We start from the raw sequence: 57,671 nt of genomic DNA, 5'->3' as shown, positions 1-57,671 counted from the left end.
CTCGCCGAGATGTCCACCCTCGCCGCGGCGGACCGCCGCGCCCGGCTGGAACGCGTCCTCGGCCACATCATCAGCCGCGAGGGCCCCGTCCTCTCCAGCGTCGAGCGCTCCCAGCTGATCCGCCGGGTCGTCGACGAAGCGCTCGGCCTCGGCATCCTGGAACCGCTCCTCGAAGACGCCTCCATCAGCGAGATCATGGTGAACGGCCCCGAGCAGGTCTACGTCGAGCGCGGCGGGCGCCTCGAACTGCTCCCGCTGCGCTTCTCCTCCACCGACCAGCTGATGCAGACCATCGAACGCATCGTCTCCACCGTCAACCGCCGGGTGGACGAGGCCAACCCGATGGTCGACGCCCGGCTCCCGTCCGGGGAGCGTGTCAATGTCATCATCCCCCCGCTCTCCCTCAGCGGCCCCGTCCTCACCATCCGCCGCTTCCCCCGCGCCTTCACCCTCCAGGAGATGATCGGCGTCGGCTCGCTCGACGAGCAGATGACCCTGCTGCTGGCGAGTCTGGTGCGGGCCAAGTTCAATGTGATCGTCTCCGGCGCCACCGGCACCGGGAAGACCACACTCCTCAACACCCTCTCCGGTCTGATCCCCGACGGCGAGCGCATCGTCACGATCGAGGACTCCGCCGAACTCCAGCTCCAGCAGTCCCATGTGATCACTCTGGAGAGCCGCCCGCCCAACGTCGAGGGCAAGGGCGTCGTCACCATCCGCGACCTCGTCCGCAACTCCCTGCGTATGCGCCCCGACCGCATCATCGTCGGTGAGGTCCGTGGCGGTGAGACCCTCGACATGCTCCAGGCCATGTCCACCGGCCACGACGGCTCCCTCGCCACCGTCCACGCCAACAGCGCCGAGGACGCGCTGATGCGGCTCCAGACCCTGGCGTCCATGTCCGAGGTCGAGATCCCCTTCGTGGCGATCAAGGACCAGATCAACAGCGCCGTCGATGTCATCGTCCAGCTCACCCGGCACGCCGACGGCGCCCGCAGGGTCACCGAGATCGCCGTCGTCGACTCGTACGGGCGCGAGGAGTACCGCATCGTGTCCGTCTGCCGCTTCGACGCCCGGCCCATGTCCGCCGACGGCCGGGTCCACGGTTCGTTTACCTACCACCCGGTGCCGCGCCGGGTCGCCGAGCGCCTGTACCTCAAGAACGAGGGACTCCCCCTGGTGTTCGGCGTCGCGGACTCGGACGACCAGCTCCTCGTACGCAGAACGATCACCTGACGCCCGCAACCCCCGCCCCCGCCACCCACCGGAGAAGGTCGCGCCCGACATGAACACCCTTCCGCTCGTGACGATCGGAGTCGCACTGCTCGCCTGTGTGCTCAGTGTCATCGGCGTGCACACCTACGCTTCGGGCCGCGCGCAGCGACAGGCCCTGGTCGAGCGCATGTCCCAGACCGGGCAGCTGCCCGCCCTCCCGGGCCGGCGGCGGCGCTTCACCGGCATCGACCGCAGGGTGCGCGGCACCCGCGCCGGCCGGCGCGTCGAACGGAAGATCGCCGCGACGGGCCTCGATCTGACACCGGGCGAGTACATCGTCGCCACGGTCCTCGCCCTGCTCACCCTGTACTTCGTGATCAGCGCCGTCTTCACCCCCTTCTTCGGGGTGCTCGCCGCGATCGCGGGGCTCTGGGGTGCCAGGGCGTTCCTCGACTGGCAGCAGGCCAAGCGGACCGAGGCGTTCATCAACCAGCTCCCCGAGTTCACCCGCGTCCTCGCCAACGCCACCCAGGCCGGTCTCGCCCTGCGCACCGCGCTCGCGATGGCGGCCGAGGAACTCGACGACCCCGCGGGCCATGAACTGGGCATCGTCGCCGATCAGCTGGCGGTCGGCCGGAGCCTGGACGAGGCGCTCGGCGAACTCGGCGACCGGCTGCCGTCCCGGGAACTCATCGTCCTCGTCACCACGCTGATCCTCGCCAACCGGGCGGGCGGCCAGGTCGTCACCTCGCTGCGCAATCTCACGGAGACCCTGGAGGAGCGCAAGGAGACCCGCCGCGAGGTCACCACCATGCTCTCCCAGATCAAGGTCACCGCCCTCGCCGTGCCCCTGCTCGGCTTCGGCTTCCTGCTGATGATCAACGCCATGACACCCGGTGCGCTGGACAAGATGACCGGCTCGGTACTGGGCCAGCTCGCCACGCTCGTCTCCATCGCGCTGTACGCGGTGGGCGGCGTGCTGATCCGCCGTATGTCCCGGATCCAGGTCTGAGGAAAGGAGCCGATGATGGGACTGCTGCTCGCCGCGCTCCTCGCGCTCGCCGTGTACGGGATCTTCCACGGCATCCGGATGTACCGCGCCGACGCCAAGCTCCCCGGAGACCTCGTCCTCGCGCTGGAAGTGGGTTCCACCCGTACGACCGCGGTCGGCTCGGGCATCGACCGGCTCGGCATGCGCTACGCGCCCGCCGTGCTGCGCGCCATGGGGCCCGCGCGGATCGACGCCCTGCGGCGGCGGCTCGACAAGGCGGGCAACCCGGGCGGCATGACCGTGGACCGCTATGCGGCCCGCCGGGCGGTGTACGGATTCCTGGGTGTGCTGGCCGCGTTCTCGATGCTGCTGCGCGGACAGTTCGTGATCGGGATCCTCGCCCTGGTCTTCGGGCTGACCTGGACCGATGTCATCATCAGGGCCGCCACGCGCAGACGCAGGGCCGACATCGAACGCACCCTGCCCGACTTCCTCGACGTCCTCGCCGTCGTCGTCTCCGCCGGGCTCGGCTTCCGCCAGGCCCTGGAACGCGTCGCGGAGAAGTACGAGGGTCCCTGGGCCGATGAAATCCACATCACCCTGCGCCAGATGGACATGGGTGTCAGCCGCCGTGACGCGTTCGACCAGCTGCGCCGGCGCAATGACTCCGACCAGGTGTCGATGTTCGTGACCGCTCTCCAGCAGGGGGAGGAACTGGGCGCGCCGATCGTCGACACCCTCATACAGATCGCCACCGACATGCGCCGCACCGATGCCCAGAACGCCCGGCGCGACGCGGCCAAGGCGGTCCCCAAGTCCACGCTCGTGGTCACGCTGATCATGCTCCCCGCGACCATGATCCTCATCGTCATGAGCTTCTACTACGGCTCCGGGGTGGACCTCGGGGACGTCCTGGGAGGCTGATCCGTCCGTCCCCGAGCGCGCCGGACCCCGTCGGCGCCCCGACCGTACTCGTTGCACAGGGAAATCAGTGAACGGGAGGTGAACTCCATGACCCCGACCTCGAATCGATCCCCCGGCTCGCGGAAGCCGTCCGGGGGCCGGGATCCGTCGCCGGACACGGAGTCGTGGCCGCGTACGGATACGAGTACCGACGTCGATACGGATACGGATTCCGATACCGCTACGGATTCCGCGCACGGTACGACACGGTCACCCGGTTTCGGACCGTCACCCGGTTTCGGACCGTTCCTCGACTCCGGAGCGTCACCCGGGTTCGGATCGTCTGCCGGTTTCGGACCGTCACCCGGTTCCGGTTCAGCGTCCGGGCCGGAGCGCGGAACCGTTCCCGGGGCCGGCGGCCGTACGGTCGGCCGGGCGGTCCGCCGAGCCGTCGGCGGAACCGTTCGGCGGGCCCGCGGAGCCCTCGGGAAGGTCCCGGGGAAGGTACCGGGCCGAGCCCCCGGCAAGCCGGTTCCCCACGATGGGGACACCGGCGCCCCGCCGCAGGCGGCCGACGGCACGCCGTCCCTCCCGCTCCAGGTCAACGCCCTCCAGGCGCTGTGCCGCCAGGTCTTCGGCTTCCGGCTCGCGATGATCGTCCTGGCCGCGCCCTTCGCGCTCGCCGGCTCCCGGCCGGGCCCGGCGAGCTGGCTGGTGGGCGCCGCGGTCCTGGTCACCTTCATGACCTCGTACGTCCTCCTGCGCGACTGGGAACGCTTCGGGCCCGTACTGCTGCGCCATCCCTGGCTGCTCGGGGCCGATATGACGTTCGGCGCGCTGCTGCTGATCACCGCGTCGCCCGACTCGACCCTCGCCTATGTCACCATCTGCACCCCGCTGCTCGCCGGGCTGATCTCCGGCTGGCGGGGCGCGGCGGTGTTCGCGGTGCTCCAGTCGCTCATCATCGCGGCCGCGTACGCGGTCAACGCCCATGCCGACGCGCGCTTCACCGCCCTGCTGCTGCCGGGGCTGTGCGTTCTGAGCGGGGCCATGGGCAGCACGCTGCGGAATCTGATGCTCGGCTTCGGCGCGGCGGGCCAGGCGCTGACCGAGGCCCGCGCCCGGCTCGCGGTCGGAGAGGCGATCGAGGAAGAACGCGCCCGGCTCGCCCGCGAGATGCACGACTCCGTGGCCAAGACCCTCCACGGGCTCGCCCTCGCGGCCGACGGACTGGCGGGCAGCGCCGACCGGATGGATCCGCTCACGGTCCGGCACCAGGCCGAACTGGTCGCCCGCTCGGCCCGCCGGGCCGCCGCCGAGTCCCGGGAACTGCTCTCCGATCTGCGCCGCGGGTACGGCATCGACGGGGGTGTGGACATCGTCGCCGAACTGGCGGCCCGTACGGACGACTTCGCCCGCAGGGCCGGGGTACGGGCCGGATTCACCCGGATCGGCGAGGCCCGGGCCGTACCGGTGCCGATCGCCCGCCAGGTGCTGACGGTCGCGGCGGAGGCGATGGAGAACGCGCACCGCCACGGCCGCGCGGCCCGGCTCGACGTCTCGGCGGGTGTGGTCGGCGATCTGCTGCGGGTCAGCGTGTACGACGACGGTACGGGTCTGCCTCCCGGCACCACCCTCGAAGGGCTCCGGCGCGCCGGGCACTTCGGCCTCGTCGGGATGGTGGAGCGGGCGGCGTCCATCGGGGCACGGATCCGGATCGGGCGGGGGCGGGCGGAGAAGGGCACGGAGGTGCTCCTGGAACTGCCGGTGGCCGTGCTGGAACCGGCGCCGAGGGGGCCGGACGGGCCGGTTCCGTTCCCCGGCCGGAACGAACCCGCTCCGGACCGGGCGGCACCGTCCGACCGTCCCGCCGGGCGGGTTCCGTCCCCTTCACCTGCTCCCTACTCTCCGCCGTCCCCACCCTCGTCCCCTCCGTCCCCGTCAGGGTTCGAGGGCCCGTCCCGGCCCCAGGCTCCCTCCGCCGGACCCCGGGGGCATCGAGCCCCCGCCCCGCAATCGTTCCCGTACACCCAGTCCCTGGGGGCGTCCCCGCGCCGGACGCCTCTCCACCACTGACCGTCCCCCTTCCGAGAGGAGGCCGCAGCCATGCCGGACGAACACCACTACGCGTACAGCTCACGACCGAGCGGTACCCTTCAGCCGCGTGTCTCGCAGCACACGTCCTCGCACGCCACCCCGATGGGCTCCGGCCGCGCAAGGGGAGCGCCGTCGGCCACCGCGCCACCGCTCACGGCCGGAGGGTTCCCGGTACTCCCGGACTCGGACCCGCCACCGTCCCGCCCGCTGCGGGTCGTCGTCGCCGATGACAACCCGGTCGTACGGGCGGGGCTGACCGCCCTGCTCCGGGACCGCGCCGATCTCGACGTCGTCGCGGAGGCGGCCGACGGACGCCAGGCGTACGAGGCCGTGGTGCGGCACCGCCCCGATGTGGTGCTGCTGGACGTCCGGATGCCGGGTGTCGACGGCATCTCGGCGCTGCCGTATCTGGTGCGTCTGGCCCCCGTACTGATGATGACGTACAGCAGCGAGGGCGAGATCGTCCACGAGGCACTGCGGCGGGGCGCGGGCGGCTACCTTGTGCACGGTGAGTTCACGGCCGACCAACTGATCACCGCGGTACGGGACATCACGGCGGGCCGGGCCGCGTTCAGCCACTCCGCGAGCGGCGCGCTGCTGGCCGGGGTGCGGGGCACGGTGGGGCAGACCAGCCCTCCTGGCCGGGACGGCGGGCGTCCCGCGGAGGAGTCCGGCGGAGTGGAGGAGAGTTCAGTGCTGCCGGGCGGGCTGGGATCGGCGCTCGACTTTCCTCGACGCTCTTCGCATACGCAATCAGATGTGGGACATTCGAGTCCGGTGCCGGGGGCGGCCGGGGGGCTCGACGGGGTGCTCACCGAGCTGAGCCGGCGGGAGGGGGAGGTGATGGAACTGATCGCGTCCGGACTGACCAATCAGCAGATCGCCGCTTCCTGCTTCATCAGCCAGAAGACGGTCAAGAACCACATCAACCGCATCTTCACCAAACTGAACGCGGGCAGCAGGGGCGAGGCCATCGCCATCTGGCACCGGTTCGCCCGAAGGGGGTCGGGCCCGGCATGACGGCATCCCCCGTACATCCCGTAGGCCCCGGACGCCCTGAGCAGGAGCCCGCCCCCGACCAGCTGCTCAGGTCCGCCGATGAACTCCGGTACGCGTCCCGCGCCCGGGCCGAGTCCGATGCCGGGGCCGAGTCCGCCGATTGGGCCCGGTATTGGGCCCTGAGGCCCATTCTTCTTCGTACCGGATCGGCGTACAGTCCTCGCGCTGCCATCTGCACGGGTGCTGCCGTTCGCACGGGCCAGGAGGAACACGATGCCGAACACGACGCTGAGGGCCATGGTCAGGACCCGGGTACTCCTCGGGGCGTGGACGGCATCGACTGCCCGGACCCTGAAGGAGCGCCGCGACCGGGGCCAGGGCTCGGTCGAGTACGTGGGTGTCATCGTGCTGGTGGCGCTGATCATCGCGGCGATCGTGGGCTCGGGGGTGGCGAACGACATCGCCAACGGCCTGACCACGAAGGTGAGCGAGATCCTGGGCGGGGGTGGCGGAGGCGGTGGCGGAAAGTAGCCGCCGGGCCGCTCACCGGCCGTACGCATGACGCAGGGCAGGCCGCTCCCATCTATATCGCGATGGTGGCGGGCCTGCTCTTTCTCGCGCTCGCCTTCTTCGCGGTCGGACAGGCGGGAGCCACCCGCAACGGCGCCCAGTCCGGCGCCGACGCCGCCGCGCTCGCCGCCGCCCAGGAATCCCGGGACACCCTCGGGGAGGGACTGTGGCAAGGCCCCTTCGACCCCGACTTCCTGCGCAGGCTCCTCTCCGGAGAGCCGCTCGGCGACGGCGGCTGCGCCGCGGCCGGCCCGCTCGCGGCCGAGAACGGGGCATCGGTGCTGGAGTGCACCGAACTGGGCGACGGGCGCTGGGGGTTCACCGTACGGGTCCGTTCACTGAAGCCCGTGGGTGACACGGTGCTGCCCGGCACCGACAAGGAGCACGCCGAGGCCACGGCCACCGCCGTCGTGGAACCACTCTGCACCTTCGAGCCCAGCGAGCCCGATCCGGCGTCGAGCCCGCCGGGTGATGAGCCGTCCCCCGGCGATGAGCCATCACCCGGCGACGGGGAGCCGTCCCCCGGCAACGACGAGGGCGAGCCCGCCGACGTCCCTCCTGTCGGGAAACTCCTCTGCGAAGACGGTGACTTCGAGCTCGATCCGGATGACAAGGATTCCCTCCCCGAGATCTCCGACCTCCTCACCGTCCGACTGGCTGAGGACTGACCGACCGTTACTGAACGCAAAGGAACAGCACTGATGAGTACTCGGCACGGAGCGAAGACCCGCAGAAGGGTGGCCGCCGTCCTGGTGGCTGCGGTGCTGCCGTTCTCCCTGACGGCGTGCGGCAGCGGTGACGACGGCTCGGACAAGAAGGGCGCGGACACGGCGACTACCTCTTCGAGGAGTTCGGAGAAGCCGGACGAGTCCGGGGACGGCGGAACGATGGTGCCCGACTCCAGCAAGACCCTCGCCACCGTCAACGGCTCCAACGGCGTCCAGATCGTCATCAACAGCGCCGCCCGTGACAGCGGGGGCTTTCTGACACTGTCGGGAGTGGTGAAGAACACCAGCGGCAATCGGTTCGTTCCTCCGGTCCAGTGGAACGGCGAGGAAAGCGCCGTCAAGCGGACGGGCCGCTCCTTCGCGGGCGTCACCTTGGTCGACAAGGCGGGCAAGAAGCGTTACTACGTGCTCCGCGACACCGACGGCTTTCCGCTCACCACGACCGGTCTGAGTGCCATTGAGGCGGGTCAGGCCGTCGACTTCTTCGCCCAGTTCCCCTCACCGCCGGAAGAGACCAAGGAAGTCGACGTACAGATCCCGCTGATGCCCACCGTCACGATTGCGATCTCCTGATGGGTGCCGCCGAGGGCGCCGGGCGCGCCGAGAGGGCGTCGGGGGCCCACCCGGTGCGGAGGTCCCCCGGCCCACGTCATCCCGCCGCCGTGACCCTCGCCGCGCTGGTCCTCATCACGGGATCGCAGCTCACCGCGGCGCCGGGCGTGGCGGCCGAGGAGACCCCCAGCCCGCCACCGGGCATGGAACCGGCCGCCCCGCCACCGCGGATCGACGGGGACGACCCCGGGCTGAAGATGCGGGACGGTGCCACGCTCGCCGAGCCACGGGTGCTGGACGTCGTGTCGATCGTGGAGACCGAGGGTGGTGAGGAGCGCCGCCAGGAGACGCCCACCTCGCTGACGTTCGCGCTCCAGGCCGAGGTTCTGTTCGGCAAGAACAGCGCCAAGCTGACGCCCGAGGCCGGCGGCCGTGTCTCGGCGATCGTCGCCGAGATCAGGAAGAGCAACGCCAAGAGGGTGCGGGTCTTCGGCTTCACGGACAACCTCGGTACGTACGAGCACGGCATGGTGCTCTCCAAACAGCGTGCCGACGCGGTCCACGGGGTGCTGAGCGGGCAGTTGAACGACGCCGGGATCACCTACGAGGTCCGCGGCTACAGCGAGGACTATCCGATCGCCGACAACGCGACGGAGGAGGGCCGCAGGAAGAACCGCCGGGTCGAGGTCACCTTCCCGACGGGCGGCGGCAGCCCCACCTGACGGACAACGCCGGGCAGGCCCCGCGCCGCAAACCGCCCCGGCCGGCACCGTCGACGCGGGCAAGGTCCGATCCGGCACCGTCGACGTGGGCCAGGCCCGATCCGGCAACGCCCGGCCGGACAACGCCCGGTCCGGCAAGGCCCGTTCGAACGGAGTGCCGTGAGACGGCTTCCTGTGACACACCGGGCGAAGGGCCCCGGCCCGGTCTGTTGTATCAGTCATGCGTTCGAGGCCCGGACCGCAGTACGCTGCGGCCCGGCCGTCGAGCTCATGGGGACGGTCGCATCGCAGGGACTGTCGACCGAGTGGGCTGAGGAGCGCGCGGATGAGCCGGGGCAGTGCGACGACCGCCGTGGCGGCGGCCGGGAGAACGGCCACCGGGCCGACCACGGCGGGCTGGGGAACCACCGCGCGGGGCAGAGCGGCCAGGTCCGGAGGGCTGCTGGTGCTCGCCCTCGCCCAGGTCCTCGTCCCGCTCGCGCAGCCGGCCGGTGCCGTCGTACCGGGCCGGGGAACCTCCGGGCACGCCGGGCACGCCGGGTACGAAACGCCCGGCTGGGCCGTCCCCGCGTACGAAACGGACCCCGGCGCACAGGCGGTGAAGGGGGCGACGGCCATGAAGAAGGGGCCGCTGCTGCGGCCGGGGACGTACACCGACACGATCTCCGCCGGTGAGCGGAAGTACTACCGGGTCGATCTGGACGCCATCAGCAATGCCTATGTCTCCGCCGTGCTGGCTCCGCCGCCCGGCAGCGAGGTCGCCGGTACGGACGGCATCAGGGTCACACTGGAGTCCGCCGACCGTCAGCAGTGCAGCGACAGCACCGACATCACCTTCGGCGGGGCCACGGCCCGGCCCGTCGCCGACTACTCCACCCGCAGGATCGGCGAGGGCCGCGCCTGCCAGGAGGCCGGGCAGTACCTCTACACCGTCGAGTGGATCGATTCGAAGTCCGGTACCGGTGCCGAGAGTTGGCCCGTCGAGCTGAAGTTCATGTCCGAGCCGGGTCTGAAGGACGGTGAGACGGCGCCGCCGGCACCCTCGTCGTGGAGCTCCGGCCCGCCCGGGCGGATATCCGGGGAGGCCGGGAGCACCAAGGGCGGCTCGGGGTTCAATGACGCCCCCGCCGTGGGGCGGGGCGTGTGGCGGGACCGGGTCGGGCCCGGTGAGAGCCGCTTCTACAAGGTGCCCGTGGACTGGGGCCAGCAGCTCTTCCTCGATGCCGAGTTCGGCGGGAGCGGCTCCGGGCGTGGTGGGTCTCCGGCGGTCGCCGACGGGCTGAGGCTCTCCCTCTTCAACACAGCCCGGGGCTTCGTCGAGAGCGCGGACGCGGCCGCTTCGGGCTCCTCCGCGAAGGCGTCGCTGGGCACCGCGCCGGTCGCCTTCGCCAACCGGTCCTCGGACGAGGCCGACACCGGTGCGATGCGGTTCGCCGGCTGGTACTACATCCGGGTCTCCGTCGACGAACGGGTCGGGAACCCGCTGCCGCTGACCCTGCGGGTCGCCGTGGAGGGGGAGGCCGGGCCGGGACCCGCGTACGACCGTGACGAGTTCGCCGCGGGCTTCGGTGTCCTGGACGAGGACCGGCAGGGTCCGGCGGCGAGCGGGGGCGTGGACGTTACGGACGGGCGCAGGGCGACGATGAGGGTGATCGGCCTCTCGGGCGTCGGCACCGGGACGGCGCTGGTGCTGGGCCTGGTGGTCTGGACGCTCCGGACCCGGCGCCGCGCGTCTCCCTGGGAGCCGCCCGCTCACTGATCCGGCGGGCGCCCCAGCCTCCTCGGCCTCGTCAGTCCCGTCGGTCGTAGGGGCCTTGTCTACGGCATCCCCGTGCCGTGACGGCGGCCCGGCGGGCCGGTCACGCCGATTGTTCAGACCCCTCGAAGCCTTCGGACACGATCGCCAGCCGGCTGCCCGCGCGGATCCCCCAGCCCTCCATCGCCCCCGCCTCCGCCTCCAGGACGTGGCGGGCCCGGAAACGAGGGCGGGCCAGCCGGCCCGGGGGGAGCAGCTGGACGGCGAGGACCGTCAAGTCGGCGGTCAGATAGGCGATATCGAGGGGGAAGCGCATCCGGAAGGAGTGGACACTGCCGCACGGGGTCAGCAGCATCGCGCCGTCGACGCCGTCCCGGCCCAGCAGCCCGCGCCGCCGTGTCCCGTACGACGCCGCGATCTCGACCGGCACCGGTGGGCCCTGCCCCCCGACGCGCAAGGTGCCCGTACCGTCCCGCCATTGACGTCGTCGACCCATGACCCGACCGTAGCGCCAGGGCGGGCCGCACGGCCGGGGGAGTGGGCCCCCGGGCCCATGACCGGGTGCGGGCGGACCCCTACCCTCTCTGCCGTGTACGTCACGCTGATCGCCGTCGCCGCCCTGTGGGGCGCGGGCGCGGGCCTGCTGGTCCCCCGCGCCGCCTACCGGCTCTCCGTCGAGCCGGAGGAGCCGTGGCGTGGCAGCTGCCCGGCCGGGCACCCGTTCACCGGGCCCGCGCGCGGCTGGCTCGGCGGTGGGCGGTGCGGATCCTGCCGACCGGACGGCGGGGCGCCCGCGGCCGGTGGTACGGAATCCCCGGCGACCAGTGATCCGGGGACCGGGTCCCCCGCGGCCGACACCGGACCTCCCGCGCCCAGCGGCTCCCGATCCCCCGCGCCCAGCGGCTCCCGATCCCCCGCGCCCGGCAGTCCGGACGCCGGGGCACCCGTGTCCGCCTCCCCGCCCGGCGGCCCGGACACCGGGCCCCCCGTGCCCGCCCTCCGTACCGCCGAACGGGCCCGCCTCGCCCCCCTTCTCACCGCCCTGCCCTGCGCCGCCCTCGCCGCCGCCACCGGCCCTCGCCCCGAGCTGGCGGTATGGCTGCTGCTCGTGCCGTTCGCCGTACTGCTCGCGGTCGTCGACCGCCGGGTCCACCGCCTTCCCGATCAGCTCACCCTTCCGCTCGCGGCCGTGGCCGCCGTACTGCTCGGGGCCGTGTCACCGCTGCCGGGCACCGGCGGTTCCTGGTCCACTGCCCTGCTCGGCGGGCTCGTCCTCGGGGCCTCGTATCTGGCACTGTTCCTGATCAACCCGAACGGTCTCGGCTTCGGTGACGTCAAACTCGCCCTCTCCCTCGGCGTCGTCCTCGGCTGGTACGGCTGGAGTGCCCTCTTCACGGGCGCGTTCGCCGGCTTTCTGCTCGGCTCGCTGTACGGGATCGGGCTGATGGCCCTCGGGCGGGCCGGGCGCGGGACCGCGATCCCCTTCGGGCCGTTCATGATCGGCGGTGCGCTGGCGGGTCTGCTCCTCGGCGCGCTCACCGCGAACGCCTGAGCCGCGGCCCGGCATCCCCGACGCCCGCCGGAGCCGGCTCGTCCGCCCGGCCCCGTATCCGCCCCGCACCGCCCCCGACGCCCACCGGCCGACCCGCCCCCACCCCGGCGGGCACGCCCCCGCGAACGCGCGTCCACCGGGCCCGGGACACGCCCGCGCCTGAGGGAACAGCACCCTCAACCCCGTCTAGCATCCGGATGTATGCGGACATTTTCTGACAACCCGGCGGTCCGGCGCGGTGTACTGCGCGTGCTCATCCCCGCGCCCTCGCCGGAGCCCGGATCACGCCCCGCTGCCCGCTTCCCCGCCGCCCTGATCCCCTGGAGCTGGGCCGCGGCCCTCTTCGCGCTCTACGCCACCGTCTCCGTGCGCCGGCACCTCCTGATGCGTACCACCGGCTACGACCTCGGCATCTTCGAGCAGGCCGTACGGTCCTACGCCCAACTGCGCCCCCCTCTCGTCCCCTTGCGCGGTGAGGACTTCAATCTGCTGGGCGACCACTTCCACCCCGCCATCGCGGTCCTCGCACCCCTCTACCGGGTCTGGCCGTCCCCGCTGGCGCTTCTCGTCGCGCAGTCCGCGCTGATCGCCCTCGGGGCCGTGCCGCTGGCCGGCTGGGCCCTGCGCACCCTCGGCCGCCGCCCGGCGCATGCCGTCGCCCTCGGCTACGGACTGAGCTGGGGCATCTCCTCGGCCGTCGCCTTCGACTTCCACGAGGTCGCCTTCGCAGTACCGCTGATCTCGTTCGCCGTCGTCGCTCTCGGACAGCGGCGCTTCGGCGCCGCGGTGGCCTGGGGAGCGCCGCTGGTGCTGATCAAGGAGGACCTCGGGCTGACGCTCGCGGGGCTCGGCTGTGTCGTCGCCTGGAAGGGCCCGCGCCGGCTCGGCGTCCTCACCGCGGTCGCCGGAGTCGCCGCGTCGGTGATCGAGATCAAGCTGCTGCTGCCCGCGTTCAACCCGGCGGGCGGTTACGCGCACGGCGAGAACCTCGGCGAGGGCACCCACACCTCCCTGCTGACCACCATCGCCTTCGCCCCGCTCGACGCGCTGCGGCCGGACATCAAGGCCATGACGCTGATCCTCGTCTTCGCGCCGTCGGCGCTGCTCGCCCTGCGCTCACCGCTGGCGCTGCTCGCGCTGCCCACCCTGGCCTGGCGGATGCTGTCGCAGAACGGCTTCCACTGGGGCACGTCGTTCCACTACAGCGCGGTCCTGATGCCGATCGTGTTCGCCGGACTCATCGACAGTCTGCGGCGCTGGCGGGGTACGGACCATCCGCGGGCGGCCCGGCATGTCCGCGCGTCCCTCGCGACCGTGCTCGCCGTGACCCTCGTCATGCTGCCGAGTTTTCCGCTGGCACAGCTCGCCCAGCGCGCGACCTGGCGGACGACCTCCCATATCGGGGCGGCCCGCGAACTGCTGGCGAGGATCCCCGACGGTTCGACCGTCGCCGCGTCCAACGGGCTCGTACCGCAGCTCACTTCGCGCTGTGAGGTCGTCCTCTTCCCGACGTTTCCGGTGGATGCCCGGCTGTACGAGTACGACCGGGGCAAGCTGCCCCGGCCCACCGCCGAGTGGATCATCCACGACAGCAGACCCCCCGAGGCATGGCCCTACCGCCCGGGGCACTGGCCCTATCCGCCCGAGCAGCAGACCGCCGAACTGAAGGCCGCCCAGCGGATGTACGGCTACCGGCGGATCGCCGAACGCGACGGCATCACCCTGCTGCGGCTACGACACCCCGGCCGGTGACGCGAACCGGCCCTGACCGTGCGCACGGTCACCCTGCGCACCTGCCGTGAACCACCGTGCGCACCCGTCATGAACCACCGTGCACGGTCACCCTGCGCACCTGCCATGAACCACCCTGCACGGTCACCGTGCGCGCCCGCCATGAAGCACCGTACGGTCGCCGTGCGCACTCGCCATGAACACCGCACGGTCATCATGCGCACCGACCGCACCTCCCGCCCCAGCGGCGACGTCCCCGCCCGGCGCGGGGGCAGCGCGGCCCCGCCCCGGTCAGGCGTGCGCGCCGACGGTGACCTCCCCGACCGTCAACTCCGCCGTGCCCTCCATGATCGCGGCGACCCGGTCCACCTGCTCCGCCAGCTCCCGCCGGTTGCGGGACCGCTCCAGCTCGCCCCCTATGGGCTCCACCGTCACCGCGATCCGCTTCCCGGACCGCTTCTGGTGCCAGACCCCGCGTACGGTCCCGTCGACGAGGACGACCGGATAGTTCCCGGCCTGTCCGCCGGCCAGCGCACGCTGGTACGCCGGTCCCGCGAACAGCAGTTCGCGGGGCTGTGAGGCGATCGCGTACGCGTCGAAGTACGGCAGCAGCCGCACACCGCGCGGCGCGGCCCCGGGGAAGGAGCCGTCGCCCGCCGCGATCCAGGCCCGCTCCCCCTCGTACGCCACCTCCTCGATCAGCCCCTGTTCCGCCGCCTCCGTGAACACCGTGTTCGCCCATCCCTTCGGTGTGGCAAGCCACTTGGCGAAGTGGGCCGGGGTCGCGGGGCCGTAGGCGTGGAGGTAGCGGCGGAGCAGGGCGTTCAGCGCGGTGGGGCCGTCGAGCGGGGCGGTCTCCGGATTCGTGTACGCCACCTTGCGCCCCTTGTTCGGGGCGAACGCGAGCACGCCCAGGTGCCCGGCCAGATGGGTCACCTGCCGCCAGCGCGGCCACAGCGTCTGGAACGCCTCCATCACCGGGTCGCCCGCCCAGGGGCCGGTGCGCTCCACGATCGCGTCGGTCAGCTCGTCGACGGTCAGCGAGGTGCCGTGGAGCGCGTCCCCGATGGCCTCGATCACCTGCTCGATCTGCTCGTCCGACATACCGGCGGGCCCCGGGGCGGTGGCCCGGGCGCCGGGGAGCGCGGACAGCGCCCCGGTCCACATCGGCAGATCCTCCCGCGCCAGCAGATGGACGGTGCCGCGCGGGCCGTACGTCTTCACCAGGCTGCCGTCCTCCCACAGCGCCTCCTGGACGGTCGCCCTGCTCGCGCCGCCGTCGAGCCGTGTCGCCACGGACAGCTCGCCGGCGGAGAGCACCTGGGCATGGGCCCCGAGCATGGCGGCCACCACCCCGGCGGGGGTGTCGCTCGCGGGCGTGGCCAGCCCCTGCCGCTCCAGGGTCCGGGCGTTCGACTCGGTCCAGGTCACCTTGTGTGTGGTCATGCGAGTGACCCTAGGAGTCGTATAGGACAGATCTCGTCCTATTTATCTCAGGGGCCTGGAATGGTGTACTGGCGGAACAGTAAGTATTGAGGCCGACTGAGGCCGACTGAGATCGTCAGATGGGTTGTGGAGCTGCCGTGACCAGGAGCAAGCCGGAGTACCACTGCGGTCTCGACGCCGCCGTGGATGTCGTCGGAGGGAAATGGAAGCCGCTCATCCTGTGGGCCCTGGGTGCACGGGGGGCCCTGCGCTTCGGTGAGCTGAGGCGGAACGTGCCCGGAGTCAGCGAGAAGATGCTGATCCAGCAGCTCCGGGAGCTGGAGGCGGACGGAATCGTCCACCGCGAGGTCTACCGGGAGGTCCCGCCGCGGGTGGAGTACTCCCTCACCGAACCGGGCAACGCCCTCAACAAGGCGCTGCAACCGCTCGGGGAGTGGGGCAGCGCCTTCATGGAAGTGATCATCCAGCGCAAGACGGAGCAGCCCGCGGTCTGACGGACGGTCCCTCCGCGCTCCCTCACGGGCGGTCGGCCGCCACCGCACCGCGATACCGCTCCGGGCCACCGGTGACAGACGTACCCGGGTCCGCCCATCACGCGATATGGCCGGATACACGACACGACGTCAACTCGGCGCCCATCCGGGGGTCCCTCGTGGGGGTAACGGCTCCCGGCACCGCCCATGGACCGTAAAACCGCTGCTCCACCGGCCGGGAACCCGGTCGCCGCACGGCGCGCGCCCCCCTTGTGCGCCCGCCGTCCGCCCCAGCGGACACGGCACCGAGGGAACCTCCCGGCAGGCACCGCCCCCGCGATGACCCCGGCGAGGGGTTATGGTGGAAACCCCCCCTCGGGCCGGTCCGTATCCCCCCCACGGACCGGCCCGGTTTTCTGTCCGGGGCCAGGCGGAACCCGGTCGGGTCCCGCCCCGGCCCGCGCCCAGGGGCGGGGGCGCCCCGTCCCGCCGAGGGGCACGCCTCGCCGCTGGGGCCGCCCGCCCGGGGAGCCGCGCTCAGCCGGACCCAGCCCCGCGTGCACGCGGCCCCATCCACGCCCGCCCCGCGTTACGCGGGCCCGGGGGCACACGCGCGAGCACACCCCCGGGCCATGCCCGCCCCGCGTTACGCCCCCGGCCACGCCCTCAGCTCCGCGCGCCCCAGATGTCCGTGCCCTCGGTGTCCACGGCGAACGCGTCGATCTCCGTCAGCTCCTCCGCGGTCAGCCCCGGGCCCGTCAGCGCGGCGACGTTCTCCTCCAGCTGCCCCACACTCGACGCGCCGATCAGCGCCGAGGTCATCCGCGGATCCCGCAGCACCCAGCACAGCGCCAGCTGCGCCAGCGACTGCCCCCGGCGGGCGGCGATGTCGTTCAGCCCGTTCAGCCGGCGGACGACCTCGCCCGACAGCAGAGCCGGGTCCAGCGACTTGCCCTGGGTGGCCCGTGAGCCCTCCGGGATGCCGTTGAGGTACTTGCCGGTCAGCAGCCCCTGGGCCAGCGGCACGAAGGCGATGCAGCCCATGCCGGCGGTCTCCAGGACATCCAGCAGACCGTCGTCCTCGACCCAGCGGTTGATCATCGAGTACGAGGGCTGGTGGATGAGCGCCGGCACCCCCATCTCCCGCAGCAGCCGAGCCGCCTCCGCCGTCCGCTCGGCGTTGTAAGAGGACACACCGGCGTACAGCGCCTTCCCCTGCCGCACGGCCGACGCCAGCGCGCCCATCGTCTCCTCAAGAGGGGTGTCCGGGTCGAAGCGGGTCGGGTAGCTGGGGGTCATTGCTGAACCCCCAGCCCCCTCAGAACCGGGCGTGCGGCTTTCACCGCACCCGGCTCAAGCACGTCCTGTGGGCTGCTCTTCGCCCTGCCCTCCTGGGCATGGCGCTGGTGGTGGCAGTGCGTGTGCAGAAGCACCAGATTCTTGTAGTCGTTCGTCCCACCGTGCACCCGGTAGATCTTGTGGTGCACGTTCAGGGCCCTGCGGCGGGCATCGAACCAGGCAATCCAGTCATGGACGTTGTCCGGTTCGAACTCCGCGCCTTCTACGAGATCCAGACCGCATTCCGGGCAGAGACCCTTTTGCTTCGCGGCCAGAGACTGGAGGAACTTGCTCTCTGTCTCCAGCTTGCTCCGCTTGCTGGTCCTGTCCTTCCAGTACTGCGTCAGCGCCGGGTCATCCTTCGAGTACGAATCCATGACGGGGACGTGACGGATGATCTTCGTTCGGGCGGCCGGTGTGATGAACCCCGTGTCGTCCCCGAAGATCCAGCGGTTCCGGCTTCCCGGAATCCGCTTCTTCCAGTAATGGTTGGCGATCCAGAGCCTTCCCTTCCTGCGGTGGTTCCTGTTCGCCCACTGCCAAAGCTGGTTGAACAGAATCCAGTCGAGGTGGTTGAAGGCATCCTTCGAGCTCCACGGCCGGTAGTACGCGGTCCATCCCCGGATGAACGAGTTCACGTGACCAATCAGACGCTTGGTCTCGCTTCCCCGGTTCTCCCGGACGATTTCCCTGATACGTGCCGCAGCTCTCTTCATGGCGTCCTTGCTCGGCCTGATGAGAGTGATCCCGTTGCTGTACCGTCGGACGTTGCCCCCCAGGAAGTCAAAGCCTTCGGTGAGGTGTACGACTCGCGTCTTTTCCTCATTGAAGGCAACCCCCCTCGGTTTGAACCATTCCGCCAGTCGTCGCTTCGACTCATACGCCTGCTCCTCCGTGTGACACATGACCACGAAGTCGTCGGCGTATCTCACCAGCGCAGGTGAGTCTTCCCTGACCGCCCTGTGGGCGCCCTTCTTCCGGTAGACCACTCCTGCCGCCTTTTCCATCCCGTGGAGGGCGATGTTCAGGAGAAGCGGACTGATCACGCCACCTTGTGGAGTTCCCTCCGTGGTGGGCGCGAACCTTCCTTTCTCCATTACCCCCGCCTTCAGCCATCCCCGGATCAATTCCCTGCCGGGGAATTTTCCGATGGATGTCATCAGATGCTCGTGGCTGATGCGGTCGAACGCTGCCGATAGGTCGGCGTCCAGCACCCACACCCTGTGAGCCTGCTTCTTGCCGACGATCTGGTAGATCGCCGCCATCGCGTCGTGGCAGCCCCGTCCTGGGCGGAAGCCGTAGCTCCGCGCCTCGAACCGCGCCTCCCACTCCGGCTCCAAGGCGTTTTTGACCCTGGCCTGCTGCACCCGGTCTCGGATGACCGGGATGCCCAGCGGCCTGGTCTTGCCATTGGCCTTCGGGATGTACACACGCTTCACCGGTGACGGCTTCACGTTCTTCTCCGCGATCAGGTGCCTCGCGAGGAGGCCCCTTTCCTGCGGGGTGAGCGCCGTGTCACCGTCCACGCCGGCCGTCTTTCTCCCCCGACTCACCTGTGTCACCCGGCGGACACTCAGCAGAATGTTCGCCGTTGACCTCAGCATGAGCTTCTGGAGGTTTCTGACCTTCGGCATGTCGTATTCCTGAGCAGCCTTGAAGATCCTCTGCCTCAGCCTTCGTACGTCCGCGTCCACCCGGTTCCAGTCAATGCTGTGCCAGGCCTCGGCGTCGTCGCCGGTTTCGTTCCAGAAGGACTTCCGTCCCACGTTCTCGTCCATCTGTCCTCCCTGTCTAACGTGCACCGTCGTTAAGTCGGCATTGGTTTATTGGTGCTTCAAGGACGAACCTGGTCCGCGTGGGCCCCCTTTCGGGTCCGGCCATGCGGCCGGTATCCACCGGGTTATAGCTGGAGGGTGGAGCCCCTGTATCCAGCCTTTCCCCTGGACTTTCGCCCCAGTGGCATTCGCTTCTCGGACCATCCTGCGCCCGCAGAGGGTCTGTGCCTTCGTTACCTCCGGCCTACCCCCTGTTGGGGGACCTCTACGGGGTTGTCTAGTTCCACACGATCAAGTCGCGTTCGGGGTGGGTGCCGTCTCTATCCCGGGAGCCACGGTGACCTATCCGCGCTTTCTCAGCCAGCTTGGCGGATCGTGTCAGGGATTCTCACCCTGTGCTCCTTTTCCGCCCGGTTACTATCCACTAGGGCGGCTCGTTCTTTACGAGACCTCAGCGACGATTCACTTTCGTTCACCCGTCCGAACTTCCCCCGGATCCGTACCGATGCAGTGGACGCATCAGCCTTTGATCACGAGACTCGGGCTTCACACGAAGGGATTACTCCCGACGCATGCCGAGCGGGGGACGGCCCGTTGGTCACAGGACCGGCCTGCCCTTATCTCCTTCCAGGCAGGCCCTTGATCGTGCGGCTTCTAGCCGCACTGGGAGTAGAAGATGTCGACGTACTCCAGCCCCGTCCGGCGCAGCGACGCGTCCAGCGAGGACAGCAGATACTTCCGGGAACCCCACTCCCCGTACGGCCCGGGGTGCATCAGATGGCCCGCCTTGGTGGAGACGACCAGCTCGTCACGGTGGCGGGCGAAGTCCTGGGCGAAGATCTTCCCGAAGTTCAGCTCCGCCGACCCGGGCGGCGGTCCGTAGTTGTTCGCCAGATCGAAGTGGGTGACCCCCAGGTCGAAGGCGCGGCGCAGGATCGCGCGCTGCGAATCGAGGGTGCGGTCGTCGCCGAAGTTGTGCCAGAGGCCGAGCGAGACCGTCGGGAGTCTGAGACCCGAACGGCCGCTGCGCCGGTACTCCATCGACTCGTAACGGTCCTCGGAGGGCAGAAAAGAAGGGGAATCAGTCACGCGTCTCTCCTTATCACGGACTTGTGACAGACCGGGTTGGGTCGCCGTGGCTCGTCCGCAGTACTGTGGCGGCTTCAGGGGATCGCCGCACGGCCCGCAGAGCAGTGCCCCGCACGGGGCGGGGGCCGGGGCCGGCCGCGTCACCCGTACGGGCCCGGAAGTGCGCCGGGTCCCCGAACCCACGGTCCGATGAGCCCCGGACCGGGGCGGGTGAGCCCGATATAAACCGAGAGGTGGACTCTTGTGAACTTGCGTGACCTGGTGTACAGGCTCTACGCACGCCGGGTGGAAGGCCGACTCGACCACTCCCAGGTGCCGAAGCACATCGGAGTCATCCTCGACGGCAACCGCCGCTGGGCCAAGGCGTCGGGCGGTACGACCGAGCAGGGTCACAAAGCCGGTGCGAGCAAGATCCAGGAACTGCTCGGCTGGTGCGCCGAGACGGATGTCGAGGTGGTCACCCTCTGGCTGCTGTCCACCGACAACCTGGACCGTCCCGAGGGGGAGCTGATCCCCCTCCTCGGCATCATCGAGAACGCGGTCCGCGACCTCGCGGCGGACGGCCGCTGGCGCGTCCACCACGTCGGCACGCTCGATCTGCTGCCCGCCCGCACCCAGTCCGTCCTCAAGGAGGCCGAACAGGCGACCCACGGCGTACGCGACGGCATACTCGTGAACGTCGCCGTCGGCTACGGGGGCCGCCAGGAGATCGCCGACGCGGTCCGCTCCCTGCTGCTGGAGCACGCGGACAGGGGCACCAGCTTCGAGGAGCTGGCCGAGACCGTGGATGTCGAACACATCTCCGAACACCTTTACACGCGCGGCCAGCCCGACCCCGACCTCGTCATCCGCACCAGCGGCGAGCAGCGGCTGTCCGGTTTCATGCTCTGGCAGAGCGCCCACTCCGAGTACTACTTCTGCGAAGTTTTCTGGCCCGCATTCCGCAAGGTCGACTTCCTGCGCGCGCTGCGCGACTACGCGGCCCGCCACCGGCGCTACGGCGGCTGAGAACCGGCTCCCGGACGGGGCCGCGGAGCCCGGTTCCCGCAAGGGTCCCAAGGCGCGGGGAGCTTTTGGGACGTGCGCCCCAACGGGCCGCGGCGAGGCGTCCCGAGGGCGCTCCGGGACGGGGCCGAACGGGCGGCGCGGGGGCCTCCACCACAGGACATCACCCTCTGTTCATCCATCCGTCGTCCTGTGACATGGCATGGCGGAGGGTGTTCGAGGGAATATCCCTTGCAGGTCGACGTCCGATCGACGAACGTCGTATCTCAGTGGGCGGTCCCACCGTCCACCCGGGAGGCCCTTTGCACACGAAGGATCGCACCTGTGGTGCGGACCGCGAGGAGGGCCGGTGCTCGGCCCGTGCACTGCGGCCCGAAGCCCGGCTCCCCTCCCGCCTCGGGCGGGGAGGATTCCCCGCCCGTCCTCGGCGGGGGCCCTGGCCCGCGACGGCATCGCACCGTCGACCTCTTCCGAGGGGGTACGTCCTTCCGTGGTGAACAGCAGCACTAAGCGCCGGATGTCCGACAGGCGCACTTACGTTCTCGACACCAGCGTCCTGCTGGCCGACCCGAACGCCCCGACCCGTTTCGACGAGCACGAAGTGGTGCTCCCGATCGTGGTCATCACGGAGCTGGAGGCCAAGAGGCACCATCCGGAACTGGGTTACTTCGCCCGCCAGGCGCTGCGCCTGCTGGACGACTTCCGCATCCGGTACGGACGCCTCGACGCACCCATCCCCCTGGGCGACCTGGGCGGCAGCCTCCGGGTCGAGCTCAACCACTCCGACCCCGGTGTCCTGCCCGCCGGCTTCCGGCTGGGGGACAACGACTCACGGATCCTGGCGGTGGCGAGAAACCTCCAGGCCGAGGGGTACGACGTCACCGTCGTCTCCAAGGACCTGCCCCTGCGGATCAAGGCGTCCTCCGTCGGTCTGCTGGCCGAGGAGTACCGCGCGGAACTGGCCATCACCGACTCCGGCTGGACCGGGATGGCCGATCTGCCGCTCTCGGCCGAACAGGTGGACCTCCTCTACAGCGAGGAGACCCTGTTCGTCCCCGAGGCCGCCGAGCTGCCCGTGCATACGGGGCTGGTCCTCCAGTCCGAGCGGGGCAAGGCGCTCGGGAGGATCACGGCCGAGGGCAACGTACGGCTGGTGCGCGGCGACCGCGAGGCGTTCGGCATCCACGGCCGCAGCGCCGAGCAGCGGATCGCCCTCGATCTGCTGCTGGACCAGGAGGTCGGGATCGTCTCGCTGGGCGGCCGGGCCGGCACCGGCAAGTCGGCACTGGCGCTGTGCGCCGGACTGGAAGCGGTCCTGGAGCGCCGGCAGCACCAGAAGGTGATGGTCTTCCGTCCGCTGTACGCGGTGGGCGGGCAGGAGCTGGGCTATCTGCCGGGCACCGAGGCCGAGAAGATGAGCCCCTGGGCGCAGGCCGTCTTCGACACCCTCTCGGCGGTCGCGGGCCGCGATGTGATCGAGGAGGTCCTCGGGCGCGGCATGCTCGAAGTCCTGCCGCTCACCCATATCCGGGGCCGCTCGCTGCACGACGCGTTCGTCATCGTCGACGAGGCGCAGTCGCTGGAGCGCAATGTCCTGCTGACGGTGCTGTCCCGGATCGGGGCCAGTTCCCGGGTCGTCCTGACCCACGATGTGGCGCAGCGGGACAATCTCCGTGTCGGCCGGTACGACGGAGTGGTCGCCGTCGTTGAGAAGCTGAAGGGGCATCCGCTGTTCGCGCATGTCACCCTCACCCGCTCCGAGCGCTCGCAGATCGCCGCGCTGGTGACCGAAATGCTGGAGGACGGCCAGATCTGATAGTTCTGGGCCGTTTGCACGAGAAGCACGGGAAAACGCGGAAAAACACGAGGAAACACGGGAAACAGGTACCGCCGCCCCGGCGAAGCGCACGACTCTAGCGGGGCGGCGTCCTGTTGTGCGGCTCATTCCATGAAAACCATGGAGCAAACTACGTGTGAGCTTTCACACTCAACGAAGAATTGCCTTGCGGCGTCCCGGTCCGGCAAAGTCTTGCTTCCGTCAGGCCCCGCACACGACACATACGCACCACCCGTGGTGCAGCGCACCACCCACAACTCAAAACCTGCCGTCGTGTTGCCGCCCGCGAGCTGTATCGGCCCGCTCCCGTGAGGGATGCCGGCCACGGGCCCGCGCCTCCTGTGACCCCATGCAGTGGGAGGCCAGCGCCAGGGGCACGATTCGCCCGCGGGGTCACCTGTGCGGGTGATGCTGGAAGGAAACCGTGTGAGCCGGATCTCGGTCCGGGGATTCGCCGTGGCGTCCGCCACCGCGGTCACCACCGTCGGAGCCGTGGTGGGCGTTGCCTCGGGCAACCCCCAGTCCTCGGGTGACAACCTCGAGGCAGCCGCTGCCGACGCGACCCTCCTCGCGGACATACCGCTGGGCCAGATGGCCCAGGTGCAGTCCCTCTCACTGGCCGAGCAGGCCGGCGCACAGGCCGCGGCCGCCGAATCGACGGCCCAGAAGTCGGTCGAGGAAGCGGCCCGGATCCAGGCGGCCAAGACCGCCGGGGAGAAGAAGCAGGCCGCCGACGCGAAGGCCAAGAAGGAGCGCGAGGAGAAGGCCAAGAAGGAGCGCGCCAACCGCGACGCCGTACGGGACGCCTCCAGCTTCACCGCGAAGGGGTCGTACTCCATCGCCGAGGTCAAGAGCATGGCCCGGCAGATGATCCCCGCCGATCAGTTCCAGTGCTTCAGCAATATCGTGGAGCGGGAGTCGGGCTGGCGCTACACGGCCCAGAACCCGTCCTCCGGCGCCTACGGACTCGTCCAGGCGCTGCCGGGCACGAAGATGTCGTCGGCGGGCGCCGACTGGCGGACCAACCCGGCGACCCAGATCAAGTGGGGTCTCAACTACATGAACAGCCGGTACGACAGCCCTTGTGGCGCCTGGTCGTTCTGGCAGGCCAACCGCTGGTACTAGGCCGGGCCCACCGCCCCGCCGCCCCCGGTATCACGTACCGGAAAAGGCCGCCGCTCAACTTCACGGAGCCCCTCACCGTCCATACGGTGAGGGGCTCCGTCGTGTGTTGTACCGTCGTCGGTCCCGGGGTCCCGGGGGGAATCATGGGGGGAAGAGGACGCGTCATGTCGAGACTGCCGGGGTGGCTCGCGGTGCTGGGCGCCGGGCTCACACGTATGTCCGAGCGCCTGGAGGAGCGCCGGGACGAGACCACGGGCGACGACACGGACGGCGACGGCCCGCGTGAGGAGGGCCGCCGGCGCGCCACCGGCTCCGGGCCCGAGTCCGGGCCCGCGGCCACCGGAGCCGGCCGTACCGGATCCGACGGCACTGATCCCGGACCTCGTACCGCAGCCGACGGCACTGATCCCGGATCTCGTACCGAAGCAGACGGCACCGGCCCAGGACCCCGTACCGGCACTGGAACCGGCTCCGGGACCGTCCTGGATCCTGATCCCGGCTCCGGACCGCGCGCCGAGCCCGCGGCCGCCGGCGCCCATGCCGGGCGGGCCGCCGGGGCCGGCCGCGCGGAGAGCGTCCCCCCGCCGCCCTCGTACGCCCCCGCCGTCGCCGCACGTCCCGACCCCGTTTCCGCGATTCCCTGGGGCATGCGGGTCGCGGCCGAGGCGGGCTGGCGGCTGCTCGTCCTCGCGGGCACGCTCTGGGTGCTGACCCGGGTCATCAGCGAAGTGCGGCTGGTGGTCCTCGCCTTCGCCTCCGCACTGCTGATCACCGCGCTGCTCCAGCCCACCGTGGCCCGCCTCCGGCGCCTCGGCATGCCGCGCGGGCTCGCCACCGCGGTCACGGCCATCGCCGGATTCGTCGTCATGGGACTGGTCGGCTGGTTCGTGGTCTGGCAGGTCATGGAGAACCTCGACAATCTCTCCGACCGGGTCAGGGACGGTATCGAGGAGCTGAAGCGCTGGGCGCTGGACAGCCCGTTCCATGTGACCGAGAGTCAGATCAACGACATCGCCAAGAACCTCAGCGACACCATCGGCACCAACACCGAGGAGATCACCTCCGCGGGTCTCCAGGGCGTGACCGTGATGGTGGAGGTCCTCACCGGGATACTGCTCGCGATGTTTTCCACGCTCTTCCTGCTGTACGACGGGAAGCGCATCTGGCAGTGGGTCCTCAAACTCGTTCCGGCGCAGGCGCGCGACGGGGTCGCCGGGGCGGGGCCGCGCGCCTGGCGCACCCTGACCGCCTATGTGCGCGGCACGGTGATAGTGGCCCTGATCGACGCGATCTTCATCGGCCTCGGCATCTACTTCCTCGATGTCCCGATGGCCGTGCCCCTCGCCGTCTTCATCTTCCTCTTCGCCTTCATCCCGCTGGTCGGCGCGGTCATCTCCGGCGCGCTCGCGGTGGTCGTCGCCCTGGTCACCCAGGGGCCGTTCACCGCGCTGATGGTGCTGGTCGTGGTGCTCGCCGTACAGCAGATCGAGGGCCATGTCCTCCAGCCCTTCATCCTCGGGCGCGCGGTCCGCGTCCATCCGCTCGCCGTGGTCCTCGCGGTCGCCGCGGGCGGTCTCACCGCCGGGATCGGCGGCGCGGTGGTGGCGGTTCCGCTGGTGGCGGTCACCAACACCGTCGTCGGATATCTCCGGGCCTACGGCAAGGAACAGAGGCTGCGCGACACACCGCCGCCCCATGGCGCGACGGCGGTCGGCTCCTCTCCGGCGGCGCCCCCCGGCCCCGCCGCGGCACCCCTCCGGACCGTGCGGGAGGAACCGTGATCTCCGAGCCGGAACTCGTCGGGGACGGCGACCAGCCGCCGCCGCGTTCGGCGTTCCGGCCCGACCTCCCCGGCCAGCGCGCCCCCGGGGGCCCCGATGAGCCCGATCCGGAGCCGCTGTTCCGGGACGACGAGGAGGAACCGCCCCGTGAGCGCCCGCCGCTGCGGGCGTGGCTGTGGGCGCTCGGGGGAGCGGTGGCGGCCTCGGCCCTGTGGGCGGGCGGGCTGTACGCGTACGAGGAGTACGGGAACCACGACCCCGACACCGGCGGTTACCGCACCAGCCGCAACCTCTGCCTGGACGCGGAACTGAAGTCGCTGCGCGCGGTCTACGGCACGATCGAGACATCACACCCGGATGTCCACGAGGACCCGTCCCTGGACCGGGCGGTCTGCTCGTTCGGCTTCGAGCGGTCCGCCACCGGGTCACAAGAGGACTTCGGAGCGGGCGTGTTCGTCCGGTACACGCTGCACAAGAAGACCGACCCCGGCCCGGAGTTCACCGCGAACGCCGCCTCGGAGAACATGTACGGGGGCGGGGACTCCACGCTGACGAAAATCGACGGCCTGGGGGAGCGGGCCTATCTGGCCCTCAACCACGTCGTACCCACGCTGCACGTCCTGGACGGTCAGGCCGTCCTCACCATGAGCTTCGAACCCGGCGGTGACATGGACGGCGAGACGGCGAAGGCGAAGACGGCGGAGGCGAGGCCCCATGCCATCGAGGACATGCGGGCGCTGATGGAGAAGCTCCGAAGCTGAGGGATCCCGGCCACGGGTTCACCACCGCGGGTTCACCACGCCGGTTCGCCACCGGGTGATGCCCCCGGTCACCATCCTGTGTTTTCCCGCCGGTGGTTCCGGCCCCGCGGGGCCGCCGAGCCGGGATCCGGGGCGACCGGCCTCCTCCTCGCCCATGCCCCGCGCCCCGGTTTTCGCGGTGGCGGGGCCGGTACGGGCGGGTCCGGCGCGGGCGTTCGCGTACGGGTGGTTCCGGCCGGACGCCCGCCCTGCGGCCTTTCCCCGCCGCGGTCGCCGTACGGATGACCGCGTACGCGCTGACGTGGGCACGAGCCGTGCGGCTGCCCTCGACATGACATCCCGGTTTCCGGATTGAACAGTTCCGGTCCTGCCGGTGAAGAACGATTCGATCTTGGCTGGAAACAAGCTGTGCCTGTTTAACGTCCGGTCGTATGAAACGCATAAATACGGCGGCCGGGCTCTGTCTCGGCCTGCTGTTCCTCATGCTGGGCATCGGCGCCCAGCCGGCGGCGGCGCATGTGACGCGCGAGCACGCCGAACTCATCGTCACCACCGGTGAGACGGTCACCAGTGGCCGTCTCGTCGTCCATCAGGACGTCGCGTCCCCCGCCCAGGCCGGTGCCTGGGCCGCCGGACTGCTCTCCGCCGGCTGCCCGGCCACCGGAGCGGGCGTCCCCGGCGACAACGGGGGCATCCCCGGCGGTGTCGTCGTCGAACTGGCCTGGAGCTGCCAGGTCGACTCCCTCGATCTGTCCGTGCTGCTCGCCGAGGGCGGACTGACCCAGGTCGTCACCGAGTTCGACGGCACCACCGTCGACGCCACGGCCGCCACCCCGCTCGTCGACGTCCGGGGCGTACACGCGCTGCCCGCGTTCCCCTGGCTGACCGTCGGGCTCGTCACCGTCGCCGGAGCCGCACTGGTCCTCGCCGCCTGGCGGCTGCCCGCCCTCGTCCGCGGGATGCGCGCAGGCGGCCGCGGTGCGCGCCGCTTCCGGTTCGCCACCGTCGGCGCCGTGGCCCTCGCCTCACTGGCGCCCCAGGCCGCCTTCGCCGCCGACGGCCCGGATGCGGCCACCGTCACGGTCAAGGGCACGGTCTTCAAGGACTCCAACGGCAACGGCGAACGGGACAAGGGCGAGCGCCCCATGCCCGGTGTCGATGTGACCGACGGCGCCGTCTGGGCCACCACCCGCTCCGACGGCTCGTACGCCATGGACATCGACCCCAAGCGGCGCGAGACCGATCTCGTCCACATGGTCTCCCCGGACGGGTACACACCCGTGCTGCGCGAGGACTACGTCCCGGCCTTCTTCCAGAAGGTCCCCGAGTCCGGCGCCACCGGCGTCGACTTCGCGCTCGTGCCCGACCGCAACGCCAAGAACCCCACCGAGAAGTGGGTCATGAGCTCGGACACCGAGGTCGGCAACCGCGACGACGCCGAGGGCAAGCGCGCCCTGCCTCGCTGGACCGGACAGGTCGAGGCCATGTCCGAGGTCGACGGCGCGACCATGCAGATCTCGACCGGCGATCTCACCGTCACCGACTACGCCGCCGAACCGCGCCGCCAGGGCGGTTACGACATCCTCCGCAAGGGTCTGGAGGAGGGTCGGCTCGGCCACCCCTTCTACCCGGTGATCGGCAACCACGACTTCGGCGGCACCGCCGTCGCCGGGTCGACAGGGTACGCCGGCAGCATGGAGTACTGGCGGCGCAATCTCGGCCCCGAGTGGTACAGCTTCGACCGCAACGGCCGCCACATCGTCGTCCTGGAGGACAACTACGACGCCAGCGGGCTCAAGCCCCAGCTGGAGTGGCTGAAGCGCGACCTCGCGCGCAACGCCGTCGGCAAGCAGGTCTTCGTCTTCGCGCACCGTTCCCTGTTCACCCAGTGGGGCCCCGGCGCGGGCATGCAGCCCACGGTCGACGAACTCGCCAAGTACGACGTACGGATGGTGGCCGCGGGCCACAACCAGCAGTCCGAGTTCCGGCGCGGCGCGTTCAAGCGGTCCGTCGAGGTCAACAACCAGGGCACCTACGGCATCGACGGCGCCCGCCCCGACTACAAGGTCCTCGACTTCAGCGGGATCACCGACGACCCGAAGACCCGCGAGAACGAGGACACCGGGCATGTGTCCGGCATCCACCGGCAGTTCGAGGTCGACGACGACTCCGCCCTCGTCAGCCCCGCGAAGGGCAGCGTCCACGGCGCCAAGGCCCGGGTCCCCGTCGAGGTCTACGCGGAGGACGACGGCCGTACGCCCGAGAAGGCGACCGTCACCGTCAAGGACTGGCGCAACAAGGTCGTCAAGACCGAGAAGGTCACCTTCGGCAAGAACGCGGCCAGGCCTGGCCGGGAGAACTGCTACACCGCGCCCGGCGGCGAGGCCGAGCCCTGCCCCGAGGCGCGCGGCGCCTGGACCCGCGCCGGCGGCGAGCTGAAGGGGCTGCGCCCCGGCACGTACAGCGCCGAGGTACGCGTCCTCGACACCCGCGGCAAGGAGTTCCCGCGCCAGAGGTCCACCTTCCGTGTCGTGCCCGACAAGGACCTGGAGAACGTGCGCGACGGTCAGGACTGGCTGCGCCAGGGCGGCGACGAGGCAGGCCGCTCCGCGAGCGCCGACGACCCGGGCGCCACGCTCGACCTGAAGTGGACCCGGCACACCGGTGAGCAGTTCAATCTGAACGGCTCCGTCGTCCAGGACGGCAGGCTCATCGTCTCGTCCCGCGCCTTCGACTCGCCGTACAGCATGATGCTCGCCTACGACATCGCGTCCGGGCGGGAGCTGTGGCGCACCTACCTCGACGGCGACGCCGAGTCCGTGCCCACCGTGAACGGCGGCAAGGTCTATCTGACCACCGGCGTCGGCCGGGTGTACGCGCTCGACGTCCGGACCGGCGAGGTCGTGTGGGAGACCATCGACCGTGAGAACAAGGCGGGCGACACCGTCCGCCGCTACGGCCGTGCGGGCGGTCCGGTCAGCGTCTTCGACGTGGCCGCCGACTCCGCTTCCGGTTCGGGCACTGGTTCCGGCTCCGGTTCCGGTTCCGACCGGCGCAAGGTCGCGGTCTACCAGGACTGGAACACGATCCGCTGCCGTGACGGCGCCACCGGTGCCCTGCTGCCCGGCGGCTTCGGCGCCGCGGCCTCGTGGGGCCAGACCCACAGCACGGCGATCCGGGAGCCCGGCTCCAACACCGCCTATCTGCACTCCTCGTCCAGCAACACCGTCCTCGCCATGGACCTCGCGACCTGCAAGCAGCTGTGGGTGAAGGACACGGCGGGCGACATCGACAGCCACTCCTCGCCCGCGCTCACCGACCCGGCCTCCGGTCCGGCGCAGCTCGTCACCCACACCACCTGGGGCACGCGCGGCCACGACCCGAGGACCGGCGCGGTGACCTGGGAGTCCAAGATCGGCGGCGGCAGCGTCTGCGAGCCGGGGCGCGCCCCGCTCACCAGCCCGGCCACCTGGGGCTCGGTCGCTTATGTCGCCGGCCGTGACGGGGTCGTGCGCGCGTACGACACCGCCGCGTCCGACCCGGCGAAGCCCCTGTGGGAGACCAAGGCGGGCTACCTCCCCGGTGAGAGCCCGCTGGACGACAAGTGGCGGGTGGCCTCCGGCTGCTCGACGGCGGGCGACGGCTCGCCGACCATGCACCCGCTCGTGACCGGGTCCCATGTCTACGTGGGCACCTGGGACGGACGGCTGCTCGTCCTCAACCGCGCCACCGGGAAGCAGGTCGCGTCCTACGACCTCGGTGCGGGCGTCGCCTCGGCGCTCTCCATCAGCGGTGACCGCGTCTTCGCCCTCACGGACGACGGCACGGTCCACTCGCTGGCCGCCCGCCGGTACTGAGGGGCGGCACCACCGTGCGATCACTGCGAGCCGGGGTGCTGCTCGTCCTGACCGCCGTCTCCGCGCTGCTGTCCGGCAGCGCGGGGGCGGCGCAGGCGCAGCCGGCGCACCCCTTCGGTACACCCCCCGTCGTACGGATCGAGGCCGACGGCACCACCGTCGACGCGGTCTGGTCCGCGCAGGCGGACGACGTCGCCGTGCTGAAGAAGCAGCCGGCGGACTATCTGCGCACCCATGTCGTCGTGACCCAGGACGGCCGGCCCTGCCCGGTGGACCGCGCGCAGCGGCTGGAGCTGCGGTTCGGCTGCCCGGAGCCCGTGGACCGGATCGAACTGACGGTCACCGCGCTCACGGACATCAACTCCGCCTACCGCACGCTGTCCGTGACGGACACGGGCGGCGGGGGACTGCACACGGCGGGGGAGCCGACCCGGACGCTGGACCTGGGACCGGCGCCGGATTCGGCGACCGGCGGTACGGACGGCGGGGCCTGGGCCTGGACCACCGATCTGACCGCCCTGCTCGACCATGAGGCCGCCCTTCCGGTGGCGCTGCTGATCTCGGCGGCGGTGGGGGCGCTGCACGCCTGCGCCCCCGGCCACGGCAAGTCGCTGGCCGCCGGATATCTGGTGGGCGGCCGGGGCCGTCCACGGGACGCGGTGTGGCTGGGCGGGATCGTGGCCGTGATGCATACGTTCTCGGTCGCCGTCCTCGCGGTGGGCTGGTGGCTGGCCGCGACCGGCGCTCCCGATATCGAGGCGCTGACGGGGTGGCTGCAACTGCTGGCCGCGCTGGTGGTGGCGGGGGTCGGGGTGAGCCTGCTGCGCAGACATCTGAAGCAGCGGACAGCGCACGGTCACGGTCATCATCATGGTGACGGTCATGGGCACGGCCACGATCACGGTCATGGGCACGGCCACCGGGGCGACCCCGCTCCCGCCGCCCGGGCCCTGGTCCGTACCGCTGCCCCGGCCGGCGCGCACGCTCCCGCGCGGGCGGGGGCCGGAGCCGCCGACGTACCGGATCACGACCATGCCGGCCATGGCCACGACCACAACGGGACCGGCCACGACCAGGACACAGCCGGCCCCCGGCAGCAAGGCGCCCGCGGTCACACACACGACCACGACCACGGGCACACCCACGGCGACCACGGCCACACCCACCACATCCCCGACGCCCAGTCACTGCTGACCTGGCGCGGGCTGCTGGTCCTCGGCGCGTCGGGCGGACTGCTGCCGTCGCCGTCGGCCTTTCTCGTCCTGCTGACCGGACTGCTGACCGGCAAGGTCGTCATCGCCCTCGCCATGGTGGCGGCCTTCGGCGCGGGGATGGCGCTGACGCTGACCGCCGTCGGTCTCGTGGTCCTGCGCGGCCGGGACGCGCTGCTCGACCGGTTCTCCCGCTCACCGGGCCTGCGCGCCTGGGCACTGAGGATTCCGCTGATCGCCGCCTCGGGCGTCGTGGTGGGCGGGACCGTGGCGTCGGTACTGGCGGCGGGCAGGCTGCTGTCGTCCTGAGGGGTACGCGAAAGGGCCCGTACGGCAACTGCCGTACGGGCCCTTCCGCACTGCCGCGGCCGGCGAACCGGACGCCGCTCGGACGGCGGTGGTCAGCCGGCGAGCGCGGCCTCGGCGTCGAGGGTCGCGCCGACCGCCTGGACGACGGCGGCGATCTTGAACGCCTCCTGGATCGTCTCGCGGTCCAGCCCGGCCTTGCGGAGTACCTGCTCGTGCGAGTCGAGGCACTGTCCACAGCCGTTGACGGCGGAGACGGCGAGCGACCACAGCTCGAAGTCGACCTTCTCCACGCCAGGGTTGCCGATGACGTTCATCCGCAGACCGGCGCGCAGCGTTCCGTACTCCGGGTCGGAGAGCAGATGCCGGGTCCGGTAGAAGACGTTGTTCATCGCCATGACCGCGGCGGCCGACTTGGCGGCGGTGTACGCCTCCGGCGAGAGGTTGGCCTTGGCCTCCGGCTCCAGCTCACGCAGTGCGAGGGCACTGCGCGAGGCGATCGCGGTGGCGAGGACCGTCCCCCACAGCTGCTGCTGTGTGAGCTTGTCGTTGTTGCCGATGACCGAGCCGAGATTGAGCTTCAGGTCCTTGGCGTAGTCCGGTATGGCGGACTTCAGGGTGTCGAGGGACACAGTCACTCACCGGCCAGCAGGGCGACCGGGTCCAGGGTGTTCTCGCCCTTGGTCCAGTTGCAGGGGCACAGCTCGTCGGTCTGGAGCGCGTCGAGGACCCGCAGGACCTCCTTGGGGTTACGGCCGACGGAGCCCGCGGTCACCATGGTGAACTGGATCTCGTTGTTCGGGTCGACGATGAAGACCGCGCGCTGGGCGAAGCCGTCCTCGCCCTCGATCCCGAGCTCGCGCATCAGCTCGTGCTTCGAGTCCGCCAGCATCGGGAAGGGCAGGTCACGCAGGTCCGCGTGGTCCTTGCGCCAGGCGTGGTGGACGAACTCCGAGTCACCGGAGAAGCCGAGGATCTGCGCGTCACGGTCGGCGAACTCGTCGTTCAGCTTGCCGAACGCGGCGATCTCCGTCGGGCAGACGAAGGTGAAGTCCTTCGGCCAGGCGAAGACGACCTTCCACTTGCCCTCGTAGGACTTGTGGTTGATGACCTCGAACTCCTTGCCGCTCTCCAGAGAGACGCAGGCGGTGAGCTCGAAGGTGGGGAACTGGTCGCCGACAGTGAGCACGGTGTTACTCCATGGTGCTAGGGGTTGGACAAAACCACCCTGTCACACCCGTGTTCGGCGGTGAAATTGATCAATCGGGTCAGTGTGATCCGCTGCCCCGATCAATCGGGCGCATGGCTTCCCGGCTCGTTCCGGTTCCGGTCCCGTCCTGGTTCCGGCCCCAGCCCCAGCCCCAGCCCGGCCCGGCCCCGGGTCCCTCCTGTTCCGGGCTCGTTCCGGTCCCGGTCCGGGCCTCAGGAGTGCCGCGTCAGGGAATCGTAGGCGAACTCCAGTGCCTCCTCGTGGTTCCGGCCCGTGTCGACATAGATGTGCCCGGTGCGCTCGCAGGTCGTGCGGAGGGCCGTGCTGCGGTCGCGGATCCAGGCCGCCGTCCGCTCGTACGCCGCGTCGGGCTCGCCCTTCAGCCAGTCGTCGGGCGCGGCGCGCAGCAGGTCGGCGGTGAGGGCGGTGTTGCCGAGAAAGGCGGCGGTGAAGGGGATTCCGGCGGCGGTCAGGGCGGTGGCCGTCTCGGGCGTGATGACATCGCCCTCGACCGCGTAGCCGTCGGCCGGGTCGTCGGGGTGGAGGCTCTCGTCGATGGCCGTGAGGAAGGCGAGGAGGAAGGGCTGCGCGGGAACGGCCTTGTCGGGGTGGTCGCCGTGCCGGACCCCGTACTCGGGGGCGGCGTGCTGGAGCATCGACACCAGGGCGTCGGTGGGGACTTGGGGCAGTCCCGCGCGCTCCAGCAGCATCAGGGCGAGCGTGCTCTTGCCGACCCTCGGCGGGCCGCCGATGAGGTGAATCATGCCGGGATGCTAGTGCGGTGACCGGGGTGGTGCCCGGCATTTTCGGGCCGCCACCGGCCGTCCGCCGGCGATGCGGCACCGGCCTGCCCGACGCGCCCGGCGGCCCCGGTCCGCTGCCCCGCTCCCGACGGCGGCTTCCCGCGTCACACGGTCCGCGAGCTCCGCGTACGGTCTGAACGCGCGATCTATACACACGATGTATACAGGCTATGTATAGTCGGGTCATGTCCATCGGTCACACGCTCCTCGCCCTGCTGGAATCAGGCCCTCGTCACGGCTACGACCTCAAGCGCGCCTTCGACGAGAAGTTCGGCCATGACAAGCCCCTGCACTACGGCCAGGTCTACTCGACGATGTCCCGGCTGCTGAAGAACGGCCTCGTCGAGATCGACGGCGTCGAATCCGGCGGCGGGCCCGAGCGGAAGCGGTACGCGATCACCGACGCAGGCGTCACCGACGTCGACCAGTGGCTCGCGCGGCCCGAGACACCGGAGCCGTACCTCCAGTCCGTGCTCTACACCAAGGTCGTCCTCGCACTGCTCACCGGGCGCGGCGCCGCCGAACTGCTGGACACCCAGCGGGCCGAGCATCTGCGGCTGATGCGCCGGCTCACCGACCGCAAGCGCCGCGGAGACCTCGCCGACCAACTGATCTGCGACCACGCGCTGTTCCACCTGGAGGCCGATCTGCGCTGGCTGGAACTGACGGCCGCACGCCTCGGCAAGCTCGCCGAGGAGGTCGGCGCGTGATCCCCGAAGGCTCCCTGCTCGTCGCCGAGTCACTGCACAAGGCGTACGGCCCCACCCCGGCACTGGACGGCGCGCACTTCTCCATCCACGCCGGGGAGGTCGTCGCCGTGATGGGCCCCTCCGGCTCCGGCAAGTCGACCCTGCTGCACTGCCTCGCGGGCATCGTGCCACCGGACTCCGGCACGATCCGCTACCGGGGGCGCGAGCTGACGGGGCTGTCCGACCGGGAGCGCAGCCTGCTGCGGCGCACCGAGTTCGGGTTCGTGTTCCAGTTCGGGCAACTGGTGCCGGAGCTGACGTGCACGGAGAACGTGGCACTGCCGCTGCGGCTCGCCGGGAGGGCCCGTAAACCCGCCGAGGCCACCGCCCGGCAGTGGATGGAGCGCCTGGAGGTCGACGACATCGGGCGCAAGCGGCCCGGGGAGATCTCCGGCGGCCAGGGGCAGCGCGTCGCCGTCGCCCGAGCGCTGGTCACCTCCCCCCGGGTGCTCTTCGCCGACGAGCCGACCGGCGCGCTCGACTCCCTCAACGGCGAGCGGGTGATGGAACTGCTCACCGACGCCGCCCGCTCGTCCGGTGCCGCCGTCGTCCTCGTCACCCACGAGGCCCGCGTCGCCGCCTACTCGGACCGGGAGGTCGTCGTCCGCGACGGCAGGTCACGGGGTCTGGAGTACACCGGATGACCCCGCTCCGCACCTGGGCACGGGACCTCGCCCTCGGGGTCCGCTTCGGCGCCTCCGGGGGGCGCGAGGGCTGGATCCGTACCGTCCTGACCGCGCTCGGCGTGGCCATCGGCGTCGCGATGCTGCTGCTCGCCTCCTCCGTACCGCGCATGATCGAGAGCCGGGACTTCCGTGCCGACGGCCGTACGCCGGTCGAGGCCAAGCTGATGAGCGGGCCCGAGGTCCGGCCCTCCGGCACCACCGTGGTGTGGCAGCGGGTGGAGACGGAGTACCGCGACAGGACCGTCAAGGGCGGACTGCTCCGCGCGGACGGCCCGGACCCCGTGCGCCCGCCCGGCGTGAAGGTCTTCCCCGCGCCCGGGGAGATGGTGGTCTCACCCGCACTCGCCGACCTCCTCGGCTCCCGCGAGGGCCGGCTGCTCACCGAGCGCCTCGACCACCGGATCATCGGCACCATCGGCGACGAGGGACTGCTCGGCTCCCGCGAGCTGTTCTACTACCTCGGCAGCGCCACGCTCAGTCCCGACAGCGGCGGGAAGCGGATCAGCGGCTATGACAGCCGTATCTCGCTCCCCTCGTCCCTCAGCCCGGTTCTCGTCGTCCTCGTCATCCTGGTCTGTGTGGTGCTGCTGGTGCCGGTGGCCGTCTTCATCGCCACCGCCGTCCGCTTCGGAGGCGACCGCCGCGACCGGCGCCTCGCGGCCCTGCGCCTGGTGGGCGCGGACGCCCGGTCGGTCCGCCGGATCGCGGCGGGTGAGGCGCTGTTCGGGGCCCTGCTCGGACTGGCCGGAGGCTTCGGCCTGTTCGCCGTGGCCCGGCAGTTCGCCGGAGCGGTCAGCGTCTACGAGCTCAGCTCCTTCCCCTCGGACGTCGTACCGGAGCCCCTGCTCGGCGTCCTGGTCGTCGCCTCCGTGCCCGTCGCCGCCGTCGTCGTCACCCTGTTCGCCCTGCGGACGGTGGTGATCGAGCCGCTCGGCGTCGTACGCCGCACCGCGCCCCGGCCCCGCCGTCTGTGGTGGCGGCTGCTGCTCCCGCTCGCGGGCCTGGTGCCACTGTCGCTCAGCCGGCTCGGCGGGCCGGATCCCGATGTCCAGGTGCTGCCGGTCGCGGCGGGCGTGGTGCTCGTCCTCATCGGGCTGACGACCCTCCCGCCGTGGCTGATCGACACCTTCGTCAAACGTCTGCACGGCGGCCCGGTCCCCTGGCAGCTGGCGGTACGCGGGCTCCAGCTCGGCGGCGGCGCTGCGGCCCGCGCGGTCAGCGGGATCATGGTCGCGGTGGCCGGGGGAATCGCCCTCCAGATGCTGTTCTCGGGGGTGGCGGGCGGCTTCAAGGAGGAGACCGACGAGGACACGGAGCGGGCGCAGCTCAGAATCGTCTCGGAGTTCGCCGACGCCACGCTCGCCCGGCGGATGGTCACGGATCTGACGGGCACCATCGGGGTACGGAAGGCCACCGGGGTCGTGGAGACGTACCTCTACATGAACGGGAAGAACGTCGGCCGGGGCGACGGCGGTTGGAACGGGATGATCCCGCTCACCATCGGTGACTGCCCCACCCTGCGGGAACTGGCGCGGATCTCCGCGTGCGCGGACGGCGACGCCTTCGCCGTCCGCGGAGCCGACCCGGAGCTGTCCGCGTCGGTGGCCGAGGCCGTCGCCGGGGGCGAACCGTTGCTGGTCGAGGAACCCTTGCCCCCCGGGACGGACGGTGCGAGCCCCGGGACGGCAGATCTGCCCCCGGGAACGGCCGACGACGGCGACGGGCAGCGGACCGGTGGGAAGATCCCGACCTGGACCCCGCCGAAGGGCATGCCGACCGTGGACAGCGTCGCTGACGCGATGGGCGTGCAGCACGAGGGCCTGTTCGCCACCCCGGGCGCCGTCGATTTCGGCGAGCTCAGCGGCGCGGCCACCATGATCCTGGTGTCGGTCGACGACCGGGTGCCCGACGCGCACGAGCACGTACGCAACACCGCCGCCCGGTTCGACCCCGCCGCCGCCGTCTGGCAGCTCCAGACGGTCCGGCGCGACCCTCAGTTCGCCAAGGTCGAGAAGGGGCTGCTGATCGGTTCGATGGGCACCCTCGCGCTGATCGCGGTCTCGATGCTGGTCTCCCAGATCGAGCAGCTGCACGAGCGGCGCAGACTGCTGTCGGTGCTGGTGGCGTTCGGTACGCGTCGGGCGACCATCGCCTGGTCGGTGCTGTGGCAGACGGCGGTCCCGGTGGTCCTGGGCACGGTCGTGGCGGTCGTGGGCGGGCTCGGTCTGGGGGCCGTGATGCAGTGGTTGGTCAATACGAGGGTGGGGGATTGGTGGGGTTTTCTGCCGGTCGCCGGTGCCGGTGTGGGGGTGGTCCTGGTGGTGACGGTGCTGAGCATGCCGGCGCTGTTCCGGCTGATGCGTCCGGACGGGTTGCGTACGGAGTAGCGGCCACCGGCCCGGCGGGCTCCGTGTGCGGCCGTACCGGCAGGGAGACCACCGCGTCCCGCAGTGCCCGTGCGAACTCCTCGAACTCGCCCTGGCGGGCGGCTCCCGTCCGTATCGCCAGGGCGATCCGGCGGGCCGGGGCGGGCTCGGCGAAGCGGCCGGTCCGCAGTCCGCCCCGGCCGGTCTCCACCTCGACGGCGGTCCGCGGCAGCAGGGTCACCCCGAGGCCGCCCGCGACCAGCTGGACCAGGGTGGCCAGGCCCGTCGCGGTCGTCTTCACCGGGGTCGGCGCCCCGCGGGCGACCTCCCGGCAGACGTCCAGCGCCTGGTCGCGCAGGCAGTGCCCCTCGTCGAGCAGCAGCAGCGGCAGATCGCGCAGCGCCTCGCGGGGGATGTCGTCGCGCCCGCCGAGAGGGTGGTCCCCGGGGGTGACCAGGACGAAGTCCTCGTCGAACAGCGGGATCTCGGTGACCCCCGGCACCCCCAGCGGTACCGCGAGCAGCAGCAGGTCGAGCCGTCCGGCGGCCAGCCCGTCCAGCAGGGACGACGTCCGCTCCTCGTACACCTGGAGGCCGAGATCGGGGTAGCGGTCGTGGACCAGCCTCAGGACGTCCGGTAGCAGATAGGGCGCGACCGTGGGGATCACGCCCAGCCGCAGTACGCCGGTGAACGGGGCCCGTACCGCCTCCGCCTCCTCCATCAGCTCCCCGACCGCGTTCAGCACCGCCTTGGCGCGGGCCGCCAGCCGCTCACCGGCGGGGGAGAGCAGCACCTTGCGGGTGGTCCGCTCCACCAGCTGCGTCCCGAGCGTCTCCTCCAGCGCCGAGACGGCCCCGGAGAGCGCAGGCTGGCTCATACCGATGGCGGCGGCCGCGTCCCGGAAGTGCAGATGCTCGGCCACGGCGGCGAAGGCACGCAGCTGTGCGAGGCTGGGCTGCTTGCCCCGGTTCATCGTGGCCATTGATATCGTCCTCCTATCGCTCCGGCCGATATTAATCGCATGGCTCCGGTGTCCGGTCGTACCGGTCCGCCGTCCCGGACCCGGTGATGACGGAAAAGCCCCGGGTCAGGTGATACGAAGGGGGCATGAGCAGCCAGGACGGTACGCGGACGGTGGCGGCCGGCGGGTCCTCCGCCGGGCGGACCCCGGCGGCGCGTGCGAACGGAACCTCCGGTGAGCCGACCGCCGAGGCGATCCGTACGGGGGGCGAGGAGGTCTTCGCCTCCCTCGCCGAGCGCTACCGCCATGAGCTGCGCGTCCATATCTACCGCATGCTCGGCTCGTTCACCGACGCCGAGGATCTGGTGCAGGAGACCCTGCTGAAGGCATGGCGCAGGCGGGCGAGCTTCGAGGGCACGTCGACGTTCCGCGCCTGGCTCTACCGGATCGCCACCAACGCCGCCCTCGACTTCCTGCGCGGGCCCGCCCGTGCGCGGGAGGTCGCCGTGGCCGTCGACAGCGCCGGGTCCCCGGCCTCCTCCGCGCTCGCCGAGGTCACCTGGCTCCAGCCCTACCCCGACGAACTGCTCGACCTGGCCGCCCCCGGCGGCGTCGAGCCCGACGCGGTGGCCATCGCCCGGGAGACCGTCGAGCTGGCCTTCCTCGCGGTGATCCAGCATCTGCCGCCCCGGCAGCGCGCGGTGCTGATCCTCCGCGACATCGCCGGATGGCCCGCGCAGGAGACCGCCGACGCCCTCGACATGAGCCTCGCCTCGGTCAAGAGCGCCCTCCAGCGGGCCCGTACGACCCTGCGGGAGCATCTGCCGCAGCGCCGCGCGGACTGGGGCGCGGCCATCGAGCCCAGTGCGGACGAGCGGGCCCTCCTCCAGCGGTACATGGCCGCCTCCCAGGGGGCCGATCTGTCGGCGCTGGCGCTGCTGCTGCGGGAGGACGCCCGCCAGACCATGCCGCCGCACCATCTGGTCTTCGACGGGCGCGAGGCGATCCTCGATCTGTGGCGCCCGGTGCTGGAGGGCGACGAGGCCTGGGGCGAGTGGCGCTCCGTGGCGTACTCGGTCAACCGCCAGCCCGCGGCCGTGAACTATGTCCGCCGTCCCGGCGAGACGGTCTTCACCGCGGTCAACGTCGATGTGCTGCGGATCGAGGGCGGTCTGATCGCCGAGATCACCACCTTCGATCCCGGGCTCCTGCCGGGACTCGCCCAGACCCTCACCGTGTGACCCAGGTCACAGAATCCCGCCGATTCCTTTCTCCGGGGCCGCTCGTCATATGAGCGACAACGCACCAACGCGGACACACCGCGGCGATGCGCAAGAAATGCCCAGAACACGGAAGAAAGCGGAGCAATCACATGTCTGAGAACACCACCCCCGAGACCCCCCAGCCCGACGCGGAGCTGCGGGCCCTCGACAGGCTGCTCGGTACCTGGCGCGTCAGCGGCGGTGTCGACGGTGTGGTCACCTACCGCTGGCTGGAGGGCGGCTTCTTCCTCCTCCAGGACATCGACATGAAGCAGTACGGGCAGCCCGTCGTCGGCATCGAGGTCATCGGCCGGCTGAAGGAGTTCGGCGCCGAGCAGCCCGGCGAGGACATCAAGTCCCGCTACTACGACAGCCAGGGCAACACCTTCGACTACGTCTACGAGATCGAGGGCGACACCCTCACCATCTGGGGCGGCGAGAAGGGTTCCCCGGCGTTCTACAAGGCCACCTTCAGCGAGGACGGCGACACGCTGTCCGGCGCGTGGGTCTACCCGGGTGGCGGCGGCTACGACTCGGTGATGACCCGGGTCCGCTGAACCGTGCCGCAGCGCCCGCACCCGGCGGCCGGGGGGCGGCCGGACGCACCCCGGCACGGCGGACACCGGTGGCCCCCGGTTTTTTGTGGCTCGGTTCCCCCCGGACTCCGTCCGGGGGGACCCCACCGGGGGCCTTCAGTGGGTGGGGGGGCGGGTGAGCATGCTCGGCCGACGGCACCGGGCGGAGGGTCTCCGGACAGTGACCGATGCCGGTGATGACCCCGTGATGGGTGCCGGTCCCGGTCGGCGGCCGGTGAACGGGAGGGGAGAGGGAGCGGCCGGTACGGGCGGGCCCGCGGCCCCCGGGATCAGGACGTGAAGCCGCCGTCCACGGCGATCCGGGTCCCGGTCACATAACCGGCTTCGGGGCCCGCGAGATGGGCCACCGTCGCGGCGATCTCCACAGGCTCGGCGTACCGCCCCACGGCCGTGTAGCCGCGGATCGTGTCCGCCATCGGGCCGTCGGCGGGGCTCAACTCGGTGTTCGTCGCTCCCGGACTGACGAGATTGACCGTGATGCCCCGTCCGCCCAGCTCCCGCGCCAGCGCCTTGGTCATTCCCACGAGGGCCGCTTTGCTGGTCGAGTAGAGCGAGAAGCCGGGGAACGGTATGCAGGTGCCCACATTGCTGCCGATACTGATGATCCGGCCCCCGTCCGTCATCCGGGACGCGGCGGCCTGCGCGGCGATCAGCGGGCCGCGGACGTTCACCGCCAGGAGATCGTCGATCTGCTGCCGGGTCAGCTCCTCCAGTGGTGCCGCCACGAACCGGCCCGCGTTGTTCACCAGGATGTCGAGTCTCCCGAAGGCGTCCACGGTCAAGTCGACCGCTGCCCGGACCGCGTCCGGGTCGCCGCTGTCGGCCTGGACGGCGACCGCCCGGCGGCCGGCCGCCGTGATCTGCTCCACGACCCCGGCGGCCCGTCCGGCGTCCCGCTGGTAGGTGATGACAACATCGGCGCCCTGCTCGGCCAGTCGTACGGCCACGGCCGCGCCGATGCCCCTGCCTCCGCCGGTGACCAGTGCCGCTTTCCCGTCGATACGGTTGATGCTCCGATCCTGACGAAACCGGAGCACCGGATCCGGCGGGAAACGGACGTCCAATCCGGCTCCGCCCCGGGCCCGGACTCCCGTTCGGCTCGGCCACGGGCCCGGACCTCCCGTTCGGCTCCGCTCCGGGGCCTCCGCTCCGGGATCCGGTCCGCGCGGCTCAGTCGTCGGCGTCGTCCCCGGAGGCGTCCTTCGGCGGACGCCCGCGTCTGCGGATGGGGGCCGCCCCGCCCGGCAGCCGCCCTGCCTCCGCCAGCGCCCGGCGGAGCAGGAACTCGATCTGTGCGTTGGCGCTGCGCAACTCGTCGGACGCCCACCGCGCCAGCGCCTCATGGACCACCGGGTCCAGCCTGAGCAGTACCTGTTTGCGTTCGGGCGGGGGTGTCACTGGTAGAGCGTGCCGGTGTTGAGGACCGGCTGGGCGGAGCGGTCGCCGCACAGGACCACCATCAGGTTGGAGACCATCGCGGCCTTGCGCTCCGCGTCCAGTTCGACGATGTCCTGCTCGGTGATCCGGGCGATCGCCGCCTCCACCATGCCGACCGCGCCGTCGACGATCTGGCGGCGGGCCGCCACGACCGCGCCCGCCTGCTGGCGCTGGAGCATCGCGGAGGCGATCTCGGGGGCGTACGCGAGGTGCGTGAAGCGGGACTCGACGATGTGGACGCCCGCCGCCTCGACCCGGGCGTGCAGTTCGAGCGCCAGCTTCTCGGTGATCTCCTCGGCGTTGCCCCGCAGCGACAGACCGTTCTCGTCGTGCGCGTCATAGGGGTACTCGATCGCGATATGACGGACGGCCGCCTCGGTCTGGGTGGAGACGAACTCCAGGAAGTCGTCCACCTCGAACAGCGCCTGCGCGGTGTCCTGGACCTTCCAGACGACCACCGCGGCCAGTTCTATCGGGTTGCCGTAGGCGTCGTTGACCTTCATCACCGGGGTCTCGTGGTTGCGTACCCGCGTCGAGATCTTCTCCCGCGAGGTCAGCGGATTGACCCAGCGCAGCCCGTCGGTGCGGATCGTGCCCCGGTAGCGGCCGAAGAGCTGGACGACCCGCGCCTCGCCGGGCGCCACCATGTTCAGCCCGCACATGGCGAGGGTCGCGGCGATGATCAGCAGGATGCCGCCGACGATCAGCGACGCCTTGCCGCCGGTCGTGTCCACCGCCGTCGCGGCCACGATCGTCCCGGCGCCCCCGAACACACCCAGCAGCCCCAGCAGCAGTGCCAGGCCCCCGCCGATGCTGTGGGCCGCGAACTCACTGACCCGGGGCCCGGTTGTCTCCGGTCCCTCGTCCCTGATGGCTGCGCCGGCTCCGGCCATGGCCGTCCCCCGTCCTCATCGGCTGTCCGCACCGATGCTCACGGCCGGTATGCCCCTCTATGGGACTATCCGGCCTGCTAGCAATGTGATTACACATTAAAGCAGACGGCAACCCTGGGCACCTCTCATGAGTCGGTTCCAGAGAATGGGGTGCTGATTCTCACGTCCAAAAAGGCCGGATCGGTGAACCTTTGTCATGGCGAGCGGTGTTAGTTTTCTGAGCTGCTCGCTGTCGGCACCCGGTCGAACAGTGACCGCGGACGAACATCCGAAGCAGCGAAGAGCGGAGCGGGACGAGCGATGGGCCGAGCCGAGGAGCGACGAGCCCGGCAGCGCGGGGCGCGTCGGGCGCAGAAGAGCAAGCCCAAGGGCATACGGCGCTTGTTCACCTGGAAGAAGTTGCTGGGAACCTTCCTCGGTGTCTGCCTGCTCGTCCTGGGCGCGTTCTTCGTGATCTATCTGATGGTGCCGGTGCCGACGGCCAACGCCCACGCGGAGATGCAGAGCAACGTCTACAAGTACAGCGACGGCACGATCCTGGCCCGTACCGGCAAGGTCAACCGCGAGATCATCGGGCTGGAGCAGATCCCCCGCGAGGTCCAGTACACCTTCGTCGCCGCGGAGAACAAGTCCTTCTTCAAGGACAGCGGGATCGACTTCAAGGGCACGACCCGCGGAGTGATGAACACCCTCTCCGGCAAGGGCAAGCAGGGCGGCTCGACCATCACCCAGCAGTACGTGAAGAACTACTACCTGGAGCAGGACCAGACGATCACCCGCAAGCTCAAGGAGCTGGTGATCTCCCTCAAGGTCGACCAGAAGAAGAGCAAGTCGGAGATCCTCGCCGGGTACATCAACACCAGCTACTACGGCCGGGGCGCGTACGGCATCCAGGCAGCCGCCCAGGCGTACTACGGCGTCGACGCCGGCAAGCTGACCGTCGCCCAGGGCGCGTATCTCGCGGCCCTGCTCCAGGCCCCCAGCCAGTACGACTGGGCGGCGGCCTCGCCGACCGGCAAGGAACTGGTGACCGAGCGCTGGAACTACGTCCTGGACAACATGGTCGGCGAGGGCTGGCTCGACTCGGCGGAGCGCGAGGGCCTCACCTTCCCGGTGCCCAAGGCCCCGAAGGCCGCCCCCGGTATGGAGGGCCAGACCGGCTATCTCGTCGAGGCCGCCAACGCCGAACTGGAGCGCCAGGGCATCGGCGAGGAGGACATCAAGGCCGGCGGCTGGACGATCACCCTCAATATCGACCCCAAGCGCCAGAAGGCCCTGGAACGGGCCGTCGCGAAGGAACTGGAGGACAAGCTCGACCGCGAGGGCGACAAGGAGGACGCGACCGTCCAGGCGGGCGCGACCTCCGTCGAGCCGGACACCGGCAGGGTCGTCGCGCTCTACGGCGGTGTCGGCGCCACCGAGCACTGGCTCTCCAACGCCACCCGCCGCGACTACCAGCCCGCGTCGACCTTCAAGCCGATCGTGCTGGCCTCCGCCCTGGAGAACGGGGCCGAGACCCAGGACGGCGAGAAGATCAGCCTCAACAGCCGCTACGACGGCACCAGCAAGCGCCCGGTCCGGGGCAGCACCATCCCCTTCGCGCCCGAGAACGAGGACGATCAGGACTACGGCAAGTCGATCAGCGTCCAGAAGGCGACCAACAGCTCGGTCAACTCGGTGTACGCGCAGATGATCGTGGACGTCGGCGCCGCCGAGACCAAGAAGACCGCGCTCGACCTCGGGATGACCGACGGCCCCGGCTGGCCCGAGAGCCCTGCGATGTCGCTCGGCACCATGGGCGCCTCCACCTGGGACATGGCCGGGGTGTACGCCACGCTCGACAACCACGGCAAGAAGGTCACCCCGACCATCGTGAAGTCCGCCGAGCACCGGTCCCGCAAGGCCGAGCCCGAGAACCCGATCGGCGGGCAGGCGATCAGCCGGAACTCCGCGGACACGGTGACCGCCGCCATGGAGGGCGTCGTCAAGGAGGGCTCCGGCCGGCGGGCGGGCGGTGACTACGACGCCGCGGGCAAGACCGGTACCTCGGAGAACAACCGGTCGTCGTGGTTCGTCGGGTACACACCCGAGCTGGTCACGGCGGTCGCCCTCTTCGGCGAGAAGGCCGACGGCACCGGGCAGGTCACCCTGACCGACACCGTCGAGAAGGGCCGGATCAACGGCGGTGGCTTCCCCGCCCGGATCTGGAAGGCGTACACCTCCGCCGCGCTGGGCGCGGACGCCGACGCCAGGTTCGATCTGGAGGTCGAGGAGCCCGCGCGCAACGACCCCGACCCCAAGCCGGCGGAGTCCCCCGAACCGTCGCCCACGCCGAGCGCCACGAAGACGCCGCAGAACACACCGGATCCGACTCCGTCCAGGACGCGTACCACTCCGCCGGCCAGCTCCTCGCCGCCGCCGAGCAGCCCCAGCCCGAGCCAGTCGCAGAGCAGCGATCCGCCCGACCCGGGGGCCCCGGATCCGGGGACGGCCAACAACAGACCCTGACCGAACGCAAGCGCCCGCTCGGGGCGCTTACGGCGGGTCCGGCGGGTGTCGGACCCGCCGTCCCCTTCCGTCGGAAACGCCCTAGCCGCCGTTCACCTTGCTGGCGATCCGGTCGCCGATCGTCTTGTCGATATTGCGCCAGTACTGGAACGCCCGGTCCAGGACGGGCCGGGAGACCCCCTGGAGCAGATGCCCGGAGACGTTCGACACCAGCCGGTCCCGGGCCGCGTCGTCCAGCACCTCCCGGACCTGGGTGCCCGCCTGCCCCCAGTCGTCGTCCTCGCGGTGCGGCCGGTACGCCTCGCGCACCATCTCGCCCGCCGAGGCCCAGCCCGCGATCTCGCCGAAGCGCGAGACATCGGCCGCCGGGCCGCCGAAGGAGTTCGGCGCGTACGGCACGGCCGTACTGGAGGGCGTGTACCGCATCGGTCCGTCCTTGGCGTACGAGCTGACCGCCGAGTGCGGCCGGTTGGGCGGCAGCTGCGCGTAGTTCGGGCCGATCCGGTAGCGATGGGTGTCCGGGTACGAGAAGAGCCGGCCGAGCAGCATCTTGTCCGGTGACGGGCCGATCCCCGGCACCAGATTCGAGGGCTCGAAGGCGGCCTGCTCGATATGGATGAAGTAGTCCTCGGGGTTCCGGTTCAGCGTCATCCGGCCGACCTCGATCAGGGGGTAGTCGCCGTGCGGCCACACCTTGGTCAGGTCGAACGGGTTGAAGCGGTAGTCCGGCGCGTCCTCGAACGGCATGATCTGCATGTACAGCGTCCAACTCGGGGCGTTTCCCGACGCGATGGACTCGTACAGGTCCCGCCGGTGCCTGTCCCCGTCGGTCCCCGCCAGCTCATCTGCGTCCGCCTGGGTGAGGAAGTCGACGCCCTGATCCGTCTTGAAGTGGTACTTCACCCAGAACCGCTCGCCGCCGCCGTTCACCCACATATAGGTGTGCGAGCTGTAGCCGTTCATGAAGCGGTACGTCTTCGGGATGCCGCGGTCGCCCATCAGCCAGGTGACCATATGGGCCGACTCGGGGGAGAGGGTCCAGAAGTCCCACTGCATCTCGTTGTCGCGCAGCCCGGTGGCCGGATGGCGTTTCTGGGAGCGGATGAAGTCCTGGAACTTCTGCGGGTCGCGGACGAAGAAGATCGGCGTGTTGTTGCCGACCATGTCGTAGTTCCCGTGCTCGGTGTAGAACTTCAGCGCGAAGCCGCGGGGGTCCCGCCAGGTGTCGGGGGAGCCCTGTTCACCGGCGACCGTCGAGAAGCGGGCCAGCATCTCGGTACGCCTGCCCGGCTGGAAGAGATCGGCCTTGGTGAACTGGCTGACGTCGTTGGTGACTTCGAAGAAGCCGTACGCGCCCGCTCCCTTGGCGTGCACCACCCGCTCGGGGACCCGTTCGCGGTTGAACTGGGCCATCTTCTCGATCAGATAGTGGTCCTGGAGCAGGATGGGTCCGTCGGGACTCACGGTGAGCGAGTGTTCGTCGCTCTCGACCGGAATGCCGGCGTTGTTGGTCGTGTAGGGCGCTTCGGGCGTCCTGGGCGTTGACTCGGTCACGAGCGTCCTCCCGTCCGGGTGGGGGGTGAGGGAATCCATGCGCGCGCATACGGGTCATACGGGCGCATACGGGCATGGATGGATCGCTTCGGCCGTTATGGGACCCAGTCAACGCCGCCGACACGCTGTCGGCAACAGGGGGAAAGACCCGCAGGTGAGGTTACCTGCGGGTAGAGGCGGCGGGGGCGCGCTCAGGTACGCGTGGGCAGCTCGAACCAGACCACCTTGCCGCTGGAGAGCCGGGTGGCTCCCCACCGTCTGGCCAGCCGGTTCACCAGGAACAGCCCGCGCCCGCCCTCGTCCGTGTCCCTCGCCTTGCGCTGCCGGGGCAGCTGCGGGGAGTCGTCACCCACCTCGCACCGCAGTACGTCCGTCCGGAGCAGCCGCAGGGTCACCGGGCGCTCCGCGTACCGCACGGCATTGGTGACCACCTCGCTGACCAGCAGCTCCACCGCGTCGCTCAGCTCCTCCATGCCCCAGCGGGACAGCGCGCGCCGTGCCAGCCGGCGGGCCCGGCCCGGAGCCGCGTCCTCCGGGTCCAGGAACCAGTAGGCGACATCACTCGGCGCGATCCCGTCGAAGCGGGCGGCGAGCAGGGCGATGTCGTCGTCCCGGTCGCCTGGGCCCAGCATGTCCAGCACGTCGTCGCAGAGCGCCTCCAGCGGCGGCGAGTGGTCCGGCCCGGTGAGCTGGGCGGTCGCGGCGAGCCGCTCCCGCAGCTGCTCGATCCCCGTCCACACGTCCCGCAGCCGGGACTCGACCAGTCCGTCCGTGTACAGCAGCAGGGTCGCGCCGGCGGGCGCGTCCAGCTCCACGGCCTCGAAGTCGACCCCGCCCACGCCGATGGGCGCCCCGGGCGGCACCCGCAGCACCTCGGCGCGTCCTCCCAGATGGAGCAGGATGGGCGGCGGGTGTCCCGCGTTGGCGATGGTGATCCGGTGGGACACCGGGTCGTAGACCGCGTACATGCAGGTGGCCATGCGGTCGGTGCCGAGCCGCTGGGCCTGCTCGTCCAGATGGTGGAGCACCTCCTGCGGCGGCAGATCGAGCCCGGCCAGCGTCTGCGCGGTCGTACGCAGCTGGCCCATGATCGCCGCCGAGGTCATCGAATGGCCCATGACATCGCCGACGACCAGCGCGACCCGGCTGCCGGGCAGCGGGATGGCGTCGTACCAGTCACCGCCGACCCGCGCGGTCTCGGCCGCGGGCAGATAGCGCGAGGCCAGCCGCACTCCGGTCGGCTGCGGCAGCGAGTCAGGCAGCATCGTGCGCTGGAGCTCGTCCGCGATATACGCCTCCCGGCCGTACAGCACCGCCTTGTCGATGCCCAGCGCCGTATGGGTGGCGAGCTGGGCGGCGACCAGCAGATCGTTCGGCTCGAAGGCGGGCCGGTCGGGGCGCCGCAGGAAAACGGCAGCACCGATCACCCGCCGGCGGCCGCGCAGCGGGGCGAGGATCGCGCGGTGCCCGTTCGGGACGGTGCGGTCCGCGCCCAGCAGCTCCGGCAGGGCCGCACGGGCCGCCGCGGAGTCGCCGAAGACCGGGCGGACCCCGCGCAGCACCTCGGAGAGCGCGCCGCCCGAGCGCACCTCGCAGGTCTCCGCGGCCGGGGTCAGCTCGTTGTGCTGGTCGATGACCGGGAGCACCCCCGTACCGCCGAAGTCGGCGCCGTCATCGGCTAAACGCAGCCTGTCCGTGCGGCGCAGCCGCAGCAGGAACGGCGAGACGGGACGCTCGTCGCCCACCGGAAGGGGATCGCGCAGATAGACGAGGATCGCGTCCGAGAAGGTCGGGACGGTCGCCCGGCACAGCCCGAGCACGATCTCGTCGAGGTCTATGCCCCGGGCGATTCTGCGGGTCGCGGCGCCCACGAAACGCAGCCGGTCGCCCTCGCGCCGGGCCGTGCCCGTGAGGTCCTGCGCGGGGCCGTTCGGCGGCCCGGCGGGCGCGGAACCCATCGTAGAGGCGGCCGACGCGGCCGAGGCGGCCGTCGCCCCTGCCGCGGGCACGGCCGACGACCCGGCCGACTCCGCCCGTGGCCGGGTGCGTTCCTGCGACCGGGCGGCCAAGGGCTGCCGGCCTTCGTGGGAGGTGGGCTGCTCCGTCACGCTTGGGCTTCCGTCCGTCTGGGCCGGGTGTGCGATGCGAACGCCTCGTGAGGCGGTATACCCGCTGTGCTGGTGGCGTCGACAGGGTGGCAGGCATCCGGCACGGCTCCACCCCCTAGTAGTGACTCGTGATGACTTACGGTCAGGTCCTGTGCTGCGCTCAATAGTTACCGAAGAGTTGCCGAACGGCGAGCCTTGCGGACGACGATCCTACGTTTGCCCCCAGGGGGCGCATCAAGAGTCTCACGACGTCCTGTGCGCCGGAGTGCGTTCTTGGACCGGAGTCAGACATTCTGCGGACGGACACCCCGTCACATCTGGGCTCCCTCCCGCACATCTGCGTGCTCAGACGGGTTCCGCCGCTCCGGCCGGTCTCCGGTGCCGTCCGTGCACCGGTTTGACCGGAACGCCGGAGTGCCCTGTGCGGGGCGCCGGCGGCCCCGGGGGCGGTCCCCGGCCTCCCCCGGGTGCCCGGAGGCCCTCAGGAGGCCAGGCGCGCGGGCGTGCGCCCCCAGTCGGCGGGCAGCTCCGGCACCCGCCAGGCGGGGTCGGGCCGCCAGTGCTCCCAGCCGTCCGGGAACGGGGGTCCCCAGGCCCGTACGACCTCCACCGCGGCCCGTCCCGCCTCCCGCACCCGCGCGGCCTTGGCGGCGTCCATCAGGCCCGCACGCTGGGCCTGGGCGAACTCGTCCTCGTCGTGCCAGCGCCAGGAGCGGTCCGGGTCGACCGTGATGTCCAGAAAGTGATCCTCGGAGTCGATGCCGCCCGCCCACCGGGTGCGCGGCTCCTCCAGATTCACGTACCAGTTCTTGAACTCCCAGCCCGTGTCCCAGAACAGCCAGACCGACCACGGCTCACCGGGCCGGGCGAGCTTGAGCACCCCCGCGCCCCGCCAGCGGTCGCGGACGACCGTGCGCGGGGCGGTGTAGCGGGTGGCGAGCGGCTGCTCGTGGACGGGGGTGCCGTCCAGGAGCACCGGTTTCACACACTCCGTGCCCGGAGCCAGCCATACGGCGAGCACCTCGGCGGTGTCCTGGACGACGGTCACGGGACGGCAGATGTCGACGCCGTGCCCCGTCGGATCCGGGGTATGGCGTCGATAGCGCCAGAGAATGTGGTCCCCGGGTTCCCAGCGTTCAATGCGTTCCGTGCCTGTCATGAGCAGATTTTAGGGGTCGTCATATCGCTCGCGGCGGCGGACGGGCGCATGGCGCGGGGCGCGTCGCCGTTCTGCGCGGCCGGCGCCCGTGCACCGCGGCCGGATCCGGACCACGGCGGGAAGCAGGCAGGCCCTCACGGCCTCCGGAACCCGGCGGACGGAGGGCGGCAGACCCGGCGAACCCGGGCCGGGACGCGGTACTTACGGGTGCGGATTCCCCTGGGCACGGCGCCCGTCCACAGCGAGTGCACCACACGCGGGCCGCTCGCGGGCGACGAGCGGTCGGCATGCGTCACGGCCGTACGTGTCCCGGCCGTACGCGGGAGGACATCCGCGGGTCGGACGTTCGCGGCGGGGCCCTACGCGGCAGGGGCCGGTCTCCGGCTCGCACGTCCGCCCGGCGGCGATCCACGAGGCCGGCCGGGCAGGGGCTCCCCGGTGCCGGCCGCCCGCCGCTGACGTCGTGTGCGCGGCGAGGCGGCCCGTGCGCGGCCGGGTCAGGCTCCGTCGACGATGATGTCGTTGGAGGGCACCCAGTAACCGGTGAGTCCGCCCGCCGTGATCCGGCACATCGGCCGGCCGTTGACGACCGCCCGGCAGTCGAAGGGGGCCTTCGACGGCCTGTTGAACCGGACCTTCTTGGTCGTACCGGTCGAGCCGTTCGTGCCGAACTTGTAGGCGATGACGTCCTTGTTCGCGGGGAACGTGAGGGTCCGGTGCGGCCGGTACATCGACGACACGAACTCCCCCCGTACGAACGCGTTCGGGTAGAACTCGCCGACCCACCAGTCCTTGTACGGGCCCGAGCTGATCCGGCAGTAGATACCGAGCCGCTGGATGCGCCGGCGCATGCTCGCGGGAGCCGAGGTGGCCTTGGAGAACGTGACCTTCTTCGACCTCAGGATCCTGTCGGCGCCCGACGCGGAGAAGCTGCCGTCCGAGTTCGTCTTGAACTGGTACAGCGTGTGCGTGCCCTTGGCCAGGGCGACCACCGAACCGGCCTTCAGGAACGGATACGGGTAGTCGTCGATCAGCACGTCCTGCCGGTTGGCGAAGACCGGGCTGCCCGTCTGCCAGTGCAGCTGGCGGAGCAGGACGATGTGGTGCTGGTGGTAGCCGGCGTGGGGCACCCGGTGGGTCTGGCAGTAGTACGAGTACCAGCGGGAGTTGCGCAGCAGCGGGAAGTAGCGCGCGATCGTGGTGCAGCAGCCGTCGTACAGCTGCGCCGCCAGCTCGCTGCCGGTCGCCTGGATGTAGTCCCAGAGGCCGAGCATGGCGAAGATCATGCCGTTGTACGTGTTGTCGTCGACGCCCGAGCCGACGCCCGGGTACTCCTGGATCCACAGATAGCCGGAGCGGTCCTTGTTGACGACCCAGGGGCTTCCGTCCTCGCCGCGCAGCAGCGTGGCGAAGGCCCCGTCGGCGGCGGTCCGGTAGAGCGTGCGCTCCTGCTCGGTGACCGCCTCCAGCTGGGAGAGCTGGACGAAGAGGCTCAGGGCCTCTCCCTGGGCCATGCCCGAGTACCAGGGCGCCTTGAAGGTGACGCCGGGGTGTCCGCCGAGCGTGAAGTTGAAGGGGTACGGGAAGTACCAGCCGCCCCGGGCCTCGACGCGCCGGTCGATCAGCCGCTTCGCCTGCGCCTTGGCGCGCTTGAGGAAGAGGGCCTTGCGGGTCGGGTCGGTCTCCTTGCGGTAGCTGGTGATACAGCCCAGGGCGAACTGGATCTGCGACACCGGCTGGTCGTAACCGGGGGAGTTGCGGTCGGGGCGGTACTGCAGCACGCCCTCGGCGTCGAGATAGATGTTGTCCGAGTTTGGCGTCACGCCCGACCAGCGCGTCGGCCGGTCGCGCCACGGACGCATGTGCTCGGGCAGGTCGCCGAGGGCCTTGTAACCGCTCCTCTTGAAGTCGAAGGGCAGAGCCGCCGGCACATCGCGTGCGACGTCCTCGGCGACGGGCGCGCTCTCCGCGCGCGGCATCTTCCGCGCCACGGACGGATCCGGCCTGGTGACGGTGCCGTCGGCGAGCTGCTCCGGCAGGTCCGGCAGCGTGGTCTCGCTGCCGCCCGTGGACGGCAGGCTCAGCGCCAGCGACCTCGGCATCCCCCCGAACGGATCGGGAGTGGTCTGGTCGAACACACCGGATGCGAGGGCCGTGAAGGTGCCTCCCCCCGCCACCGCGGCGCCGGCGGCGGTGCCGCCCGCCAGCCGGATGAACCGTCTGCGGCCGAGATCAGCCCGTCGCTTTCCTGCCATGCGTATGTACCCCCCATGGGTGCCGAAGTGATGGTTTGGATCGTATGTGAAGGCCCTGGAAATGTGTAATGGCTACCGATTTCCGTGTGGGATGCATCAGTGATAGGGCTCGAGGTGCAAGCGTCGTGTGTTGCTCTATGCCGCTTATATCCGTCATGTTTTTGGGCGTAAATGTCCCATTGTGTAGGGTCTGTTGAAGCTACGGTTGAGTCATGCGCAAGACGTCCAGTGCCTCGTCCAGCTGCTCCAGGGTCAGATCGCCCCGTTCCACATAGCCGGCCTCCAGGACGACCTCACGGATTGTCTTCTGCTGTGCCAGTGACTTCTTGGCCACTTTCGCGGCCTCCTCATATCCGATATACCGGTTCAGCGGGGTGACGACGGATGGCGAGGATTCGGCGTACAACTTCATACGTTCGACGTTTGCGGTGATGCCGTCGACCGTGCGGTCCGCGAGCAGCCGGGAGGCCGCGGCCAGCAGCCGGACCGACTCCAGCAGATTTCTGGCGATCACCGGGAGCATCACATTCAGCTCGAAGTTCCCGGCCGCGCCCGCCACGGCGACGGTGGTGTCGTTGCCGGTCACCTGCGCGGCCACCATCAGAACGGCCTCTGGGATCACCGGATTGACCTTGCCCGGCATGATCGACGAGCCGGGCTGGAGGTCGGGCAGGGTGATCTCGGCGAGACCGGTGCGGGGTCCGCTCGCCATCCAGCGCAGATCGTTGGAGATCTTGGTCAGTGACACCGCGATCGTCCGCAGCTGGCCCGAGGTCTCCACCAGGCCGTCCCGCGCGCCCTGTGCCTCGAAGTGGTCCCGTGCCTCGGTCAGCGGCAGCCCGGTCTCCCGTGCGACCTCCGCGATCACCGCGGCGGAGAAACCTGGCGGAGTGTTGATGCCGGTGCCCACCGCCGTACCGCCCAACGGCAGTTCACCCAGCCGGGGCAGGGACGCCCGGAGCCGCTCCACGCCGTATCTCACCTGTGCGGCGTATCCGCCGAACTCCTGGCCGAGGGTCACGGGCGTGGCGTCCATCAGATGCGTACGCCCCGACTTGACGACCTCCGCGAACTCGGCGGACTTGCGCTCCAGTGAGGCCGCGAGATGCTCCAGGGCGGGGATCAGATCCCCCGTGACGGCCGCCGTCGCGGCGATGTGGATGGAGGAGGGGAAGACGTCGTTGGACGACTGCGATGCGTTCACATGGTCGTTGGGGTGGACCGGGCGCCCCAGCCGCTCGGTGGCCAGGGTCGCCAGCACCTCGTTGGCATTCATGTTCGACGAGGTGCCGGAGCCCGTCTGGAAGACGTCCACCGGGAAGTGCTCGTCCCAGCGGCCCTCGGCGACCTCGGCCGCGGCACCCGCGATGGCCTCCGCGATGTCCCCGTCGAGGACACCCAGCCCCGCGTTGACCCGCGCGGCGGCTGCCTTGATCCGTGCCAGGGCCTCGATGTGCGCCCGCTCCAGCCGCTGCCCCGACACGGGGAAGTTCTCCACGGCCCGCTGGGTCTGCGCCCGCCACTTGGCGTGGGCGGGGACCCGTACCTCGCCCATCGAGTCGTGCTCCACGCGGTAGGCGTCGCCGTTCTCGCCGTTCTCGCTCATGGGATTCAGTACCTCCGTGCTGCGTACGGTTCGGGGCAAAACCCCCTTACCGGCAGGAGCGTGCCCGATGGTTCCCCTATTCCCGGGGATTCCCGGGGATTCCCGGGGTTCCGGGGATTCCCGCACCCTGAAAAGTGCGGTGGGACGGCTCCGGGTTGCGGCCGGACGCAAGAAAGGGCTGAGCCCCCTGTGATCACAGGGGGCTCAGCCCTTCTCGAAACACCGGTTTTCGGTTCTCCGGCCGGTCTCGGATTCTCCGGTCGGCGTCGTTCTCCGGCCCGGACGGTATCGGCTCAGCCCGGGCGGGCCCACGGCGGAGGGATCAGCCGAGGCCCGGTCCCCGGACCGGGATGGAGGTGAAGGTGGGGGCCGGGGCGGGGGCGGTGAAGAAGTCGTTCCCCTTGTCGTCCACGACGATGAACGCGGGGAAGTCCTCCACCTCGATCCGCCACACCGCCTCCATCCCCAGCTCCTCGTACTCCACGACCTCCACCTTCTTGATGCAGTCCTGCGCCAGCCGGGCCGCCGGGCCGCCGATCGACCCGAGGTAGAACCCGCCGTGCGCCGCGCACGCGTCCGTGACCTGCTGCGAGCGGTTGCCCTTCGCGAGCATCACCCTGGAGCCGCCCGCCGCCTGGAACTGCTCCACGTACGAGTCCATCCGGCCCGCCGTCGTGGGGCCGAAGGAACCGGACGCGTACCCCTCCGGGGTCTTCGCCGGACCGGCGTAGTACACGGGATGGTCCTTCAGATAGGACGGCATCTCCTCACCCGCGTCGAGCCGCTCCTTGATCTTCGCGTGCGCGATGTCCCGGGCCACGACCAGCGGCCCGGTCAGCGAGAGCCGCGTCTTGACGGGGTACTTCGTCAACTCGGCGAGTACGTCCTCCATCGGACGGTTGAGGTCGATCCGTACGACGTCACCGCCCTCGTCCAGGTGCTCGTCCGTCGTCTCGGGCAGGAACCGCGCCGGATCGGTCTCCAACTGCTCCAGGAACACACCCTCCGCCGTGATCTTGGCGACGGCCTGGCGGTCCGCCGAACAGGACACCGCGATGGCGACCGGCAGGGAGGCGCCGTGCCGGGGCAGCCGCACCACGCGCACGTCGTGGCAGAAGTACTTGCCGCCGAACTGCGCGCCGATGCCGATCTTCTGAGTCAACTCGAAGACCTTCTCCTCCAGGTCCTTGTCCCGGAAGCCGTGCCCGGTCGGCGAGCCCTCGGCGGGCAGCTCGTCCAGATAGTGAGCGGAGGCGTACTTCGCCGTCTTGAGCGCGAACTCCGCCGACGTACCGCCGACGACGATGGCGAGATGGTACGGCGGGCACGCGGCCGTACCGAGCGAGCGGATCTTCTCCTCCAGGAACTTCATCATGGAGGCCTCGTTCAGGACCGCCTTGGTCTCCTGGTACAGGAACGACTTGTTCGCCGATCCGCCGCCCTTGGCCATGAAGAGGAACTTGTACGCCCCGCCGTCGGTGGCGTACAGCTCGATCTGCGCGGGGAGGTTGGAGCCCGTGTTCTTCTCCTCCCACATGGTCAGCGGCGCCATCTGGGAGTAGCGGAGATTGAGCTTGGTGTACGCGTCGTACACACCGCGCGACAGGGCCTCCTCGTCGCGGCCCCGGGTCAGGACGTTCTGCCCGCGCTTGCCCATCACGATCGCCGTGCCGGTGTCCTGGCACATCGGCAGGACGCCCGCCGCCGCGATGTTCGCGTTCTTCAGCAGGTCCAGCGCGACGAACTTGTCGTTCGACGAGGCCTGCGGATCGTCCACGATCCGGCGCAGCTGCGCGAGGTGCGCGGGCCGCAGATAGTGCGAGATGTCGTGCATGGCCTCGGCGGCGAGCCTGCGCAGCGCCTCGGGCTCGACCTTGAGGAACGTACGGCCGTCCGCCTCGACGGTGGAGACACCTTCGGCGGTCACCAGCCGGTAGGGCGTGGTGTCCTCCCCCAGGGGGAGCAGATCGGAGTACTGAAACTCGGGCATTACGGCCATTCCTCACTCGGCGGGTGCGCGGATGCGGCGGATGTGTGCGGACAGCGGCGCGGCTCCCAGCGTAGAACGCGCCCAGGTGCCGTCGTCTGTGAGGTAAGGCTCAGTAGGTCCGGGGCCCACGGGGGCGGGCCGGCGTGTTCCCCGGGCCCGTCCGTGGGACTGTGTCCAAAGTGTCCGGGGTGTCCTGGCGGTGTTGCCCCTAGTCGCGATCTATCGCGTTTCGCTACCCTGGCCCTGTGGACCTCGAAAAGCACTCCCAGAAGCCCGTCGTTCCCGCGGAGCGCGATGCCGCCGCCCGGCCGTCGGACGGGATCCGCGCGTCGGACGCCGACCGCGACCGGATCGCCGACATTCTCCGGGACGCCCTGGCGGAGGGCCGGCTGGACGCCGAGGAGCACTCCGAGCGGATCGACGCCGTCTACCGCGCCAAGACCCTGGGTGAACTCCAGCCGATCGTCCGGGATCTGCCATCCGACCAGGCCAAGGGTGCCGATACGGGGACATATGCCTACGGTCCCGACGCCCAGGGCGGCCCCGAGGAGAACCTGGTGGCCGTCTTCTCCAGCACCGTCCGCAAGGGGCGCTGGCGGATCGGCCGCCGCACCAACGCGTTCTCGCTCTTCGGCAATATCGAGATCGACCTCACCGAAGCGCTGTTCCAGCAGCGGCTGACGGTGATCAACGCGACCTCCATCTTCGGCAATGTCGAGGTCCGCGTGCCCGAGAACATCACCCTCCGCGGCAACGGGAACGGCATCTTCGGCAACTTCGAGATCCGCGGCCTGGAGGCCAGCAACCCCGACGCACCGGTCGTCGTCGTCAGCGGCTACTCCGTTTTTGGCAATGTCGAGGCCAGGCCCAAGCGCGGCCGGCGCGTCTCCGATCTCCACAACCGCCTGCGCAAACACCTGGGCTGACGCCTGGGCCCCTGAGCGGTTTTCGGCCATGAGCCCCCGTGTGCCTTTCCATGCGCCCCAGTTCGGCGCCACGCAGTGAATAGGAGTGCGCACAGCGGGTAGGGAGTGCTGCATCGTCTCTCGCTCGCGAAGCCGTCGTCAGGAGTAGACCCGTGCTGCAACTGCCGTACCAGTCCTTGCAGGTGGCCGCCGTTCCGCCCCAGCGGGCCCCCGCTCGGGAAGACCAGGACGGACCCTGGCACGCGGAGGCGGTGTGCCGTCGGGACGAGGCCGGGCTGTTCTTCGCCCCGTCGAAGGAGCCCACGGCCGCGAGGCTGTCGCGCGAGGAGGCCGCGAAGAGGGTCTGCGCCCGCTGTCCGGTCATGGTCGAATGCCGCGAGCACGCGCTCCTTCAGCCGGAGCCCTACGGAGTCTGGGGCGGCCTGACCGCGGCCGAACGCCGCGTGGTCCTCGCGAGGCGCCGCCGCCGCGACGTCGAAGTCAAGAAGTCCCCCTCCGCCGCGTGAATGTTTGTGGCTCGGTTCTCTCCCCGAGACGCCGTCCGGGGGGACCCCCACCGGGGTCCGCCCGGAGGACTCACCGGAACATCCGACCTCGACCTGTCATCTGAGGCAGACCCCTCCACCCCCTTCGTTCACCCCTGCACCCGACGAGCGAACCGAAGGGGGCCTGCGCCCTTTCCCGTCACCCGTTGGGCTTGGCGGCTGAGCTGAAGGGGGCCCGCACGCTTTCCGTCCACCCCGTGCGCTCGACGGGCGCGCTTCAGGTGGCCTGTGCCCTCC

The 57,671-nt window shown here is 70.7% G+C and carries 42 protein-coding genes and 4 pseudogenes (1 of these 46 running past the window's edge); 28 read left to right on the top strand and 18 right to left on the bottom strand.

Translation table 11 applies throughout. From position 1 onward, the window contains the following. The 10 genes and pseudogenes from ACIBCM_RS20095 to ACIBCM_RS20050 form a co-directional block, all read left to right on the top strand. On the top strand, window positions 1-1,236 hold the 3' portion of the coding sequence (locus ACIBCM_RS20095; protein ID WP_399244985.1) for a CpaF family protein. The gene continues 105 nt to the left of window position 1, outside the view; 1,236 of the gene's 1,341 nt are visible here — the last part of the coding sequence; the start codon falls outside the window, past its left edge; it ends in the stop codon at window positions 1,234-1,236. A 49-nt stretch (window positions 1,237-1,285) separates the two neighbouring features. After that, window positions 1,286-2,227: a type II secretion system F family protein gene (locus tag ACIBCM_RS20090; RefSeq protein WP_399244983.1), complete on the top strand. Its 942-nt coding sequence runs from the start codon at window positions 1,286-1,288 to the stop codon at window positions 2,225-2,227. A 15-nt stretch (window positions 2,228-2,242) separates the two neighbouring features. Beyond that, on the top strand, window positions 2,243-3,130 hold the full coding sequence (locus tag ACIBCM_RS20085) for a DUF5936 domain-containing protein (RefSeq protein WP_399245345.1): 888 nt from the start codon (window positions 2,243-2,245) through the stop codon (window positions 3,128-3,130). A gap of 630 nt (window positions 3,131-3,760) precedes the next feature. Further along, entirely contained in the window at window positions 3,761-5,185 is a 1,425-nt protein-coding gene (locus ACIBCM_RS20080) for a sensor histidine kinase (protein ID WP_399244981.1), read from the top strand. A gap of 30 nt (window positions 5,186-5,215) precedes the next feature. Further along, window positions 5,216-6,226: a response regulator gene (locus ACIBCM_RS20075; protein ID WP_399244979.1), complete on the top strand. Its 1,011-nt coding sequence runs from the start codon at window positions 5,216-5,218 to the stop codon at window positions 6,224-6,226. A gap of 252 nt (window positions 6,227-6,478) precedes the next feature. Next, window positions 6,479-6,736 carry a hypothetical protein gene (locus ACIBCM_RS20070; RefSeq protein WP_399244977.1) on the top strand — a complete coding sequence of 86 codons (258 nt, stop codon included), beginning with the start codon at window positions 6,479-6,481 and terminating at the stop codon, window positions 6,734-6,736. 47 nt (window positions 6,737-6,783) lie between these two features. Next, window positions 6,784-7,443: pseudogene (locus tag ACIBCM_RS20065) on the top strand (pilus assembly protein TadG-related protein); the annotation flags it as partial. 33 nt (window positions 7,444-7,476) lie between these two features. Further along, complete coding sequence (locus ACIBCM_RS20060; RefSeq protein WP_399244975.1) at window positions 7,477-8,076, top strand: hypothetical protein; 600 nt, start codon at window positions 7,477-7,479, stop codon at window positions 8,074-8,076. Between the two features lie 89 nt (window positions 8,077-8,165). Beyond that, on the top strand, window positions 8,166-8,777 hold the full coding sequence (locus tag ACIBCM_RS20055; RefSeq protein WP_399244973.1) for an OmpA family protein: 612 nt from the start codon (window positions 8,166-8,168) through the stop codon (window positions 8,775-8,777). 325 nt (window positions 8,778-9,102) lie between these two features. Continuing rightward, a complete protein-coding gene (locus ACIBCM_RS20050; RefSeq protein ID WP_399244971.1) occupies window positions 9,103-10,536 on the top strand; it encodes a hypothetical protein in 1,434 nt (477 codons plus the stop codon). 100 nt (window positions 10,537-10,636) lie between these two features. Here the strand turns inward: ACIBCM_RS20050 and ACIBCM_RS20045 are convergent, their stop codons facing one another. Continuing rightward, the gene (locus ACIBCM_RS20045) at window positions 10,637-11,029 is read right to left on the bottom strand and encodes a DUF192 domain-containing protein (protein WP_399244969.1); all 393 of its coding nucleotides are present in this window, start codon (window positions 11,027-11,029) and stop codon (window positions 10,637-10,639) included. Between the two features lie 93 nt (window positions 11,030-11,122). Here ACIBCM_RS20045 and ACIBCM_RS20040 point away from each other — a divergent pair, with 93 nt between their 5' ends. Both ACIBCM_RS20040 and ACIBCM_RS20035 read left to right on the top strand, forming a co-directional pair. After that, a complete protein-coding gene (locus ACIBCM_RS20040) occupies window positions 11,123-12,085 on the top strand; it encodes a prepilin peptidase (RefSeq protein ID WP_399244967.1) in 963 nt (320 codons plus the stop codon). A 201-nt stretch (window positions 12,086-12,286) separates the two neighbouring features. Further along, a complete protein-coding gene (locus ACIBCM_RS20035) occupies window positions 12,287-13,837 on the top strand; it encodes a DUF2079 domain-containing protein (RefSeq protein ID WP_399244965.1) in 1,551 nt (516 codons plus the stop codon). 270 nt (window positions 13,838-14,107) lie between these two features. On the opposite strand, the gene ACIBCM_RS20030 is transcribed toward ACIBCM_RS20035, so the two are convergent. Next, entirely contained in the window at window positions 14,108-15,262 is a 1,155-nt protein-coding gene (locus tag ACIBCM_RS20030) for a winged helix DNA-binding domain-containing protein (protein WP_399244963.1), read from the bottom strand. 137 nt (window positions 15,263-15,399) lie between these two features. On the opposite strand from ACIBCM_RS20030, the gene ACIBCM_RS20025 reads away from it, so the two are divergent. Further along, on the top strand, window positions 15,400-15,756 hold the full coding sequence (locus ACIBCM_RS20025) for a winged helix-turn-helix transcriptional regulator (protein ID WP_399244961.1): 357 nt from the start codon (window positions 15,400-15,402) through the stop codon (window positions 15,754-15,756). A gap of 645 nt (window positions 15,757-16,401) precedes the next feature. Here ACIBCM_RS20025 and ACIBCM_RS20020 read toward each other — a convergent pair. From ACIBCM_RS20020 to ACIBCM_RS20010, 3 genes and pseudogenes are all read right to left on the bottom strand, one after another. Beyond that, window positions 16,402-17,022: pseudogene (locus ACIBCM_RS20020) on the bottom strand (aldo/keto reductase); the annotation flags it as partial. Window positions 17,023-17,030: 8 nt separating this feature from the next. Then, window positions 17,031-18,851 carry a group II intron reverse transcriptase/maturase gene (ltrA, locus tag ACIBCM_RS20015; RefSeq protein WP_399244960.1) on the bottom strand — a complete coding sequence of 607 codons (1,821 nt, stop codon included), beginning with the start codon at window positions 18,849-18,851 and terminating at the stop codon, window positions 17,031-17,033. A 663-nt stretch (window positions 18,852-19,514) separates the two neighbouring features. Beyond that, a pseudogene (locus ACIBCM_RS20010) lies at window positions 19,515-19,889 on the bottom strand (aldo/keto reductase); the annotation flags it as partial. A gap of 291 nt (window positions 19,890-20,180) precedes the next feature. On the opposite strand from ACIBCM_RS20010, the gene ACIBCM_RS20005 reads away from it, so the two are divergent. From ACIBCM_RS20005 to ACIBCM_RS19975, 7 genes are all read left to right on the top strand, one after another. Continuing rightward, entirely contained in the window at window positions 20,181-20,945 is a 765-nt protein-coding gene (locus tag ACIBCM_RS20005) for an isoprenyl transferase (protein ID WP_399244958.1), read from the top strand. Window positions 20,946-21,435: 490 nt separating this feature from the next. After that, entirely contained in the window at window positions 21,436-22,758 is a 1,323-nt protein-coding gene (locus ACIBCM_RS20000) for a PhoH family protein (protein WP_399244956.1), read from the top strand. Between the two features lie 447 nt (window positions 22,759-23,205). Beyond that, complete coding sequence (locus ACIBCM_RS19995; protein ID WP_399244954.1) at window positions 23,206-23,904, top strand: transglycosylase SLT domain-containing protein; 699 nt, start codon at window positions 23,206-23,208, stop codon at window positions 23,902-23,904. 164 nt (window positions 23,905-24,068) lie between these two features. Further along, window positions 24,069-25,685: an AI-2E family transporter gene (locus ACIBCM_RS19990; RefSeq protein WP_399244952.1), complete on the top strand. Its 1,617-nt coding sequence runs from the start codon at window positions 24,069-24,071 to the stop codon at window positions 25,683-25,685. Then, window positions 25,682-26,446 (top strand): hypothetical protein, encoded by a 765-nt coding sequence (locus ACIBCM_RS19985; protein WP_399244950.1) that lies wholly within the window; start codon window positions 25,682-25,684, stop codon window positions 26,444-26,446. Before ACIBCM_RS19990 ends, ACIBCM_RS19985 begins: the two co-directional genes overlap by 4 nt. 431 nt (window positions 26,447-26,877) lie before the next feature. After that, entirely contained in the window at window positions 26,878-30,303 is a 3,426-nt protein-coding gene (locus ACIBCM_RS19980) for a PQQ-binding-like beta-propeller repeat protein (protein WP_399244949.1), read from the top strand. Between the two features lie 14 nt (window positions 30,304-30,317). Continuing rightward, the gene (locus tag ACIBCM_RS19975; RefSeq protein ID WP_399244947.1) at window positions 30,318-31,823 is read left to right on the top strand and encodes a hypothetical protein; all 1,506 of its coding nucleotides are present in this window, start codon (window positions 30,318-30,320) and stop codon (window positions 31,821-31,823) included. A gap of 92 nt (window positions 31,824-31,915) precedes the next feature. Here ACIBCM_RS19975 and ACIBCM_RS19970 read toward each other — a convergent pair whose 3' ends face one another. The 3 genes from ACIBCM_RS19970 to ACIBCM_RS19960 all read right to left on the bottom strand — a co-directional run bounded on the left by ACIBCM_RS19970 (window position 31,916) and on the right by ACIBCM_RS19960 (window position 33,794). Then, a complete protein-coding gene (locus ACIBCM_RS19970; protein WP_399244945.1) occupies window positions 31,916-32,452 on the bottom strand; it encodes an alkyl hydroperoxide reductase in 537 nt (178 codons plus the stop codon). Window positions 32,453-32,454: 2 nt separating this feature from the next. Further along, window positions 32,455-33,009 carry a peroxiredoxin gene (locus ACIBCM_RS19965; RefSeq protein ID WP_399244943.1) on the bottom strand — a complete coding sequence of 185 codons (555 nt, stop codon included), beginning with the start codon at window positions 33,007-33,009 and terminating at the stop codon, window positions 32,455-32,457. A 233-nt stretch (window positions 33,010-33,242) separates the two neighbouring features. Then, window positions 33,243-33,794 (bottom strand): hypothetical protein, encoded by a 552-nt coding sequence (locus ACIBCM_RS19960; RefSeq protein WP_399244941.1) that lies wholly within the window; start codon window positions 33,792-33,794, stop codon window positions 33,243-33,245. 224 nt (window positions 33,795-34,018) lie between these two features. Here ACIBCM_RS19960 and ACIBCM_RS19955 point away from each other — a divergent pair, with 224 nt between their 5' ends. The 3 genes and pseudogenes from ACIBCM_RS19955 to ACIBCM_RS19945 all read left to right on the top strand — a co-directional run. Continuing rightward, a complete protein-coding gene (locus ACIBCM_RS19955; RefSeq protein WP_399244940.1) occupies window positions 34,019-34,543 on the top strand; it encodes a PadR family transcriptional regulator in 525 nt (174 codons plus the stop codon). Then, window positions 34,540-35,226: an ABC transporter ATP-binding protein gene (locus ACIBCM_RS19950; RefSeq protein ID WP_399244938.1), complete on the top strand. Its 687-nt coding sequence runs from the start codon at window positions 34,540-34,542 to the stop codon at window positions 35,224-35,226. The genes ACIBCM_RS19955 and ACIBCM_RS19950 overlap by 4 nt, the downstream gene beginning before the upstream one ends. Next, window positions 35,223-37,547: pseudogene (locus ACIBCM_RS19945) on the top strand (FtsX-like permease family protein); the annotation flags it as partial. The gene ACIBCM_RS19950 and the pseudogene ACIBCM_RS19945, both read left to right, overlap by 4 nt. Here the strand turns inward: ACIBCM_RS19945 and ACIBCM_RS19940 are convergent. Next, window positions 37,519-38,616 carry a LysR substrate-binding domain-containing protein gene (locus tag ACIBCM_RS19940; protein ID WP_399244936.1) on the bottom strand — a complete coding sequence of 366 codons (1,098 nt, stop codon included), beginning with the start codon at window positions 38,614-38,616 and terminating at the stop codon, window positions 37,519-37,521. The pseudogene ACIBCM_RS19945 and the gene ACIBCM_RS19940 overlap by 29 nt on opposite strands. 125 nt (window positions 38,617-38,741) lie before the next feature. Here ACIBCM_RS19940 and ACIBCM_RS19935 point away from each other — a divergent pair, with 125 nt between their 5' ends. Next, a complete protein-coding gene (locus tag ACIBCM_RS19935; protein ID WP_399244935.1) occupies window positions 38,742-39,836 on the top strand; it encodes an RNA polymerase subunit sigma-70 in 1,095 nt (364 codons plus the stop codon). Window positions 39,837-39,967: 131 nt separating this feature from the next. Then, on the top strand, window positions 39,968-40,414 hold the full coding sequence (locus ACIBCM_RS19930) for a hypothetical protein (protein WP_399244933.1): 447 nt from the start codon (window positions 39,968-39,970) through the stop codon (window positions 40,412-40,414). A gap of 308 nt (window positions 40,415-40,722) precedes the next feature. On the opposite strand, the gene ACIBCM_RS19925 is transcribed toward ACIBCM_RS19930, so the two are convergent. The 3 genes from ACIBCM_RS19925 to ACIBCM_RS19915 form a co-directional block, all read right to left on the bottom strand. Further along, window positions 40,723-41,490, bottom strand: a complete 768-nt coding sequence (locus ACIBCM_RS19925; protein WP_399244931.1) for an SDR family NAD(P)-dependent oxidoreductase — start codon at window positions 41,488-41,490, stop codon at window positions 40,723-40,725. A gap of 133 nt (window positions 41,491-41,623) precedes the next feature. Beyond that, window positions 41,624-41,851 (bottom strand): hypothetical protein, encoded by a 228-nt coding sequence (locus ACIBCM_RS19920; RefSeq protein WP_399244930.1) that lies wholly within the window; start codon window positions 41,849-41,851, stop codon window positions 41,624-41,626. Further along, window positions 41,848-42,783, bottom strand: coding sequence for an SPFH domain-containing protein (locus tag ACIBCM_RS19915; protein ID WP_399244929.1), 936 nt, complete (start codon window positions 42,781-42,783; stop codon window positions 41,848-41,850). Before ACIBCM_RS19915 ends, ACIBCM_RS19920 begins: the two co-directional genes overlap by 4 nt. A 300-nt stretch (window positions 42,784-43,083) precedes the next feature. Here ACIBCM_RS19915 and ACIBCM_RS19910 point away from each other — a divergent pair, with 300 nt between their 5' ends. Then, window positions 43,084-45,291: a transglycosylase domain-containing protein gene (locus tag ACIBCM_RS19910; protein WP_399244928.1), complete on the top strand. Its 2,208-nt coding sequence runs from the start codon at window positions 43,084-43,086 to the stop codon at window positions 45,289-45,291. An 81-nt stretch (window positions 45,292-45,372) separates the two neighbouring features. Here the strand turns inward: ACIBCM_RS19910 and ACIBCM_RS19905 are convergent, their stop codons facing one another. The 6 genes from ACIBCM_RS19905 to ACIBCM_RS19880 form a co-directional block, all read right to left on the bottom strand. Next, a complete protein-coding gene (locus ACIBCM_RS19905) occupies window positions 45,373-46,884 on the bottom strand; it encodes a catalase (protein ID WP_399244927.1) in 1,512 nt (503 codons plus the stop codon). Window positions 46,885-47,036: 152 nt separating this feature from the next. Continuing rightward, entirely contained in the window at window positions 47,037-48,953 is a 1,917-nt protein-coding gene (locus ACIBCM_RS19900) for a SpoIIE family protein phosphatase (RefSeq protein ID WP_399244926.1), read from the bottom strand. Between the two features lie 481 nt (window positions 48,954-49,434). Next, window positions 49,435-50,112, bottom strand: coding sequence for a DUF402 domain-containing protein (locus tag ACIBCM_RS19895; RefSeq protein WP_399244925.1), 678 nt, complete (start codon window positions 50,110-50,112; stop codon window positions 49,435-49,437). 497 nt (window positions 50,113-50,609) lie between these two features. After that, a complete protein-coding gene (locus ACIBCM_RS19890; RefSeq protein WP_399244924.1) occupies window positions 50,610-52,367 on the bottom strand; it encodes a D-glucuronyl C5-epimerase family protein in 1,758 nt (585 codons plus the stop codon). Between the two features lie 199 nt (window positions 52,368-52,566). Beyond that, a complete protein-coding gene (locus tag ACIBCM_RS19885) occupies window positions 52,567-53,973 on the bottom strand; it encodes a class II fumarate hydratase (protein ID WP_399244922.1) in 1,407 nt (468 codons plus the stop codon). 322 nt (window positions 53,974-54,295) lie between these two features. Further along, the gene (locus ACIBCM_RS19880) at window positions 54,296-55,963 is read right to left on the bottom strand and encodes a fumarate hydratase (protein ID WP_399244920.1); all 1,668 of its coding nucleotides are present in this window, start codon (window positions 55,961-55,963) and stop codon (window positions 54,296-54,298) included. A 245-nt stretch (window positions 55,964-56,208) separates the two neighbouring features. Between ACIBCM_RS19880 and ACIBCM_RS19875 the strand changes: the two genes are divergently transcribed. Together ACIBCM_RS19875 and ACIBCM_RS19870 are read left to right on the top strand one after the other, a co-directional pair. After that, window positions 56,209-56,889 (top strand): DUF1707 domain-containing protein, encoded by a 681-nt coding sequence (locus ACIBCM_RS19875; protein ID WP_399244918.1) that lies wholly within the window; start codon window positions 56,209-56,211, stop codon window positions 56,887-56,889. A 152-nt stretch (window positions 56,890-57,041) separates the two neighbouring features. After that, window positions 57,042-57,395, top strand: a complete 354-nt coding sequence (locus ACIBCM_RS19870) for a WhiB family transcriptional regulator (RefSeq protein WP_399244917.1) — start codon at window positions 57,042-57,044, stop codon at window positions 57,393-57,395. The last annotated feature ends 276 nt before the right edge of the window (window positions 57,396-57,671 follow it).

It is taken from the genome of Streptomyces sp. NPDC051018 (assembly GCF_044456085.1).
GTDB lineage: Bacteria > Actinomycetota > Actinomycetes > Streptomycetales > Streptomycetaceae > Streptomyces.
The sequence above is the reverse complement of the archived record's forward strand: the minus strand, read 5'-3'. Positions and strand labels throughout refer to the sequence as shown.

Bases quoted from the DNA above. Each gene is read 5' to 3' on its own strand.
- ACIBCM_RS20045 (WP_399244969.1), bottom strand. From the start codon at position 11,029: ATGGGTCGACGACGTCAATGGCGGGACGGTACGGGCACCTTGCGCGTC.
- ACIBCM_RS19910 (WP_399244928.1), top strand. From the start codon at position 43,084: ATGGGCCGAGCCGAGGAGCGACGAGCCCGGCAGCGCGGGGCGCGTCGG.
- ACIBCM_RS19930 (WP_399244933.1), top strand. From the start codon at position 39,968: ATGTCTGAGAACACCACCCCCGAGACCCCCCAGCCCGACGCGGAGCTG.
- ACIBCM_RS19885 (WP_399244922.1), bottom strand. From the start codon at position 53,973: ATGAGCGAGAACGGCGAGAACGGCGACGCCTACCGCGTGGAGCACGAC.
- ACIBCM_RS20070 (WP_399244977.1), top strand. From the start codon at position 6,479: ATGCCGAACACGACGCTGAGGGCCATGGTCAGGACCCGGGTACTCCTC.
- ACIBCM_RS19880 (WP_399244920.1), bottom strand. From the start codon at position 55,963: ATGCCCGAGTTTCAGTACTCCGATCTGCTCCCCCTGGGGGAGGACACC.
- ACIBCM_RS20090 (WP_399244983.1), top strand. From the start codon at position 1,286: ATGAACACCCTTCCGCTCGTGACGATCGGAGTCGCACTGCTCGCCTGT.
- ACIBCM_RS19940 (WP_399244936.1), bottom strand. From the start codon at position 38,616: ATGGCCACGATGAACCGGGGCAAGCAGCCCAGCCTCGCACAGCTGCGT.
- ACIBCM_RS20060 (WP_399244975.1), top strand. From the start codon at position 7,477: ATGAGTACTCGGCACGGAGCGAAGACCCGCAGAAGGGTGGCCGCCGTC.
- ACIBCM_RS20030 (WP_399244963.1), bottom strand. From the start codon at position 15,262: ATGACCACACACAAGGTGACCTGGACCGAGTCGAACGCCCGGACCCTG.
- ACIBCM_RS19890 (WP_399244924.1), bottom strand. From the start codon at position 52,367: ATGGCAGGAAAGCGACGGGCTGATCTCGGCCGCAGACGGTTCATCCGG.
- ACIBCM_RS19915 (WP_399244929.1), bottom strand. From the start codon at position 42,783: ATGGCCGGAGCCGGCGCAGCCATCAGGGACGAGGGACCGGAGACAACC.
- ACIBCM_RS19990 (WP_399244952.1), top strand. From the start codon at position 24,069: ATGTCGAGACTGCCGGGGTGGCTCGCGGTGCTGGGCGCCGGGCTCACA.
- ACIBCM_RS19960 (WP_399244941.1), bottom strand. From the start codon at position 33,794: ATGATTCACCTCATCGGCGGCCCGCCGAGGGTCGGCAAGAGCACGCTC.
- ltrA (WP_399244960.1), bottom strand. From the start codon at position 18,851: ATGGACGAGAACGTGGGACGGAAGTCCTTCTGGAACGAAACCGGCGAC.
- ACIBCM_RS20085 (WP_399245345.1), top strand. From the start codon at position 2,243: ATGGGACTGCTGCTCGCCGCGCTCCTCGCGCTCGCCGTGTACGGGATC.
- ACIBCM_RS20080 (WP_399244981.1), top strand. From the start codon at position 3,761: ATGATCGTCCTGGCCGCGCCCTTCGCGCTCGCCGGCTCCCGGCCGGGC.
- ACIBCM_RS19935 (WP_399244935.1), top strand. From the start codon at position 38,742: ATGAGCAGCCAGGACGGTACGCGGACGGTGGCGGCCGGCGGGTCCTCC.
- ACIBCM_RS19955 (WP_399244940.1), top strand. From the start codon at position 34,019: ATGTCCATCGGTCACACGCTCCTCGCCCTGCTGGAATCAGGCCCTCGT.
- ACIBCM_RS19895 (WP_399244925.1), bottom strand. From the start codon at position 50,112: ATGACAGGCACGGAACGCATTGAACGCTGGGAACCCGGGGACCACATT.
- ACIBCM_RS19980 (WP_399244949.1), top strand. From the start codon at position 26,878: ATGAAACGCATAAATACGGCGGCCGGGCTCTGTCTCGGCCTGCTGTTC.
- ACIBCM_RS20035 (WP_399244965.1), top strand. From the start codon at position 12,287: ATGCGGACATTTTCTGACAACCCGGCGGTCCGGCGCGGTGTACTGCGC.
- ACIBCM_RS19905 (WP_399244927.1), bottom strand. From the start codon at position 46,884: ATGGATTCCCTCACCCCCCACCCGGACGGGAGGACGCTCGTGACCGAG.
- ACIBCM_RS20050 (WP_399244971.1), top strand. From the start codon at position 9,103: ATGAGCCGGGGCAGTGCGACGACCGCCGTGGCGGCGGCCGGGAGAACG.
- ACIBCM_RS20075 (WP_399244979.1), top strand. From the start codon at position 5,216: ATGCCGGACGAACACCACTACGCGTACAGCTCACGACCGAGCGGTACC.